This window comes from Myxococcus guangdongensis (assembly GCF_024198255.1).
Taxonomy (GTDB): Bacteria; Myxococcota; Myxococcia; order Myxococcales; family Myxococcaceae; genus Myxococcus; species Myxococcus guangdongensis.
On the sequence record NZ_JAJVKW010000001.1, the window covers coordinates 571,023 to 627,385 of the forward strand.

General features: G+C 70.4%; 52 protein-coding genes (2 of these 52 cut by a window edge). 22 read left to right on the forward strand and 30 right to left on the reverse strand.

Annotated features, from left to right (window positions below; genetic code table 11):
• On the forward strand, positions 1-1,232 hold the 3' portion of the coding sequence (locus tag LXT21_RS02310; protein WP_254036433.1) for a M1 family metallopeptidase. It extends 523 nt beyond the left edge of the window; the window shows 1,232 of its 1,755 coding nt (coding positions 524-1,755); its start codon lies beyond the left edge, outside the window; the stop codon is at positions 1,230-1,232.
• Between the two features lie 27 nt (positions 1,233-1,259).
• On the opposite strand, the gene LXT21_RS02315 is transcribed toward LXT21_RS02310, so the two are convergent.
• The 13 genes from LXT21_RS02315 to LXT21_RS02370 all read right to left on the reverse strand — a co-directional run bounded on the left by LXT21_RS02315 (position 1,260) and on the right by LXT21_RS02370 (position 15,183).
• Positions 1,260-2,141, reverse strand: a complete 882-nt coding sequence (locus LXT21_RS02315; protein ID WP_254036919.1) for a DNA-methyltransferase — start codon at positions 2,139-2,141, stop codon at positions 1,260-1,262.
• 219 nt (positions 2,142-2,360) lie between these two features.
• Positions 2,361-2,630, reverse strand: coding sequence for a 50S ribosomal protein L31 (rpmE, locus tag LXT21_RS02320; protein ID WP_254036434.1), 270 nt, complete (start codon positions 2,628-2,630; stop codon positions 2,361-2,363).
• A 109-nt stretch (positions 2,631-2,739) separates the two neighbouring features.
• Positions 2,740-3,684, reverse strand: a complete 945-nt coding sequence (locus LXT21_RS02325; protein WP_254036435.1) for a bifunctional UDP-sugar hydrolase/5'-nucleotidase — start codon at positions 3,682-3,684, stop codon at positions 2,740-2,742.
• A gap of 66 nt (positions 3,685-3,750) precedes the next feature.
• Positions 3,751-3,882, reverse strand: coding sequence for a hypothetical protein (locus tag LXT21_RS44745; RefSeq protein ID WP_255316141.1), 132 nt, complete (start codon positions 3,880-3,882; stop codon positions 3,751-3,753).
• A complete protein-coding gene (locus LXT21_RS02330; protein ID WP_254036436.1) occupies positions 3,879-4,727 on the reverse strand; it encodes a tetratricopeptide repeat protein in 849 nt (282 codons plus the stop codon). Before LXT21_RS02330 ends, LXT21_RS44745 begins: the two co-directional genes overlap by 4 nt.
• A gap of 59 nt (positions 4,728-4,786) precedes the next feature.
• Positions 4,787-5,986: a CheR family methyltransferase gene (locus LXT21_RS02335; RefSeq protein ID WP_254036920.1), complete on the reverse strand. Its 1,200-nt coding sequence runs from the start codon at positions 5,984-5,986 to the stop codon at positions 4,787-4,789.
• A gap of 67 nt (positions 5,987-6,053) precedes the next feature.
• On the reverse strand, positions 6,054-7,109 hold the full coding sequence (cheB, locus tag LXT21_RS02340; protein WP_254036437.1) for a chemotaxis-specific protein-glutamate methyltransferase CheB: 1,056 nt from the start codon (positions 7,107-7,109) through the stop codon (positions 6,054-6,056).
• A 79-nt stretch (positions 7,110-7,188) separates the two neighbouring features.
• A complete protein-coding gene (locus tag LXT21_RS02345) occupies positions 7,189-9,993 on the reverse strand; it encodes a response regulator (protein ID WP_254036438.1) in 2,805 nt (934 codons plus the stop codon).
• On the reverse strand, positions 9,990-11,810 hold the full coding sequence (locus tag LXT21_RS02350; protein WP_254036439.1) for a methyl-accepting chemotaxis protein: 1,821 nt from the start codon (positions 11,808-11,810) through the stop codon (positions 9,990-9,992). The genes LXT21_RS02345 and LXT21_RS02350 overlap by 4 nt, the downstream gene beginning before the upstream one ends.
• Positions 11,807-13,597 (reverse strand): methyl-accepting chemotaxis protein, encoded by a 1,791-nt coding sequence (locus LXT21_RS02355; protein WP_254036440.1) that lies wholly within the window; start codon positions 13,595-13,597, stop codon positions 11,807-11,809. Before LXT21_RS02355 ends, LXT21_RS02350 begins: the two co-directional genes overlap by 4 nt.
• Positions 13,594-13,965 carry a protein CrdC gene (locus tag LXT21_RS02360; RefSeq protein WP_254036441.1) on the reverse strand — a complete coding sequence of 124 codons (372 nt, stop codon included), beginning with the start codon at positions 13,963-13,965 and terminating at the stop codon, positions 13,594-13,596. Before LXT21_RS02360 ends, LXT21_RS02355 begins: the two co-directional genes overlap by 4 nt.
• Positions 13,966-13,968: 3 nt before the next feature.
• Positions 13,969-14,403 (reverse strand): chemotaxis protein CheW, encoded by a 435-nt coding sequence (locus LXT21_RS02365; protein WP_254036442.1) that lies wholly within the window; start codon positions 14,401-14,403, stop codon positions 13,969-13,971.
• A gap of 27 nt (positions 14,404-14,430) precedes the next feature.
• A complete protein-coding gene (locus LXT21_RS02370) occupies positions 14,431-15,183 on the reverse strand; it encodes an OmpA family protein (RefSeq protein WP_254036443.1) in 753 nt (250 codons plus the stop codon).
• A 220-nt stretch (positions 15,184-15,403) separates the two neighbouring features.
• Here LXT21_RS02370 and LXT21_RS02375 point away from each other — a divergent pair, with 220 nt between their 5' ends.
• Entirely contained in the window at positions 15,404-16,888 is a 1,485-nt protein-coding gene (locus tag LXT21_RS02375) for a sigma-54-dependent transcriptional regulator (protein ID WP_254036444.1), read from the forward strand.
• Positions 16,889-16,951: 63 nt separating this feature from the next.
• Here the strand turns inward: LXT21_RS02375 and LXT21_RS02380 are convergent, their stop codons facing one another.
• A complete protein-coding gene (locus LXT21_RS02380; protein ID WP_254036445.1) occupies positions 16,952-18,049 on the reverse strand; it encodes a helix-turn-helix transcriptional regulator in 1,098 nt (365 codons plus the stop codon).
• A 326-nt stretch (positions 18,050-18,375) separates the two neighbouring features.
• Between LXT21_RS02380 and LXT21_RS02385 the strand changes: the two genes are divergently transcribed.
• Positions 18,376-18,909 carry an RICIN domain-containing protein gene (locus LXT21_RS02385; protein ID WP_254036446.1) on the forward strand — a complete coding sequence of 178 codons (534 nt, stop codon included), beginning with the start codon at positions 18,376-18,378 and terminating at the stop codon, positions 18,907-18,909.
• 4 nt (positions 18,910-18,913) lie between these two features.
• On the opposite strand, the gene LXT21_RS02390 is transcribed toward LXT21_RS02385, so the two are convergent.
• Positions 18,914-20,320: a hypothetical protein gene (locus tag LXT21_RS02390; RefSeq protein ID WP_254036447.1), complete on the reverse strand. Its 1,407-nt coding sequence runs from the start codon at positions 20,318-20,320 to the stop codon at positions 18,914-18,916.
• A 236-nt stretch (positions 20,321-20,556) separates the two neighbouring features.
• Here LXT21_RS02390 and LXT21_RS02395 point away from each other — a divergent pair, with 236 nt between their 5' ends.
• The gene (locus tag LXT21_RS02395) at positions 20,557-20,826 is read left to right on the forward strand and encodes a hypothetical protein (protein ID WP_254036448.1); all 270 of its coding nucleotides are present in this window, start codon (positions 20,557-20,559) and stop codon (positions 20,824-20,826) included.
• A 492-nt stretch (positions 20,827-21,318) separates the two neighbouring features.
• Entirely contained in the window at positions 21,319-21,729 is a 411-nt protein-coding gene (locus tag LXT21_RS02405) for a hypothetical protein (protein ID WP_254036936.1), read from the forward strand.
• Positions 21,730-21,755: 26 nt separating this feature from the next.
• Here LXT21_RS02405 and LXT21_RS02410 read toward each other — a convergent pair whose 3' ends face one another.
• On the reverse strand, positions 21,756-22,064 hold the full coding sequence (locus LXT21_RS02410; protein WP_254036449.1) for an AzlD domain-containing protein: 309 nt from the start codon (positions 22,062-22,064) through the stop codon (positions 21,756-21,758).
• A complete protein-coding gene (locus tag LXT21_RS02415) occupies positions 22,061-22,753 on the reverse strand; it encodes an AzlC family ABC transporter permease (protein WP_254036450.1) in 693 nt (230 codons plus the stop codon). The genes LXT21_RS02410 and LXT21_RS02415 overlap by 4 nt, the downstream gene beginning before the upstream one ends.
• A gap of 47 nt (positions 22,754-22,800) precedes the next feature.
• Here LXT21_RS02415 and LXT21_RS02420 point away from each other — a divergent pair, with 47 nt between their 5' ends.
• Positions 22,801-23,373 carry a helix-turn-helix domain-containing protein gene (locus LXT21_RS02420; protein WP_254036451.1) on the forward strand — a complete coding sequence of 191 codons (573 nt, stop codon included), beginning with the start codon at positions 22,801-22,803 and terminating at the stop codon, positions 23,371-23,373.
• A gap of 80 nt (positions 23,374-23,453) precedes the next feature.
• On the forward strand, positions 23,454-24,968 hold the full coding sequence (locus tag LXT21_RS02425) for an Hsp70 family protein (RefSeq protein ID WP_254036452.1): 1,515 nt from the start codon (positions 23,454-23,456) through the stop codon (positions 24,966-24,968).
• A gap of 73 nt (positions 24,969-25,041) precedes the next feature.
• Here LXT21_RS02425 and LXT21_RS02430 read toward each other — a convergent pair whose 3' ends face one another.
• Positions 25,042-26,430 carry a neprosin family prolyl endopeptidase gene (locus LXT21_RS02430; RefSeq protein ID WP_254036453.1) on the reverse strand — a complete coding sequence of 463 codons (1,389 nt, stop codon included), beginning with the start codon at positions 26,428-26,430 and terminating at the stop codon, positions 25,042-25,044.
• A 254-nt stretch (positions 26,431-26,684) separates the two neighbouring features.
• Here LXT21_RS02430 and LXT21_RS02435 point away from each other — a divergent pair, with 254 nt between their 5' ends.
• The gene (locus LXT21_RS02435) at positions 26,685-27,194 is read left to right on the forward strand and encodes a hypothetical protein (RefSeq protein ID WP_254036454.1); all 510 of its coding nucleotides are present in this window, start codon (positions 26,685-26,687) and stop codon (positions 27,192-27,194) included.
• Positions 27,195-27,251: 57 nt separating this feature from the next.
• On the opposite strand, the gene LXT21_RS02440 is transcribed toward LXT21_RS02435, so the two are convergent.
• Both LXT21_RS02440 and LXT21_RS02445 read right to left on the reverse strand, forming a co-directional pair.
• On the reverse strand, positions 27,252-28,073 hold the full coding sequence (locus tag LXT21_RS02440) for an alpha/beta fold hydrolase (protein WP_254036455.1): 822 nt from the start codon (positions 28,071-28,073) through the stop codon (positions 27,252-27,254).
• Between the two features lie 182 nt (positions 28,074-28,255).
• The gene (locus LXT21_RS02445; RefSeq protein ID WP_074955898.1) at positions 28,256-28,930 is read right to left on the reverse strand and encodes an SOS response-associated peptidase; all 675 of its coding nucleotides are present in this window, start codon (positions 28,928-28,930) and stop codon (positions 28,256-28,258) included.
• Positions 28,931-29,106: 176 nt separating this feature from the next.
• Between LXT21_RS02445 and LXT21_RS02450 the strand changes: the two genes are divergently transcribed.
• From LXT21_RS02450 to LXT21_RS02460, 3 genes are all read left to right on the forward strand, one after another.
• Entirely contained in the window at positions 29,107-29,814 is a 708-nt protein-coding gene (locus LXT21_RS02450) for a hypothetical protein (protein WP_254036456.1), read from the forward strand.
• Between the two features lie 216 nt (positions 29,815-30,030).
• Positions 30,031-31,461, forward strand: a complete 1,431-nt coding sequence (locus LXT21_RS02455; protein WP_254036457.1) for an MBL fold metallo-hydrolase — start codon at positions 30,031-30,033, stop codon at positions 31,459-31,461.
• A gap of 20 nt (positions 31,462-31,481) precedes the next feature.
• The gene (locus tag LXT21_RS02460) at positions 31,482-32,021 is read left to right on the forward strand and encodes a hypothetical protein (protein ID WP_254036458.1); all 540 of its coding nucleotides are present in this window, start codon (positions 31,482-31,484) and stop codon (positions 32,019-32,021) included.
• Here the strand turns inward: LXT21_RS02460 and LXT21_RS02465 are convergent.
• Together LXT21_RS02465 and LXT21_RS02470 are read right to left on the reverse strand one after the other, a co-directional pair.
• Positions 32,018-32,818, reverse strand: a complete 801-nt coding sequence (locus LXT21_RS02465) for a LytR/AlgR family response regulator transcription factor (protein WP_254036459.1) — start codon at positions 32,816-32,818, stop codon at positions 32,018-32,020. The two genes, LXT21_RS02460 and LXT21_RS02465, sit on opposite strands and share 4 nt — an antisense overlap.
• A complete protein-coding gene (locus LXT21_RS02470) occupies positions 32,811-33,929 on the reverse strand; it encodes a sensor histidine kinase (protein WP_254036460.1) in 1,119 nt (372 codons plus the stop codon). The genes LXT21_RS02465 and LXT21_RS02470 overlap by 8 nt, the downstream gene beginning before the upstream one ends.
• Positions 33,930-34,073: 144 nt before the next feature.
• Between LXT21_RS02470 and LXT21_RS02475 the strand changes: the two genes are divergently transcribed.
• The gene (locus tag LXT21_RS02475) at positions 34,074-34,529 is read left to right on the forward strand and encodes a VOC family protein (RefSeq protein ID WP_254036461.1); all 456 of its coding nucleotides are present in this window, start codon (positions 34,074-34,076) and stop codon (positions 34,527-34,529) included.
• Between the two features lie 18 nt (positions 34,530-34,547).
• Here LXT21_RS02475 and dgt read toward each other — a convergent pair whose 3' ends face one another.
• Complete coding sequence (dgt, locus tag LXT21_RS02480) at positions 34,548-35,936, reverse strand: dGTP triphosphohydrolase (RefSeq protein WP_407666963.1); 1,389 nt, start codon at positions 35,934-35,936, stop codon at positions 34,548-34,550.
• Positions 35,937-36,219: 283 nt separating this feature from the next.
• On the opposite strand from dgt, the gene LXT21_RS02485 reads away from it, so the two are divergent.
• Positions 36,220-36,735, forward strand: a complete 516-nt coding sequence (locus LXT21_RS02485) for an OmpA family protein (RefSeq protein WP_254036463.1) — start codon at positions 36,220-36,222, stop codon at positions 36,733-36,735.
• Positions 36,736-36,742: 7 nt separating this feature from the next.
• Here LXT21_RS02485 and LXT21_RS02490 read toward each other — a convergent pair whose 3' ends face one another.
• Complete coding sequence (locus LXT21_RS02490; protein WP_254036464.1) at positions 36,743-38,344, reverse strand: GMC oxidoreductase; 1,602 nt, start codon at positions 38,342-38,344, stop codon at positions 36,743-36,745.
• A 311-nt stretch (positions 38,345-38,655) separates the two neighbouring features.
• On the opposite strand from LXT21_RS02490, the gene LXT21_RS02495 reads away from it, so the two are divergent.
• The 4 genes from LXT21_RS02495 (at position 38,656) to LXT21_RS02510 (ending at position 43,962) form a co-directional block, all read left to right on the forward strand.
• Positions 38,656-40,524 carry a 3-oxoacyl-[acyl-carrier-protein] synthase III C-terminal domain-containing protein gene (locus tag LXT21_RS02495; RefSeq protein WP_254036465.1) on the forward strand — a complete coding sequence of 623 codons (1,869 nt, stop codon included), beginning with the start codon at positions 38,656-38,658 and terminating at the stop codon, positions 40,522-40,524.
• A 52-nt stretch (positions 40,525-40,576) separates the two neighbouring features.
• Positions 40,577-41,503 carry a DUF6999 family protein gene (locus tag LXT21_RS02500; RefSeq protein ID WP_254036466.1) on the forward strand — a complete coding sequence of 309 codons (927 nt, stop codon included), beginning with the start codon at positions 40,577-40,579 and terminating at the stop codon, positions 41,501-41,503.
• Positions 41,504-41,657: 154 nt separating this feature from the next.
• Complete coding sequence (locus LXT21_RS02505; RefSeq protein ID WP_323393969.1) at positions 41,658-43,757, forward strand: carbon starvation CstA family protein; 2,100 nt, start codon at positions 41,658-41,660, stop codon at positions 43,755-43,757.
• Position 43,758: 1 nt separating this feature from the next.
• On the forward strand, positions 43,759-43,962 hold the full coding sequence (locus LXT21_RS02510; protein ID WP_254036467.1) for a YbdD/YjiX family protein: 204 nt from the start codon (positions 43,759-43,761) through the stop codon (positions 43,960-43,962).
• 225 nt (positions 43,963-44,187) lie between these two features.
• Here LXT21_RS02510 and LXT21_RS02515 read toward each other — a convergent pair whose 3' ends face one another.
• Positions 44,188-44,658 carry a hypothetical protein gene (locus LXT21_RS02515; protein ID WP_254036468.1) on the reverse strand — a complete coding sequence of 157 codons (471 nt, stop codon included), beginning with the start codon at positions 44,656-44,658 and terminating at the stop codon, positions 44,188-44,190.
• Positions 44,659-44,866: 208 nt separating this feature from the next.
• Positions 44,867-45,061 (reverse strand): hypothetical protein, encoded by a 195-nt coding sequence (locus LXT21_RS02520; protein WP_254036469.1) that lies wholly within the window; start codon positions 45,059-45,061, stop codon positions 44,867-44,869.
• Positions 45,062-45,284: 223 nt separating this feature from the next.
• On the opposite strand from LXT21_RS02520, the gene LXT21_RS02525 reads away from it, so the two are divergent.
• Positions 45,285-46,082 carry an eCIS core domain-containing protein gene (locus tag LXT21_RS02525; RefSeq protein ID WP_254036470.1) on the forward strand — a complete coding sequence of 266 codons (798 nt, stop codon included), beginning with the start codon at positions 45,285-45,287 and terminating at the stop codon, positions 46,080-46,082.
• Between the two features lie 2 nt (positions 46,083-46,084).
• Here LXT21_RS02525 and LXT21_RS02530 read toward each other — a convergent pair whose 3' ends face one another.
• The 4 genes from LXT21_RS02530 to xth all read right to left on the reverse strand — a co-directional run bounded on the left by LXT21_RS02530 (position 46,085) and on the right by xth (position 49,823).
• Positions 46,085-46,813, reverse strand: a complete 729-nt coding sequence (locus LXT21_RS02530) for an alpha/beta hydrolase (protein ID WP_254036471.1) — start codon at positions 46,811-46,813, stop codon at positions 46,085-46,087.
• A 161-nt stretch (positions 46,814-46,974) separates the two neighbouring features.
• On the reverse strand, positions 46,975-48,147 hold the full coding sequence (locus LXT21_RS02535; protein ID WP_254036472.1) for a threonine synthase: 1,173 nt from the start codon (positions 48,145-48,147) through the stop codon (positions 46,975-46,977).
• Positions 48,148-48,183: 36 nt separating this feature from the next.
• Complete coding sequence (locus LXT21_RS02540; protein ID WP_254036922.1) at positions 48,184-49,032, reverse strand: alpha/beta hydrolase; 849 nt, start codon at positions 49,030-49,032, stop codon at positions 48,184-48,186.
• A 20-nt stretch (positions 49,033-49,052) separates the two neighbouring features.
• Positions 49,053-49,823: an exodeoxyribonuclease III gene (gene xth, locus LXT21_RS02545; protein WP_254036473.1), complete on the reverse strand. Its 771-nt coding sequence runs from the start codon at positions 49,821-49,823 to the stop codon at positions 49,053-49,055.
• A 195-nt stretch (positions 49,824-50,018) separates the two neighbouring features.
• Here xth and LXT21_RS02550 point away from each other — a divergent pair, with 195 nt between their 5' ends.
• The 4 genes from LXT21_RS02550 to LXT21_RS02565 all read left to right on the forward strand — a co-directional run.
• Positions 50,019-51,083 carry a tetratricopeptide repeat protein gene (locus LXT21_RS02550; protein WP_254036474.1) on the forward strand — a complete coding sequence of 355 codons (1,065 nt, stop codon included), beginning with the start codon at positions 50,019-50,021 and terminating at the stop codon, positions 51,081-51,083.
• A gap of 95 nt (positions 51,084-51,178) precedes the next feature.
• On the forward strand, positions 51,179-53,806 hold the full coding sequence (locus tag LXT21_RS02555; RefSeq protein ID WP_254036475.1) for a penicillin-binding protein 1A: 2,628 nt from the start codon (positions 51,179-51,181) through the stop codon (positions 53,804-53,806).
• Positions 53,803-55,509 carry a VCBS repeat-containing protein gene (locus LXT21_RS02560; protein ID WP_323393972.1) on the forward strand — a complete coding sequence of 569 codons (1,707 nt, stop codon included), beginning with the start codon at positions 53,803-53,805 and terminating at the stop codon, positions 55,507-55,509. Before LXT21_RS02555 ends, LXT21_RS02560 begins: the two co-directional genes overlap by 4 nt.
• Positions 55,506-56,363: the 5' portion of a periplasmic substrate-binding domain-containing protein gene (locus LXT21_RS02565; RefSeq protein WP_254036476.1), read on the forward strand. It continues 513 nt past the right edge of the window; the window shows 858 of its 1,371 coding nt (coding positions 1-858); the start codon lies at positions 55,506-55,508; its stop codon lies beyond the right edge, outside the window. The genes LXT21_RS02560 and LXT21_RS02565 overlap by 4 nt, the downstream gene beginning before the upstream one ends.

Sequence of the window (56,363 nt, forward strand, 5' to 3'; positions counted from 1 at the left end):
TGGAGGCGGAGGAGCACTACGAGATGCCGCAGCCGGTGCCTCCGTACCTGCTCGCCTTCGCGGTGGGCAGCCTGGCGCCGAAGGAGCTGGGGCCGCGCTCGCGGGTGTGGGCGGAGCCGGAGCTGCTCGAGGACGCGGCGGAGGAGTTCTCCGGCGTGGACGACATGCTGCGCGCCGCCGAGTCGCTCTTCGGGCCGTACGACTGGGAGCGCTTCGATTTGCTCACCATGCCTCCGTCGTTCCCGTACGGCGGCATGGAGAACCCGCGGCTGACGTTCCTCACGCCCACGCTGATTGCCGGCGACAAGAGCCTGGTGAACGTGGTGGCGCACGAGCTGGCGCACTCGTGGACGGGCAACCTGGTGACGAACGCGTCCGCGGAGCACTTCTGGCTCAACGAGGGCTTCACCGTGTTCGCCGAGCGCCGCATCCTGGAGGCGCTCGCGGGCAAGGAGGTCGCCGCGCTGCACGGGGCGCTGGGGCGAAGGGCGCTGGAAGAGGCGATGCACCACTTCCGCGAGCACCCGCACCTGACGGCGCTGCGCACGCACCTGACGGGCGTGGACCCGGACGAGGCCTTCTCCCAGATTCCGTACGAGAAGGGCTACCTGTTCCTGCGCGCGCTGGAGGACGCGGTGGGCCGCGAGACGTTCGACGGCTTCCTGCGCCGCTACCTGGCCACCTACCGCTTCCGCGCGCTCACCACCGAGGAGTTCATCGCCTTCACCGAGCGCGAGCTGCCCGGGGCGCTGGCCAAGGTGGACGCGGACGCGTACCTGCAGCGGCCCGGCATCCCCGGCGGCGCGCCCTCCCCTCGCTCCAGCCGGCTGGAGACGCTCTTGCGCCTGCGCGGCACCGTGCCGTCGAAGGACGTGGTGAAGGACTGGACGCCCGCGGAGTGGCAGCTCTTCCTGGAGTGGCTGCCGTCGGACGCGCCGCGCGACCTGTTCCGCCAGCTGGACGAGCGCTTCGAGCTGACCCAGAGCCGCAACTCGGAGGTGCTGGTGGCGTGGCTGGTGGCGGCCCTGCGCGCGGGCTGGGAGCCGGCGGTGGCGCGCACCGAGGTCTTTCTGGGCGAGGTGGGCCGCATGAAGTACCTCAAGCCCCTGTACGGCGTGCTCAGCGCTTCACGCGAGCACAAGCCGCTGGCGCGCTCGCTCTTCCAGAAGAACGCGGAGCGCTACCACCCCATCGCCCGGCAGGGTGTGGAGCTCATCCTCTCCCGCGCCTGAGGAAGGCGCGGGCAGGAGGACGACGGACTACTTCGCCGACTGCGCCTTCAGGCGCTTCTCGGAGAGGTCCAGGTACTTCTCGTCCATGTCGATGCCCACGTAGCGGCGGCCCAGCTTGAGGGCCGCCACACCGGTGGTGCCGCTGCCGTTGAAGGGGTCCAGGATGAGCGCGTCCTCGGGGGTGCTCGCCTCGATGATGCGCTCGAGCAGGGCCACGGGCTTCTGCGTGGGGTGGCTGCCGTGGGCCTTCTCCTCACCGCCGCGCGGGACGGTGAGCGTCCACAGCCGACCCTCGCCGTCGTCCGTCACTTCCGCGTCGCCGGAGGGCGGCAGCACCCACGCGTCGCGCATCTGCTTGCCGCCGTTGTCCGACTTCATCTTCTTGTAGTTGAAGATGTGCTGCAGCTTGCCGCCCGACTTCGGCGAGGCCCAGATGAGCAGCTCCGTCGAGTGGGTGAAGTAGCGGCAGGCCAGGTTCGGACTGGCGTTGGGCTTGAACCAGGTGACGGTGTTGAGCAGCTTGTAGCCGAGCTTCTGCATGGCGAAGCCGGCGTTGAAGATGACGTGCTGGGTGCCGCTGACCCAGAGCGTGCCGGTGGGCTTGAGCAGCCGCTGGCAGGCCTCCAGCCACGCCGTGGTGAAGGCGTGGTCCTCCTCCACCCCGCGCGACACGTCCCAGTTGCCCTTCTTCACCGCGACGCGCTTGCCACCCTTGCAGGTGGTGCCGCCATTGGAGAGGAAGTACGGCGGGTCGGCGAAAATCATGTCGAAGGTCTGGGGCTCGAACTGCTTGAGGAGCTCCAGGCTGTCCCCGTGCAGGAGCGTCCAGGCGTCGCCCTTCGCGTGCACGCTCTCGTTGAGGGAGCGCCGGACAATCTTCAGGTCAGGGGCAGCAGCTTCAGCCAACATCACGCCTCCGTCGGACTCTTCGTCGTGGGACGCGGCGGAATGTGCGGTGACTTGAGTGCTACGTCTAATTTCTGGCCTGTAGCACCCTGAAATTTGACCCGGGGGGCTTGCCGTGGAAACGACTCGAGCAGGGCGGGAGCGCCTCCAGTGAGGCCCTCCGACACCCTGCTCGACGGTGCTGCGAATGGCTGTCACGCGGCGAGCGCGTGACGGCTCGAATCAGGCCTTGGCCTTCTTGCCCTTGGCGACCGGGACGGCGATGGCGCCCTCGCCAGCGGCGGTCTCCGTGGGGTTCGAGCCGTACTTCTTGCGGAAGCGGTCGATGCGGCCGGCCGTGTCCACGAGCTTGTACTTGCCCGTGAAGAAGGGGTGGCAGTTCGAGCAGATTTCCACCGAGAACGAGCCGCGGGTGGAGTGGGTCTCGACGACGTTGCCACACGCGCAGGTGATGCGGGACGGCGGATAGACGGGGTGCATTTCCGGCTTCATGACGCTCTCCAGGGTGCCTTGCCCCCAGCCGCCCACGGCAGGGAGGTCCGGCACTGTAATGGCCGGCGCTTATAACGGCGCGCCGACCGGGGCACAAGACCAGCGCGGCTCAGTGGGCCGCCGAGCCCGGGGGCTCGACACGTTCCACCGCCTTCTGGACGACCGGATCCGCCGGTACGTCACTGCCGAGCTGGATGTACGACAATAGATGCGTCCGGGCCGAAGGCGTTGCGCCGCCCGCCACCGTCTTCTCCAGGGACTGGCGCCGGGCCTCCAGGCTGGCGACCGTGGACTCGAGCGCCCGCTTCTGCGCCTCGTCCTTCATCTGGGCCAGCCGCTCCTTCGCCCGGGCGAGGTTCGTCTCGACGATGCGGAGGCTGTCGCGGGTGCGCTCGCGCTCGGAGACGTCCACGAAGCGACCGGGCCCGTCGATGGACAGCTCCAGCTTCGCGACCTGGCGGCCCCGCTCGCCCGGGGGCACCACGGTGGTCAATCCCACGCGCTGGGCGATGCCAGCGCCCCGACCCTCGTGCGACTGCACCACGAAGTCCACGCCCTCCAGCTCACCGGCGAGCCCGAGCAGGTCGTTGTAGGGCACGGCGGCCAGGAGGATGACCAGGTCCACCTTCTGCTCCCGCAGCGCCTTCACCTCGGCCATGACGGAGGGGAGCACGGGCAGCCCCTGCCGCTTGACGGCCGTGGCCTTGCCCTGGGCGAAGGGCTCCATGGGCTCCGGCTGCGCGGTGGCCGGCGACGCGCCCACCAGGCCGACCTTGAGCCCGCCCACCTGCGTCACCAGCGACGCGGAAAACAGCAGCTTGCCCTGCGCGTCCACGAGGTTCGCGGACAGGAGCTTCATCTTCGACTTGCGCGACTGCTTGCGCAGGAAGTCCACACCCAGCGACAAGTCGCGCGTGCCCACGGCCATGGCGGTGGTGCCCTGCGCGCTCATCTGCGCGAACACCAGCTCGGCGCGCGCGCGCGCATCCGGGGACTCACCGCTGTCCCGGCTCTTGAAGAGCGCGTTGCCCGCGTCCAACACGAGGACCGGCACGCCCTTGGCGCGCTCCTTCTCTATCGTGACTTTTCTTCTGGCCAGACCGCCAGACGGGTTGTGTCGTCAACCACAGGGGGCGACTTCGCCCCCGTTGTCTCCAGTGAAGAGGAGCACGAGCTGCTTGGGCGCGGCCCCCGCGACGAGCGGGAACAGCAGGGCGGCCAGCAGGGCGAGCCCGGGCAGGCGGAGGCTCACTTCTTGGCCCCCTTCTTCGCGGGCGTCTTCGCCTTGTCCAGCTCCGCGATGCGGTCCTTGGCCGTCTTGGCGGCGCCGGACTTGGGGTAGCTCTTCACCAGCTCCTCGAGCGCCATGCGCGACTCGTCCTTCATCTTGAGCTGGGCGAAGCACTCGGAGGAGCGCAGGTACGCATCCGGCGCGGAGGGCGTCTTCGGGTGGTCCTGCACCACCTTGCCGTACTCGAAGAGGGCCTCGCGGCACTTGGACTCGGAGAAGTACGTCTCTCCCAGGCCGTAGTGGGCCTCGCCGACGAGCGCGTCCTTGGACCACTTCTTCATCAGCTCGGTGAAGAGCTGGCGCGCCACGAGCAGCTCGCCGGCCTTGGCGCGCTCCTGCGCGAGCGCGAGGAAGTCCTTGGGGTTGGTGGGGCGCTGGAGCTCCTCGGCCTTCTTCTTGGCCTCGGCCTCCTTCACGGCGGCGGCGCCCTGCATGGCGAGCAGCTTCTGGTCCTGGGCGCCGAGCGCCGTCTCCAGCTCGGTGATTTTGTGGAGGTAGGTCTCCACCTGCCCGCGCAGCTGGGACAGGTCCTCCATCGTCTTCTGGAGCTGGATGCCGATGTCCGCGTCCTTGCGGCGCGCGGCGGTGTCCAGGCCGTCCAGGGCCTTGGTGACCTCGGCGACCTTCTCGTCGATCTTCGGCAGGACGATGGCGAGCTGGGCGCGCGCCTCCTTCAACTCCGTCTGCATCTGCGCGGAGTCGGTGCCGAGCCGGTCGACCTTCGCCTCGAGGGCGCGGCCGCGATCAGCGGGATAGAAACAGCCAGGGAGCGCCACCAGCAGCGCGAACAGGACGAGCCTTCGCATGGGGCCGGCATCTTAGGGCCAAATCGGCGCGTCGTCCGGACTTCTCGCCAAGGGGGCGGCTAGCGGGGCCCGCCCAGGGGCTCCAGGCGGCCAGCCGCGTGCGCGCACGCCACCCGCAGGCGGCTGGGGTTGAGGAAGAAGGGCACCGGGCGGGCGCGGCCCTCCTCCAGGGCGACCAGGGCCCGGCGGTACTCGGAGACCGCCTCGAGGGGGCGGCGGCACTGCTCCAACAACAGGGCCAGCAGGTAGCGGGCGGCCGCATGGTCGGGGTCCAACTGGAGGCACTGGCGCAAGTCCCGCTCCGCCACCGCGTCCGACACGCCCGACGCGGCGCCGTCGAGCACGCAGGCGAAGAGCAGGTCGGCCTCGGCGAACGCGGGGGCCAGGGGTGGGGCCTCGAGCGGGGCCGCCGACGCGGAGGGCGCCGCGCCCCGGGGTGTCCCCCTGGGCGGTCCCAACGGGACAGGGGTGGAGGGGCTCCGCGTCACCTCCACGGGGACGAAGCGCTCGGCTTCACCGCGGACGTGGAAGAACGCCGACTCCGTGCGGACCACGCGCAGGGTGGGCGGCACCTGGAGCAGCGGCTCCGAGGACGACAGCACCAGCGTGCCCCCGGGCGCGAGGCTCTCCGCGAGCGTGGCGACGGTCCGGTGGAAGGACTCCACCGTGAAGTAGATGAGGACGTTGCGGCAGAAGATGACGTCGAAGCCGCGCTCGGCCGGGGCCCGGGGATAGGGCACGTCCATCAGGTTGTGGACCTGGAAGCTGGCCCGCTCGCGAAGCCCGCCCATCAGCGCCAGGCGCGAGCCCGTCGACACGAAGTAGCGCTCCCGGAGCGCGGGCGGCACCCGACGCAGCTGCTCCGTGGAGAAGGAGAGTCCTCGCGCGCGCCGCAGCGCCGCCTCCGAGATGTCCGTGCCCAGCACGGTGCTCCCGGGGCTCGCGCCCGCCTCGGCCAGCAGCACCAACAGCGTGGCCACCTCCTCGCCCGTCGAGCACCCCGCGCTCCACACCCGCAGGGGCCCTCCCCTCGCCCGCTCCACCAGCGGCGCCAGCACGTGCTCGCGGAAGTCGGTGAGCTGCACCTCGTCGCGGAAGAGGTCGGTCTTGTTCACCACCACCGCGGAGATGAGCCCCTCGAGCTCCGCCGCGCCGGTGGGGGACTTGAGGAACGCCAGGTACTGGTGCGGCGTCAGCCCGCGACACCGCTCCGCCAGCCGGTCATCCAGCCGACGAATCTGGGGGCCGCTCAAGGCCATGCCCGTACGCGCCGTGAGGAAGGCCCGCACGAAAGCCCATGGCGCGCTCGGAGCACGCACCGCCAGCTCAGCGCCCCACGGCCAGCGACTCGCCCCGGGCCAGTCGCGACAGCGTCGCCGCGACCTCGTCGCCGTGGATGAGGTGGTCCACCGCCTTGCGCTCCACCGCCGCGCCCGGCATGCCGAACACCACGCAGGACTCCTCGTTCTGCGCCAGCGTGAGCCCACCGGCCTGACGGATGGCCAGGAGCCCCTCCGCGCCGTCCGCGCCCATGCCCGTCAGCACCAGGCCCACCGCGCGCCGGCCGTAGGTCCTCGCCGCGCTCTCCAGCAGCGTCGTCCCGGAGGGCATGTGCCCGTCGCGCTCCACGCCCGCCTTGAGCGCCACCCGACCCCGGAAGGGAATCATGGTGTGCTGCCCCGGCGGCGCGATGAGCACGTGGCCCGGCATCAACGGCTCACCATCCTGTGCCAGCCGCACCTTCAGCCGGCTGGTGTTGCCCAGCCACCCCGCCAGCGACTCGGCGAAGGCGGCGTTGATGTGCTGCACGATGACGATGGGCGCGGGGAAGTCCGACGGCAGCTCGGACAACATCCTGCACAGCACCTGCGGCCCGCCCGTGCTCGCGGCCACCACCACCACGCCCATGGACACGGCGGGCAGCACGGACGTCGTCACGCGGGGCGGGGTGATGCCCTTCTGGGGACGGCGCAGGTGGCGGATGACGCGCACCGAGGAGAGCAGTCTTATCTCCCGCACCAGGTTCCAGGCCTCGGGGCCGGCGTCGATGGCGGGCTTGATTTGCAGCGCGAGCGCGCCCAGTTCCAGCGCCCGGTACGTCAGCTCCGGCGCCTGCGAGCGCGGGTCCGCCGTCAGCACCAGGATGGGCGTGGGGCACTCGGCCATGATGTGCTCGGTGGCCGTCAACCCATCCATGACGGGCATGTCCACGTCCATGGTGATGACGTGGGGCCGCAGCTCCTTGGTCATCTCCACGGCCTGCTTGCCGTCCGCGCACGAGCCGACGACCTCGATGTCGGGGTCCTTGCTCAGCGCCTCGCAGATGAGCTGTCGGCAGATGAGTGAGTCATCGACCACCAGCACCGACACTTTCTTGCCCATGCCCTGTCCATACCCCGTGCGCGAGGCGCCGAGTATAGCCAATGCTCCGGCCTGTCCTCAGGAGGTTGAGCGGGGGCCCTCAGGACAACAGTCGTCCCACCACATCCACCAGGTCCTGGCGCACCAGGTCCCCCTTGGTGACGTAGGCGTCCGCCCCCGCCGCCAGCCCACGCCGCCGGTCCTCCTCTCCACCACGGGTGGTGAGGATGACGACGGGCAGCCTCGGCTGGGCGGAAAGTTCCTTCAGCCGGCGGGTCAGCTCCAGGCCGTCCATGCCCGGCATCTCCAGGTCGGTCACCACCAGGTCCACCGGGGCGCCCTCCAGGACGTCCAGCGCGTCCGCCCCGTCGGCAGCCATGACGGTGTCGTAGCCCACCGCCTCCAGGAGGTTGGAGATGAGCTCCCGGGTGAGGGGGGAGTCGTCCACGACGAGGATGCGCCGGCGACGCGACTCCGTCCCGGGGGCCGACGAACGGGGCAGCTTCAGCGGGGACGTCCCGTGGGCACTGGCGGTGAGGTAGGCCGCCGACAGCACCATGGCGAGTCGACCATCCGCCAGGGACGTGGCGCCCGTGAGGTGGCCGAAGCGGGCCAGCACGCCGCGCAGGGGGAGGATGGCCTGGACGCGCTCCTCGAGCACCCGGTCCACGACGACGGCCGCGGCGCCGCTCTGGCTGCGGACCACGAGGACGAGCTCTCCCTCGCGGACCTCCCTCTCCGCGGACAGGCCGAGGAGCGCGCCGAGCGACGCCAGGGGCAGCACCCTCCCCTCCACGAGCAGCGCGGGCCGGCCCGCCACCTCGCACAGGTGCAGGGGCTCCACCTTGAGGGCGCGCGAGACGTGGGTGGCGCTCAAGGCGAGCGTCTCCGTGCCCACCTGGACGAAGAGCAGCGGCGCCACGGTGAGGGACACGGGGACGCGCAGCTCGAAGATGGTGCCCCAGCCGGGCGCCGATTCGACGCCGACGTCGCCGCCCAGGCCCTGGATGGAGGCGCGCACGGCGTCCAGTCCCACGCCCCGACCTGACAGGTCCGTGACGACCTCTCGGGAGGTGAAGCCCGCCAGGAAGATGAGCTCGCGGGTGGCGGCGTCGGACAGGGCGTTGGCGGCGCTCTCGTCGAGGACGCCCCGGCGCACGGCCACTCGGCGCAGCTCCACGGGGTCCAGTCCCATGCCGTCGTCCTCGACGCGCAGGATGATGCGGCTGCCCTCGCGCGCGGCGCGCAGGGTGAGACAGCCCCTGGGGTGCTTGCCGGAGGTGACGCGGTCCACCCGGGTCTCCAGGCCGTGGTCCAGGGCGTTGCGCACCAGGTGCATCAGCGGCTCTCGCAGCGCCTCCACCACCGCCCGGTCCGCGCGGGTGTCCTCGCCGTCGACGACGAGCTCCACCTCCTTGCCCAGCGTGCGCGACAGGTCCCGCACCATGCGCGGATAGGGCTCGAAGAGGACGGACAGGGGGAGCATGCGCAGCCCCTGCACCTCTTCGACGACCATCCCCAGGTCGCGGAGTTCTTCGTTGGAGAGCAGCTTGGACTCGCGATGGAGGTCCGCGGCCAGTTCCTTGGCGGTGCCGAGCCGGGCCACCAGCGCGGCGGCGGCGGGGCCCAGGTCCTCGGCTTCCCGGGCGAGTTTTCCGAGCTCCCGAGCCAGGGCCAGGCGGCGGGCGTTGGCGCGCTCACGGCGACGGGCGACCTGGGCCAGGTTCGTCACCGCGCTGGTCAACAGGTCCAGGCTGGCCACGTCGATGCGCACCGCGTCCATGCGCATCTCGGGCTGACGGGGCGTCGGGGAGGGCCCCTGCCCTGGCGCGGCCACACGAGGGCCCGGGACGGGGGTGGGCGCGTGCGCCGCGCCAGTCGTTCCCATGGAAGGGCGGGCGGGGCTTGCCTCGGGGCGAGGCGCGGAGGGCCAGCCGCGATTCTGGGAGACGGTCGAGATGCCGCCCGTGGGCAGTGGGGCGCTACCGCGGAGTGGAGGTTCCGCGGGAGACACCGTGGACACGCGGGTCATCCCCGGCCCCGAGATTCGCCAGAGAGGGTTGCCACCGGGCGAGGAGCGCGCTCCGGTTCGAGCAGTCCCATCGGCGACGGATGCCTCGCTCCGAGGAGGAGCATCGGGAGCACGCGCACCGCTCGTGGCAAGCACTTCGGGGGCAGCCCCTTCGGACCGGAACGAAGCCTCGGACGCACGCGCACCGCTGCGAGCGGAAAGCTCGCGAGCAGTCCCCTCACTCCGGGACGAGACCTCAAGAGCACGAGCCTCGTTGAAGGAGCGCTCATCGCGGGCGGACGCCTCACCACGAGGCGCCTCGTTGGGAGCGCGCGCAGCGCCTTGGGCAGGAGCACCGCTCCGTGCGTCCCTCTCATTTCGGAACGAGGAATGAGGAGCAGGAGCCGCACCGCCGAAATCGCCCACCCCGCCCGCTGACCGCGCCAACGACTCGGCCCCGTCGATGCGCACGCTCGAAGGAGAACCCGCGCCCGCTCCCGTCGGAGCGTCCCGCGTCTCCGCGCGGGTACACGCCTGGAGCCAGCCCACGAGCCGCACCACCTCGGGCGAGGACGCCGCGCCCGGCTGTGCACCCGAGAGCAGCAGCACCGCGTCAGCGGCGCTCAGGAGCGCGTCCGCCGAATCCGCGGACAAGGCATAGCGCCGGGGCTCCACGCAGCGGACGAGCTCCTCCATCTCGTGCACCAGCACGTTGATGTCGTCGAAGCCCATCATCCGGGCCTCACCCTTGAGCCCGTGCAACTCGCGCAGCGCCCCCCGCCCCGCGTCCGGGCTCGCTCCCGCCTCCAGTTCCATGAGCGCCCGGTTGATGCGCTCCAGGCGCACCGTCACCAGGTCCCGGAACTGCCTGAGCAGGCGCTCGCTCGGGTTCACCCGCCCTCCTCCCCTCGCAGCGTCTCCTGTCCAATCTGGAAGCGCTCCACCACCTCACTCAAGTCCCTCGCCAGCACGAGCAGGTCCGTGTTGGCGGTGCTCACCTGCTTGGTGGCGTTGAGGCTCTGCTGGGTGATGCGCAGGATGTCCGCCATCGTCTCCGCGAGCTGGTCGGTGCCCGTCTGCTGCTGCTGCGTGGCCAACGAGATGCTCCGCACCGCGTCCGACGTCTTCCCCGCGAGCTTCGTGATCTGCCGCAGTGACTCCGACACCTGCTGCGCCAGCGTGGTGCCGGACTCCACCGCGCGCACGCCGCCCTCCGTCGCGGACACCGCCGCGGCCGAGGCCTCGCGCACCTCCTCGATGAGCCCCTCGATCTCCTTCGTGGACTCGAGCACGTTCTCCGCGAGCCGACGCATCTCCGCGGCCACCAGCGAGAAGCCCCGCCCCACCTCCGCCGCCTTCGTCCCCTCCAGCTCCGCGTTCAGCGCCAGCAGGTCGGACTTGTCCGCCACGCCGTTGATGAACTCGACGATCTTGCCAATCTGCTGCACGCGCTTGTTGAGCCGCACCACCGAGGACGCGATGGCGACGTTGTCCTGCTTCATGCGCTCCATCGAGCCCAGGAACGACTCCGCGCTGCGCTGTCCCTGCTGCGCCGCGCCCAACGTGCGCTGCGCGATCTGCGCCACCGAGCCCGCGTTCTCGGCAATCTGCCGCGCCGAGCGCGCCAGCTCCTCCGTCGTCGCGCTCGTCTGGTCCAGGGAGCTCGCCTGCTCCGACGCGCCCACCTCGTAGCGCCCGGAGGTGGTGAGGATCTCCTCCGTCGTCGCCGAAATCTGCGCCCCGGCGCGCTGCAACTGGGACATCACGTCCGCCAGGTGCGCTCGCATGGTGGTGAAGGCCGCGGACACATCCCAGATTTCATCCTCCGTCGGCACCACGCGAGGGCTCGCCAGGTCGCCCTCGGCGATTCGCCGCGCCTCGCTCGACAACTCCCGCAGGGGCCGGCCCAGCAGCGTGCCTCCCAGGTACGCGGTGGTGAGCGCCAGCGCGAAGACGAGCAACACCAACGGCCCGCCCGACATGAGCGCCTCCACGCGAAGCCTCGAAGCCAGCTCCGCGCTCGGCGCCGCGTGCGCCACGAGCTGCCGCAGCGCCCGCTCCCCCAGCGCCGAGGAGAGCTGCACGGACAACACCGCCGGCGTCACCACGGAGATGAAGGCGAACGCCACCAGCCGCGCCCGAATCTCCGCCCGCCTCGGCATCGCCGCGATGAGCTGACCGTGCGTCATGCCCAGCTCCGCCAGCCACAGCACCACCTTGCGCGAGCGCAGGATGACCAGGCAGTGCACGAGCAGCGCGGTCAGCGGACCGAACAACAGCCCCAACCCGGCGATGCGCCGCGCCGCGTCCGCGTCCACGCCCGCCGTCCGCCACACCGCGAAGCCCAGCAAGGGCGTGGTGAACAGCCACAGCCCCAGCGAGCGCAGGAACGCCTCGTCCGGCCAGCGCGTCACCTCCGTCACCGCGGCCTTCAAGACCTCCGGCGTCGGGGACACGCGGCCCACCTCCAACGCCCGCACCGTCCGCAGCCGTTGGATCGATACCAGTGCGCCCAGGGCAATCGCCACCGTGCCCATCCCACAGGCCCACCGGACGAACAGCCCCATGCGCCCCACCATCCCCGGCGCGTCGGAGAGCGTGAGCCACGCGTAGTGCAGCCCGAACACCACGCCGACCAGGTTGGTCAGCGGCACGGGCAGCATCAGGTGACGGGTGAAGGAGATCCGATTGGCACCCTCGCGCGGGCTCATGCGTCCTCCCTGGCCGCCACGTGGAAGCGCTCCACCACGCGCTTCAAATCCCTCGCCAGCGTGGACAGGTCCGCGTTGGCCACCGCCATCTGCTTGGTGGCCGCCGCGTTCTGCTCGGTGACGCGCAGGATGTCCCCCATCGCCGCGGCGAGCTGGTCCGTGCCCGTCTGCTGCTGCTGCGTGGCCAGCGAGATGCTGCGCACCGCGTGGGACGTCTGCCGCGCCAGCTCCAGGATGAGGCTCAGGCTCTCGTCCACCTCGGCCGCCAGCACCGTGCCCGCGTCCATGGCCTTCAGCCCCGCCTCCGTGGCCATCACCGCCGCGTTCGTCGCGTCGCGTATCTCCTCGATGAGGCCCTCAATCTCCTTCGTGGAGCGGATGACGTTCTCCGCGAGCCTGCGCATCTCCGCCGCCACCAGCGAGAAGCCCCGGCCCACCTCGCCCGCCTTCGTCCCCTCCAGCTCCGCGTTGAGCGCCAGCAGGTCCGACTTGTCGGCAATCTCGTTGATGAACTCCACCACCTTGCCAATCTGTTGCACGCGCTTGTTGAGCCGCACCACCGCGTCCGCGATGGCCTGGTTGTCCTGCTTCATGCGCTGCATGGCGCCCAGGAAGGCGGCCGCGCCGCGCTGGCCCGTCTGCGCGGCGGAGAACGTCGACTCGGCGATGGTGGACACCGACTCCGCGTTGCCCGCGATTTGCTGCGCCGAGCGCGCCAGCTCCTCCGTCGTCGCGCTCGTCACGTTGAGCGAGCTGGCCTGCTCGTCGGCGCCCGCCTCCTGCTCGCCGGACGTCGCCACCAGCTGCTCGGTGGTGGTCGATATCTGCAGGCCCGCGCGCCGCAGCTGGGTGAGCGCCTGGCCGAGCTGCGCCTGCATCTGCGCGAACGCCGCCGAGGTGGCCCACACCTCGTCCTCCGCGGGGATGACGCGCGGGGGCCGCAAATCGCCCTGGGCGATGCGCGTGGCCTCCTCGGTGATGGCGCGCAGGGGACCCGCGATGACGGTGCCTCCCAGGTGCGCCGTCAGGAGCACCAGCACCGCCACCAGCCCCGCGACGACCAGCCCCCGCTCGTCGTCCGCCCGTCGGACGGCCACGTCGCGCTCCAAGGGCGACGTCGCTCGCACCACCTCGTCCATGGCCCGCGAGGTGCCCGTGACGGTGGCGTCGAGGATGAAGAGCGAGGGGGTGAGCACCGCGATGGCGGTGAAGAGCACCATGTGCCGGCGCATGTGCAGCCGACGCGGGGGCGCCGCGGCCACCACGTCCAGCGGCGACAGCCCCCGGGCCGCCACCAGCTCCACCGCCCGGCGGCAGCGGCGAATCACCAGCAGGTAGATGAGCAGCGCCGTCAACGAGCCCAGCGACGCGCCCACCAACACGATGCGCGGCGCGAGCCCCAGCGACGCGTCCGCCCAGGGGATGAAGATGAACGCCACCACCAGCGCGCCCAGCAACCAGCTGCGCAGCGCGAAGGAGAAGACCCTGTCGGGGAACGCCCGCGCCTCCAGCAGCGCCTGCCGCAGGTGCTCGGCGGAGGCGGGCAGTGCCCCCTCCCCCACCGCGTGCAGCACCCGCAGCGAGCGCCGCGCGTTGAGCCGCACCAGCCACAAGGACAGCGCCGTCACCACCACCACCAGCCCCAGGAAGCGCAGCCACGCCTCCCGCGGCAGCGCATCCGTCAGCAGCCCGTGCAAGAGCGCCAGACAGATGCCCACCGTGCTCGCCGGCATCACCGGCCGCGCCACCCAGAGCGCCAGGCCCCGCACGTCCGAAGGCCCCGTCACGCCGCGCCTCCCATGAGCCGCCTCAGGAAGCGCTCGAAGTCCGCCAACCCCAGCAGGGGCCACAGCTCCCCACGCGCCAGCACGAAGCCTCGCAGGCTGCCTCCCGAGGCGCGCACCGCCACCAGCGGCGCGGGCAAGAGCGGATGCGCCTCCGCGTCGATTTCGAGCGCGTCCACGCCCACCGCCCCGCCCGACGTCGCCACCAGCACGCGCGAGGCGCCCGCCGACGCGCGGAAGGCCAGACGGGCCGAGGCCGCGTCCTCCTTCCCCGGCGAGGTGATGGAGAGCACCTCATGGGCCAGGAACGCGAGCCGATGCGGGCCCGCGTGACACAACAACATGCCCCGCACGGGGCCTGCTGGAGCCATGACTCAGGCGCCCTGACTGAGGTGGTCGAAGAGCCCTTCGGGGTCGATGACGGCCACATCCCGGGGACCGCTCTTGGCGGGGCCTCTCAGGTGGACCTGGACGCCCGCGGACCCCAGGGGCTCGAGCGTGCCCGTCACCGGGGAGACGCCCGCCACATGGGTCGCCGTCAGGGCGAGGGTGCCGCGCGGCAGCCGTACCAGGACGGCCCGCCGCGACGACTGGCTGGCTCCGCCCACCAAGAGGCCCATGTCCACCACCGGGATGACCTCTCCTCGGTGGGCGAACACACCCAGCAGGTGGGCTGGAGCGCCCGGTACCCGCGTGAGCTCGGGGAAGGTGACGACCTCCGCCGCGCTGTCCGCGGGTACCGCGTACCAGCTGCTACCGCAGGCGAAGACGAGATAGGACTGACGCGCTTCCGGCTCGTGGACGGCCATGTGGCGCGAAGCCTACCTCAGCCCCCACTAGCGCTGGAACTCAACCCGGCGGTTCTCGCTCCACGCCTCTTCGGAGGAGGCGTTGTTCACCGGGCGGGTCTCACCGTAACCCACCGTCGTGACGGTGTTGGACTTGATGCCCAGGTCCGTCAGGTAGCGCTTGACGGCCGCCGCGCGGCGGTTGGAGAGCTGGAGGTTGTACTCCTCCGTGCCGCGCTCGTCGGCGTGGCCCGCCAGCGTGAGCTTGCCGCCCGGGCTGGTCTTCAGGCAGTTGGCCAGGTCCGACAGGCGCTGCTGGGCGCTGGAGTCCAGCGAGGACTCGTTGAAGCCGAAACGGATGGGGCTCCAGTCGCACTTGTCCGCGGAGGCCGTCACGCAGCGGCCGGCGCTGCACTCCTGGCCGTCACCGCAGTCCGAGTTGGACGCGCAGGTGTCCGTGGGGACCTGGCAGCGGCCCGCCTGGCACTTGCCACCGGAGGGGCACGCCGAGTCGTCCTTGCACTGGGCCTCGGCGCACTTGCCGGCCTCGCAGATGCGGCCGTCACCGCACTGGTTGTCGACGGTGCACTCGGGCGGCTTGGGGGCGCACTTGTTGCCCTGGCAGGAGAAGCCCTCCTTGCAGTTGGCGTCGGTCGCGCACTCCTGGCACGTGCCCTGGACACAGACCTCGCCCTTCTCGGAGCAGGTCGAGTCGTCCTTGCAGTTGGGGTAGCTGGGGGGGCAGCCGGTCAGCACGGCCATGGCGAGGCCGAGACCCGCCCACAGAGAAATCCGACGCATCATTCCTCCCGAAATCATTGAAACGAAAGAAGCACCCGCATGGGACGGGTATTGGGGTCGCGTGTAGTCTCAGTCGCCGGGGTGAGTCAAAGCTTTTGTCCCTTTCGAGACACCCCGCCCGCGCCCCGAAACCCTTGAATGTCCAAATATTTTCCGTGAGATTGTCCCTGTTCCCCGGGAGCGGCCGCGTGACGTGGTCCCCGGGCCGGGAGCGCCCCGCATGCCCGCATCCGTGCTCATCGTCGATGACGAGAAGAACATCCTGCTGACCCTGAGCCAGTCGTTGCAGCTTGCCGGATATCAGACACATCTGGCGGCCAGCGGGCAGGTGGCGCTCGACGTGGTGAGCGCGCGGCCGGTGGACGCGGTGTTGATGGACGTGAAGATGCCGGACATGGATGGGCTGACGGCGCTGGCCCGGCTCACGGAGCTTCGTCCCGAGCTGCCCGTCATCATGATGTCGGGGCACGGCACCATCGACACGGCGGTGAAGGCGACGCAGCTGGGGGCGCGCGACTTCCTGGAGAAGCCCATCGCGCGGGAGCGGCTGCTGGTCGCGCTGCGCAACGTGCTCAAGCACCAGGCGGCGATGGAGGAGCTGCGCGAGTTGCGCGAGCAGCTGGGGCGCTACGACATGGTGGGCAGCGGGCCGGCCATGCAGCGCATCTTCTCGCTCATCCAGCGCACGGCGCCGTCCGAGGGGCGGGTGCTCATCACCGGAGAGAACGGCACCGGCAAGGAGCTCATCGCCCGGGCGCTGCACCAGAACTCGCGGCGCAAGGCCTCGCCGTTCGTGAAGCTCAACTGCGCGGCGGTGCCGCACGAGCTCATCGAGAGCGAGCTGTTCGGCCACGAGAAGGGCGCCTTCACGGGGGCGGTGAGCGTGCGCCGCGGCAAGTTCGAGCTGGCGCACGAGGGGACGCTGTTCCTCGACGAGATTGGCGACATGCCGCCCGCCATGCAGGCCAAGCTCCTCAGGGTGCTCCAGGAAGGAGAGCTGGAGCGGGTGGGCGGCGCGGAGACGCTCAAGGTGGACGTGCGCGTCATCGCCGCGACGAACAAGAACCTGGAGCAGGAGATTGCCGCCGGGCGCTTCCGCGAGGATTTGTACTACCGCATCAACGTCGTGCAGATTCACTCGCCGCCCCTGCGCGAGCGGCGCGAGGACCTGCCGGACCTCATCGGCACCTTCCTGCGCGAGGCCTGCGCGAAGAACGGCCGGCGCCCGCTGACCTTGTCCCCGGACGCGCTGGCGGTGATGAGCGCCTACGACTACCCCGGCAACGTGCGCGAGCTGCGCAACCTGGTCGAGCGGCTGGCCATCCTGTGCGAGGGTCCTGTCGTCACGCGCACGGACGCGCTGGAGCTCCTGCCCCGAGGACGCGGCGCAGTGCCGCCTCCGGTGGAGCAGGTGGCCGCGCCGGCGCCGTCGGTGGACTCCGCGGTGGTGGCCGCCGCGAGCACGCCCGCGCCCGCGCTGATGGCGCCGCCTCCCCCGTCGGCGCCCGTGGTGGGCTTCCGGCCCCGCGCGGACAAGACCTTCCGCGAGCAGGTGGAGGACGCCGAACGGGAGATCATCCTCTACGTCCTGGCCCATACCCATGACAACGTCACGGAGGCCGCCCGGCTCCTGGACCTGGAGCGCGGTCATTTCTATAAGAAAATGAAGGCATTGGGCCTCCGGCGCGGCCAATCCGAGACGTAATCCCGTGTCGTCATCCGTGTTTCAGCGCCGCCAGGCTGAAACATTTCCAGGCACGGTGTTGTTTCACGCCCCACGCGCGACGCCCTGGGGCAGCGGCCCCGCGGACATGCCCACCAGTTGGGCGATGAACTCGCGCCGGCTGCGGACCTTGGCCTTGGTGAAGATGGCCTTCAGGTGGTCCTGCACGGTCGCCGGGGTGATGACCAGTCGCCGGGAGATGGTGTCCGTGGTGTGCCCCTGGGTCACCAGGATGGCCACATCCTGCTCCCGGGCGGTGAGCCCCAGGCTCATCAGCGCCATGGGCAGCACCTCCGCGGGCGTGGCGGGCGCCACGACAATCGCGACCTGCCCGTCCGGCCGCCCCTCCAGGAGGGAGGCATGCAACGTGAGCCACTGTCCGGCGCGCGTCCTCACCCTGGAACGGGATGGCACGTCCTTGCGCCCCGCCGCGCCCAGGCCCCGGGCATGCTCGGCCACGGTGATGACGCCGGACGGAACGCCCGTGGACGACGGTGACGTCTCCGCGAGCTCCGCCAACACGGCCTCCGCCCTCGGGTCCGCCGACATCAACTGCCCCCGGGGCCCCAGCACCGCGATGCCCGGCAGGGGCTGCCCGTCCCCCTTCGGCACCGTGCCCTGGTACGAGCGCCACAACATCTGCCCGATGTGCGCGGAGAAGCGCTCCATCATCCCCAGCTCGCGCTCCGTGTAAGGCCCCCGGTCCGTCGCCCGGAGGAACGTCGCCGCGCCCCAGCAGCCCGACGACAAGTCGAAGTTGACCCGAAGCTCGTCCCCGAAGCCGAAGGGCGCGATGAGCTCGCGGTAACGCGCGCTCTCGTCGAGCTTCTCCCCCGCCGCCCGCCGCAGCGAGCCCACCCGCTGACCGGACGCCCGCAACCCCGCGAACGTCAACGGCTCCGGCGCCCACAGCTCCAGATACGCCGCCCGCTCGAAGCCTCGCGGGTCCAGGTTCTCCATCACCGTCGACGTCACCAGCCCCGTCGCGGGGTCCGTGCCGTGCCAACAACTCGCATCCACGCCCAAGGGCTCTCGAAGCAAGACATTCAGCCGCGTGAACAGTTCTCCCAAGGGAAGCTCGGCGTCGGACAGCTCACGCAAGGCCCCCAACAACGCTCGCTCCATCCGGGAACGCGTCACCATTCCCTGACTCTATCCAGACTAGACACTAATTCCCCACATTCCTGGGATAGACGCGCCCGGCGGGTCCAACGCACCCTGTCGGCAATCCCTGTCCCTCGTGTGGAGGAACCGTGCGCAATCCCCCCCATGGTCGCGTGACGACTCGCGTCATCGCCCGGAGTGTGGCTTTGGCGCTCTGCGCATCCGTCCCCGCGGAGGTCCGGCCCCTGACAGTCCTTCATCAACAACAACAGCAATACTGCCTGAAGACAGGCAGGGGAAACCCTGGTGGCCATGTCAGCGCCGCGCCTTGCCATGGCCCCGCGCTCGACTGGGAATTCGAAGCGGTGCGGGGAGTCCTCGCCCGCAGGGAGCGCATCCGGGATGGCAGTTTCTGTCTGGGCGCTCGCGGGCGACATCTGGTCTCCGCGCGGTGTGATGACAGCCTGGAGCAGCAATGGGTCGTCACCCCGTTCGAGGTGCCCGGCGCCGCCCCGCCTCCAGGGTTCCGGGGCATCCGCCTGAAGAGCGCCGCGACGGGGGGATGCGTGGAGGGGGCGCCGGAGCCCGTGGGCGGGGCTCGCATCCGCCTGCACCCGGAATGTCTGCCCCAGCCCTCACAGCAATGGAATGTCCATCGCTCGGTGTTCGAGCGGCTCCTCATGCAAACCCCTCCCGAGGCCGCTCGCGCCCCTCAACGACGGCCCCGGGCGTCTGGCGATACCGAGCGCCTCCACTTCTACTCGGACGAGAGCCGCACCCTCCTGGTGGGATGGCGCGACAGGGATTGTCTGGGTGCCCAGACGTCCTGGGGCGTGTCATCCCCCCATGAGACGCGGGTCTCCACCTCCTGCCCGGGCGAGGCAGGAGGCCTGGAGTGACGGCTCAGAGCGGGTCGGCCGTCGCGCAGCTCGGCGAGGCGCTCTCCGCCACCTGGCGCGTCAACGACTTGCGGCTCGCGTCGGTGAACGGGGACACGCCCATCACCAGGCACGTCCGGTAGAGCAGCGCCTTGCTCGCGGGGAAGGCATTGATGGCCGTGCTGAAGTCGTTGTTGAAGTACACCGAGGTGAACGCCGAGCCGTAGAACGGGCTGGAGCCCCAGGCGAACTTCTTGCCCGTCACGCCCGTCGCCGCGTTGAGCCCGCTGTACTGCGCGGACTGGAACGGCCACTCGCCCGCGGAGAAGCCGTCGCTCAGCAGCGCCCGCCCCGTCGCGGCCTTCGTCGAGCCATTGTTGGTGCTGTAGCCGCCGTAGACCAGCCCCGCGTCCTGGCCCAGCTTCAGCTCGAACAGGCCCAGCTCGTACAACACCCCCGTGCCCGAGTGCCGCGCGATGAGCGCGTGGTACTTGCGCGTGGTGCCGATGGGCTCGTTCCACGTCCAGTTCGCCTGGGTGGTCAGCGCGCCCGCCACGGGCGCCTGCGTGGTGAAGTGGTTGCGCGTGTCGCCCCACTGCACGTTGCTCAGCGACGCCTGCGTGTCCGCGTCCGCGAACTCGACGACGCCGTAGGGGCCTCGCATGTCGAACGAGAGCTGTCCCGCCGTCGCCTCACCCAGGTCCAACCGGGTGTCCAGGCGCGGGAAGTCGACGCCCTTCTGGAAGACCCAGCGAAGGGTGAGCGGCACCATGAACTTCTGGTGGGACGCGGCGGCGGCTGGCGTCGCCGCGGTGACGTCCGCCATGGCCGCCCGCGTTCCCCACTTCGGATAGGTCGTCGTGAAGGTGTGGCTGGCGGTGGTGCTCGCCGGCAGGATGGCCGAGTGCGCACCCTGCACCGGGAAGCCATACCCCAGCGGCGAGTCGTCCTCGTCGTGCAGCCCCGCGATGGTGCCGGACGCGCCGTTGTCGAACTGGCGGTACAGCTCGTGCCCCACGAAGTAGCCGAAGCCACGCTCGCCGCCGCCCGTGCCATCCACCGTCACCGTGCGCCAGTCGGCGCCCGCGGCGACCTGGTAGGTCATCTGGACCGCGTACCCGCCGTTGCCCGCGGCGGTCTGCCGCTTCAGCGACAGCGTCCTCGGGCGCCCCTTCGAGTCCGTCCACGTGTAGCGGTCCACGTCGATTCCACCCACCACGGTGGACTCACGCGAGACGCCGTCGCCCTGCTCGAAGGAGGGCACCTCGGGCCCCGCGTCCGGAGTCCCCGCATCCGGCGTCCCCGCGTCACCACCGGCATCCGGGAGGCCCGCGTCCTGGACGCCCGCGTCGTCCTTCGAGTCACTGGAGCCGCAGGCACACAGACACAGCGCCGTCGCCAGGAGCGTCACCTCGAGCCATCGCTGATTCATTCGCATGCGTCGCGGTTATCACGCCTCGCGGGGCGTCGATATCGGTCGGCAGAGACGTGAAGAAATACACACAGCGCCCGAAGGAATCTCGCCCTCGACGTTGCGCGCGGCGCCGGGGCGCCTTCATCCAGACATGCTGAAGGTTTCCGCTCGGGGTCAGCTGACAGCGAACCCCGCCGCGATGCCCTATCCTCGCGAGGGCAACACCCACCGGAGACGGAGTTCCAGGAGGACGCATGCGAGGCATTCTCGGAGGACTGCTGGCGGCGGCGCTGCTGATGGGCTGTGGTGGAAGCGAGGCCGACACGGACACGCCCCCGCCCGAGACCCAGGGCGGAGGAGTCACCGCGTCGGCGCTGTGCACCAGCGCCTACCTCACCAAGTACTACAACAAGACGTACACGGAGGTGCTCGGCACGCTGACGTGTGTCTGTGGCGCGGCGCCCGTCTTCGAGGGCAACCTGACGCCCTACCCCAAGACCTACAACCAGAGCGCCTGTCCCTGAACGAGGCCCGCTCCCGTCCGGGCCTTCCGGACGGGAGTGACTCGACGCCACTCCTGGTGAAGCCAGACATGGCGCGAAACGCACACACACCTGTTGCCCTCGCGGCCTCGACTGACGTGTGATGGCAAGTCGCCCATGACCTCCGCACTGCTCCGAACGCTGACGCTCTGCTGTCTGGTGTCCACGGCCTGTTCCAAGGAGGGTCCCGCCGGCCCGCCCGGTCCACAAGGCCCCCAAGGGCCCGCTGGAGGTCCCATGGGTCCACAGGGGCCTGTCGGCTCCACGGGTCCCACCGGACCACAGGGCCCCGCCGGCGCCACGGGCTCAATCGGTCCACAAGGTCCTGTCGGGGCCACCGGTGCGCAGGGCCTCACGGGTCCGCAGGGTGTCACGGGCCCCACCGGCCCGCAGGGCCTCACGGGGGCGATGGGCCCGACCGGCCCCAAGGGAGAGACGGGCGCCTCCGGGCCTCCAGGCCCCGCGACCCGGACCATGCGCGTCCACGACGCCACGGGCCGCTTCGTCAGCAACGACACCCTCTTCGCGGACGCCCAGGGCCTCGTCTGGTCCGTGGACATCGAGACCGGCAGGTCCAAGCCCGTCTTCCAGGACGTCTCGAGCTACTTCGAGACCAGCGATTGCACGGGCGAGGCATTCCTCGGGGGCACCTTCCCTCCCCGCTACGTCTTCACTCTCGCCGGGGACCCGACCTTCCGCCGACGCCCCGACACCCAGATGCGCGCGCTCCGTCAGTTCAAGTCCTTCTTTTCGGAGGGGCGCTGCCGGACCACCCAGTTCGAGAGCCATGGCCTCCCCCTGTCCAACACCGTGCCGGACAGCCCCGTCTCCCCGCCGACGCACACGGACGGCTTCACGCCGCCCTTCCACTACGAATTCGACTGAAGCCACCCGCTCGGAGCCACCCCGACTCACGGCACTCCGAGCAGCCGCAGTCCCGCCGCACTCGCCGCCGCGGCAATCACCACCCCGATGAAGGGCAAACGCAGGCACGCGAGCACCGCGCCGACGAGCACCCCCGCCGGCCGGGCCCACCCGGCGAAGCCCCCCTGAACCAGCAGCGTCGAGGTGGCCACGAGCGCCGCCAGCATCGCGATGGTCGCCAGCGCCATCCGCTCCTGGACCCGTGCCGACAGCTTCAGCCGCTCGCTCAACAGCGGCCCCGCCACGCGGAAGCCATACGTCCCCAGGGCCAGCACCAGAATCGGCAGCAAGGTCATCGCAGCGCCACTCCCACGGCGAGAATCGACAGAATCACCGGCAGCCCCATGGGCAGCCACGGCGTCAGCACCAACGCGATGAGCGCGCCCACCAGCGCCACCTTGCGCGCCTTCGCCGCACGCTCCCTCGCGCCGGCCTCCGCGTCCTGCTCCCGGGGCGGCAACAACGACGGCAACAGCAGCGCGACCATGCACGCGGGGAACGCCGCGTCGAGCCCCAGCGACTCGGAGCTGCCCACCACGCGCCCCGCCCAGCCGCCCAGCACCACGCCCGTGTTCCACCCCACGAACAACATGCCGCCGCACAGCCAGTAGGCCGCCCGACGCCGCCCCGGCTCTCGCTGCGACAGGGCGAAGGCCACCGACTCGTCCACCATCAGGTGCGCGCCCAACAGCCGCGTGGGCCACCGCTTCCCCAACAGGTCCGCCACCGCCAGCCCGAAGGGCAGATGCCGCGCGTTGAGCAGGAGCCCCGCGAGCACCGCCGCCACCGGACTGCCGCCCGCCGCCACCATCCCCACCACCACGAACTGCGCGCCCCCCGCGAACACCACCACCGACATGAACAGCGCCATCCACACCGACATCCCCGCCGCCACCGCCAGCGCGCCGAACGACACCCCCACCACCCCCGACGCCAGCGCCACCGCCCCCACGTCCCGCACCAACACCCGGTCCACGTTCTCCATGCATCTCAATGTGGACAGAAGCCGCCCGTTCGTCAATAAGAACGACCATGCCGGTAAAACGAACGCCCAAGACGCCTCGTCCGCTGGACGCCATCGCCGTCGCCCTGCGCCGGGAGCGTGAGCGCGCGGACATGTCCCTGTCGGAGCTCGCCCGCCGCGCGGACATCTCCAAGTCCACGCTGTCGCAGCTGGAGTCGGGCGCCGGCAACCCGAGCATCGAGACGCTCTGGGCCCTGGCCGTGGCGCTGGGCGTGCCCTTCAGCCGGCTGGTGGACCCGCCCGCTCGCGAGGTGCGCGTCATCCGCGCCGGCGAGGGCGCCGCCATCCGCTCCGAGCAGGCCCACTTCACCGGCATCATGCTGTCCGCCTGCCCGCCTGGCGCCCGCAGGGACCTCTACGTCATCACCCTGGAGCCCGGCTCCGCCCGCCACGCCCAGGCCCACATCCCCGGCAGCGTCGAGCACCTCATCGTCAGCAAGGGTCGGCTGCGCGCGGGCCCCACGGACAACCCGGTGGAGCTGGCTCCCGGCGACTACGCCACCTTCCCCGGTGACGTGCCCCACCTCTACGAGGCGCTCGCCCCCCACACCGTCGCCGTCATGGTGATGGAACACGTGTAGGCAGGAGAACCCCGCGACTCTGAATCCCTGGAATCTCCGGAGCTGAACCGCCGGGCCAGACATGGGAGACTCCGGTCCGCATGAGTACGGCCCCCATCCTCGGAATCGACTTCGGGACCACCAACACGTCAGCGGCCTTCTTCGACAAGACGGGCAAGCTGCGGCTGGTGCCGGTGACGGACAAGAGCTTCACGCTGCCTTCGGTGGTGTGGTTCCACGCGGCGGACAAGGCCATCGTCGGCCACGCGGCCCGCCGGCAAATCATCGACGACCCCCGGCACACCGTCTTCGGCGCCAAGCGCTTCCTGGGCCGTCGCTACCAGTCCGAGTACGTCACGCAGCACAAGGACAAGTACGCCTTCGAGCTGGTGGAGGCACCGGACGGCTACACCGCGGTGACGATGTACGGGAAGCAGACGTCGCTGACGGACGTCACCCACCTGGTCATCAAGCAGATCCTCACCCTGGCCACGCACGCGGCCGGCGAGCCCTTCAAGGAGTGCGTGCTGACCGTTCCCGCGCACGCGAGCATCCGCCAGCGCGAGGCGGTGCGGCAGGCCGCCGAGATGTGCGGGCTGCAAGTGCGCGCCATCATCAACGAGCCGACGGCGGCGGCGCTCTACTACGCCAACCTGCGCAACCCCGAGCAGACGGTGATGGTGTTCGACCTGGGCGGCGGCACGTTCGACGCCACGCTGCTCGCGGTGCAGAACCGGGTGGTGAAGGTGCTGGCGACGGGCGGCGACGCGTTCCTGGGCGGCGCCAACTTCGACGAGCGCATCGTGGAGCTGCTGGTGGCGGACTTCCAGCGCCAGCACGGGCTGGACCTGCGCGGCAACCAGGTGGTGATGCAGCGGCTGGTCTTCGCCGCCGAGTCCGCGAAGATGGCGCTCAGCACGCGTGAGTCCACGGTGCTCCGGGTGCCCTGCATCGCGCAGAAGGACGGCGGCTTCATCGACTTCGACTACACGCTGACGCGCAAGCAGCTGGAGGAGATGGTGTTCCAGCTCATCGAGCGCAGCGCGTCCGCGTGCGACGACGTGCTCGAGCGCGCCAAGCTCAAGGCGGAGCACATCGACGAGCTGGTGCTGGTGGGCGGCCAGACGCGCATGCCCGTCATCCGGCAGCGCTTCTCCCACTTCAAGCGGCTGTCCTCGGACAAGGAGGTCAACCCGGAGCTGGGCGTGGCGGTGGGCGCGGCCATCCTCGGGCGCAACCTGGCGCGCGGAATCACCGGCCTGTCGGACGTGGTGCCCATGCCCATCGGCATCATGGTGCCCGGCGGCGCCCAGCACGAGGTCATCCCCGCCAACACCCCCGTGCCTGCGACGAAGTCGGTGACGCTGGAGCTGCCCCTCATCCCCGGCCCCATCTCCGTCGCCCTCTTCGAGTCGCTCGACACCACCACCGTGGACCGCGAGCTGCTCGGCACCGTGCGCATCGACTTGGACTGGCGCACCACGCACAAGGGGCCCACCACCCTGGAGCTGCGCATGGGCCAGGACTTCGTCCTCGCCGCCGCCCTCGTCTCGCCCCAGGGCACCCGCCACCCGCTGCCCATTACCGACCTGCGCGCCCCCAAGCGCACGTCGTGAGCGACTCGCTGCCACGGGGGCCCGAGTGGGAAGCAGGCACGCCTGTCTCCCCACCCGGGTCGGGTGACGCGGACTACGTGCAGTTGCCGTTGTAGCCCGGACCGCCGAAGTAGAAGTACCGGCCCCAGCCGCCCGGGTTGTTGCCCTGGATGATGTCGTAGCAATTGCTGTCGTTGCGCCACGCGCCCAGCGCCGTGGGCTCACGATAGACATTGCCCGTGTCCACGTAGAGGATGTTGCGGGTGTACGCGGCGTTGCTCCAGCCCGCGCCCGGGTACGCGCCGCTGCCCATGTCCGTGGACGTGTGGAGGTTGAGGTTGCGGTTGTCGATGATTTCGCCGCCGAAATCGATGACGTCCGCCCGGTCCGCCAGACCCGCCGCGTCGAAGCGCGCACGCGGGTAGTAGCCCACCCAGATGTCCTGGAACTTCAGCCACCAGGCGCCCGTGGTGCCATCCTTGTACCACATGAGCTTGAACTCATATTGGGCGCCGCCGGAGACGCTGTAGTTGTCGAAGCCTCCGCCGATGAAGACGGACGTGTTCGTCTGGACGAACGCGCCGCAGCTCAGGTTGTAGCAACCGCCGCTGCCGTAGTTGTCCGGCGTGAAGTAGATGAACAGGCGCGCGCGGTCATCACCGTAGAGGTCGCGGTAGCGCTGCCAGCCGGCCTCCACCGTCTCCAGCGACGCGCCGGAGCCGCGCACCACCCACATCTGCGACAGGCTGAACTCGCTGCTCAGCTCCGTGTACGGGCTCCACAGGTTGAAGATGGCCTCCGCGCCCATGTTGCCCACGCCCTGGGCGGTGTGCGCGTACTGGTGCAGGTCCGTGGGGCCCGCGCGCAGGGACGGCGTGGGCTGCTGCTCGGAGCGCCGCTTGCCCGTCTCCACCGAGACGTTGCCCGTCAGGTGATTGGGAATCTTGCGCCGGAAGTCGTCCACCGACTCGAAGCGCTTGAGCGTGTCGAGCGTCAGCTTGACGATGGGCACGCTCCCCTCCGGGCACTGCCTGCGCGCGCCCGTGGCGTCCACCTCGTCCGCGCGGCCCTCCAGCGTCGCGGGCTCGGCGCGCCACTTCGTCGCGAGCGAGTCCCCGGGCGCCACCTGCCGCTCCGGACGCGCGATGGGCTCGGTGCCCGGCGCCAGTTGGATGCGGTGGTTCTCCATGCCTGGCTGACGCAGCGCGGGCTGCGCGTACAGCGGCACGCAGTCGATGGCCTCGCCGCCCCGACTGGTGAAGCGATGCACCACGTCCTTCTCGTCGTAGAGCGACTCGGCGTAGGCCTTCATCCGGGCCAGCTCCGTCGTGTCCCGCACGCGCTCCACCAACGCCGTGCTCCCCGTGGCCTCGGGAGCGGCGACCTCGGGCGCCACGGCACCTCCGCACGCCAGCGCGCCCAGCATCACTCCGGACACCGGGCCCAGACGCCAGCCACGCGACGACCTTCGTTGCTCGTTCATGCAATGCCCCTCTTGGTGGGTTGGAATGCCTGGCCTGCTTCACGGCGAGGCATGGAATGAACGCCTGTCTGGGAATCCTTCGGTTCAAAGCGTTCCATGTCGCACGTGCGGATGCGTGGGCGCGCGGGAGGAGCAACGGCAGGGCGGGAAGATTGGCGCGGGGCTGGAGTCCTGGACGCGCCGGAGTGTCAGGGGTTGGACATCCTCCAGGCTGACGCCAGCCCGCACGGGGAGTCCCAGCGAGACTCGAGGCCATGACCTCTCTCAATCCCTTGCATCGTGTCGTGGTGGCGGTGGTCCTGGCGGTGGCGGCGCTCTGGGCCTGTGGTGACGAGCCCCGGGCGACGTCGCGAATAGAGTCCGCCGTGGCCACGGACTCCTCGACGTGCGCCTTCGTCGACAACACGCCTCCCGACGTCGCCCGGCGGCTGGAGGGCACGGTGATGACGGCGCTCGGTCCGGAGAAGAGCCACGAGGAGGAGGGGAAGAGAGTCTCCACCCTCTCCGTCCGCGTGGAGTCTCCCGGCTCTCACACGGCCTCGAGCGCGACGGCCCTCGGAGAGGGAATCATCATCTGCACCGGCACCTGCTCGGGGCAGGCCTGCCCGGCGCCCAGGGGCTGCAAGGCGGACCTGGGTGGCTGCACGCCCCTGTCCTGCGGCCACTGCGACGGGGGCTGCTCCCAGACGACGATCTTCATCCCGTTCGATGGCGGCACGGCGGACGCCGGCACGCCGGATTCGGGGACGCCGAACCTCCAGTAGCCGCGCGCTCGCGCCGCGCGTCGGAAGGGACGGCGCGGCGCGGGTGGCCTCCTCCGCTCAGGCGCCTTCCGCCCGAGCGATGAGCTCCTGGACCATGGGCTCCAGCCAGGCACCGCGCTCGATGATGTTCATGTGCGTGGTGTTCGGCAGCACGGCCAGCTTCGAGCCGGGGATGAGGCGGTACATCTCCGCCGCGTGCTCCAGGCGGGTGAAGTCATTGTCCCCGAGCGCGAGCAGCACGGGGGCGCGGATGCCGTTGAGCTGCGCCGGGCTCCACCCCTTCCACTCCGTCAACAGGGTGTTCAGTCGCGCCAGCACGGACTCGAAGTTGGACGGGTCCGGGTTGTACTTGTCGAAGTTCGCCTTCCACGACAGGAAGTCCGCCTCCGTGGGCAGGAGCGGAATCAGCTCGGGCGAGGGCACGTGCGTCGGATCCCTCTGCATCTTCACCAGCTCGGGCTGCATGCCCTCGAGCGTGTAGGTGACGCTCAGGAGCGTGGCGCTGGCGACGACCTCGGGGTGGTGGACGCACACGCCCGTGGCAATCATCCCGCCCAGGCTGTGGCCCAGCAGGTGGGCCCGCTTCACGCCGAGGTGCGCGAGCACGCCCGCGACGTCCTTCACCATGCGCTCCAGCTGGATGGGCCCCGGCCTGTCTCCCGTGTGGCCATGTCCCTGCATCTCCATGGCGATGACGGGGCGGCTCTTGGCGAAGCGCGGGAGCAGGTCCTTCGTGAAGGCCGTCTCGATGGCCAGCATGCCCCCGGGCAGCAGGACGAGCGGCGCCTTGCCTCCCTCGAGCGGACCTCCGTGGACCTCGAAATAGACCTTCAGGTCGTCGACGGTGGCGTAGCCACCCTGCTGCGGCTTCGTGTTCATGGTGTGTCCCCGGCAAGAGAGTCCAAGACTCGCGACACACGCGGCCCCGGCCCCCAGGATGAAACGGCGGCTGAGCCCCTGCTGTCCCTGGTCCTTCATCGCGAATCCTCCGACGCATTCGACTTCGGGGAGGCGAACGAACGGGCCCTTCGCATTTCGACAGAGCGGTTGTTTTTTCCCGGCTACGCCGCCACCCGCTCCACGCAGGCCGGCACGTCGTTCGTGGGAGAATTGACCACGCGCGCCACCTCGTAGGCATCCAGGCCGTCATCCGCCACCGGCACCAGCAGGGGCAGCAGGACGGAGGACTCCTGGGGCTCTGGGCGCAGCCACACCTCCTGGGCCGGGGGCGGCAGGATGACGGGCATCCGGTCATGGATGGGCGCCATCAACGCGTTGGGGCTGGTGGTGATGATGGTGCAGGTGCGCAGCACCTCGCCGGTGTCCTGCGCCGTCCACTCCTCCCACAGCCCCGCGAGCGCCAGGGGCTTGCCGTCCGCGCGGTGGAAGTAGAAGGGCGTCTTCGGCTTCGTGGACTGCTTCCACTCGAACCAGCCGTCCACCAGCACCAGGCACCGGCGACGCTTGAGCGCGCTGCGGAAGCTGGGCTTCTCCGCCACCGTCTCCCCGCGCGCGTTGATGAGCTTGTTGCCGATGCTCGCGTCCTTCGCCCACGAAGGGATGAGCCCCCAGCGGAAGGCGTCCAGCATCCGCGCTCCGTCATTGGGCACCACGGGCATCAGCTGCGTGGGCGCCAGGTTGAAGCGGGGGCGGTCCACCGCCATGCGAATGCCGGCGAGGCCCAGCTCCACCACGAGCTGATCAGGAGAGGTCCGAACGGTGACACGGCCGCACATGGGTGGGGAGTATCACCTCGTCCGGAGGCGGACCCAAGCGACTCGTGCGTGGCGTCCGCGCCCGGTCGCCGTCCGGCGGTGCGCGCGGGGCTGGGGAATGAACGTTCGTCCTCGAGTCACCAGAAGGGGCGCGTGAGAAGACACGGGCCCGGGGGCTTGAACTACATACGGGTGCCATGAATCGCCTGACCCGCCTGTCCATCTGCGTCGCCGCCTCACTCGTCGCCTGCACCGAGCGCACCGCCACTCCCGCCAGCGGTCCGGCGGACGCGGGGGCCCCTGCCGCCGCCGTGGCGCCCACCCAGCCCGTCGTCCCCGACTCCCCTCCCGTCGCTCCCGGCACGACGGGGAGCGCGGTGGACCTGACCGACGCGGGAACGGGTGACGCCGGGGCCGTCGCGCAGGCCGCGGGCAGCACGGACTGCTCGGCGGCGAAGCTGAAGGCCTCCACGAAGGCCGCGCCGAAGCCGCCCCTGCCTCCGGCGGTGGAGAGCATGCGCACCCGCATCATCGCCGCCGCGCGCGCCTGCGACTACACGGAGCTGGGCAGGCTGGTGGACGAGAAGGGCAAGAGCGTGCGCTTCAGCTTCGGCCCCGACGAGGACGCGGTGACGTTCTGGAAGCAGCAGGAGGCGAAGGGCGAGCCCACCCTCGCGCGCATCGTCCAGGTGCTGGAGCTGCCCTACGCCCAGGAGGGAGACCTCTACTACTGGCCCTCCGTGCACATCACCGGCCTCAAGACGGAGAAGGACGTGAAGATGCTCGCCGGTGTCTACCCGAAGGCCACCCTCGAGAGCATGCGCAAGGAGATGGGCAGCTACCTGGGCCTCCGCGTCGGCATCGACAAGGACGGTGACTGGCAGCTCGCAGTCGCGGGCGACTGAGCACGACGGTCCACCATTCGCCGCCCCGGGCGCGCACTTCGCCGCGCCCCTCTCGCCATTGGCTGCAAAGGCGCCGGAAGCACTCGGGCGCCTCGACATCCTGGGGGCATGAGACGAACCGCTCCGTTACTCGTGCTCCTCGGTCTGGTCCTCGCGTCCTCCGCCCTCGCGGCCGAGGACGCCTCCCGTGCCCACCTGCGGGCCTCGCTAGAGGCCATGGGGGGTGAAGCGAAGCTCCAGGCCCTCTCCGCGCTGCGCATCCAGGGCATCGGCCACTGGAACCTGATGGAGCAGTCCGAGCGCCCTGCCCCGCCGTGGCTCGTCAGCTACGAGCAGGTCGACGAGGTGCGCGACCCGCGACAGCGCCGGCTGCGCATGAAGACCGAGGGCCGTGGCTCCGGAGGGCTCGAGGACTGGCAGGGCGCGACGATGGTGCTGTCCGACGGCGTGGTGATGCTGGAGCGCGGCGGCCAGCGACGCCCCGCGGGAGGCGCACAGCTCCAGGACATGAACGAGCGGCTCGACTTCGCGCCCGAGCGCATCCTCTTCACCGCGCTGGCCGCTCCGGAGCTGCGCGCGCTGGCGGACACCCGCCTGCAGGACGTGCCGCACCACGTGGTGGCGTTCCGCCATGGCCACGCTCGGGTAAAGCTGTACCTCAACGCGAGGACGCGGCTGCCGACGATGGTGGAGACGCAGGACGCGCACCCGTCGGACTTCTTCTGGAGTGTCTGGGGTGACGTGACGACGCGGCTGTTCTTCCAGGCGTGGTCCCTGGAGCCGGGCGGGCTGCGCTATCCGCGCCACTGGGAGTGGGAGCGCAAGGGACAGGCGTACCACAGCTTCACGGTGACGCGGCTGGAGCTGGCGCCGAAGGTCTCCGAGGAGGACTTCGCCATCCCCGAGGACGTGAAGAAGGGCTTCGGCGCGCGCGGCAAGATGACGGTGGAGGACCTGCCGCTGGGCCACCCCGACCGCCCGGCCGTCGAGCTGGCGCCGGGCGTCGTGCACCTGCCTGGTGCGTGGGATGTCACGCTGGTGAAGCAGGACGACGGCCTGGTCATCGTCGAGGCGCCCATCTCCTCGGGCTACTCGGCGCGAATCCTGGAGGAGGCCCAGCGCCGCTTCCCCGGCGTGAAGGTGAAGGCCGTGGTCTCCACGAGCGATGCCTGGCCTCACGTGGGCGGTGTCCGCGAGTACGCCGCGCGCGGCGTCCCGCTCCACGTGCTGGACCTCAACCGGCCGCTCCTGCAGGGCGTGCTCACGGCGCCTCGGACCCTCGCGCCGGACGCGCTCGCCCGCGCGCCTCGGGCCGCCTTGCTCGTCAACGTGGGGCAACGCGTGAAGCTCGGCAGCGGGAAGAACCGGTTGGAGCTGGTCCCCGTGCGCACGGAGACCGGGGAGCGGATGCTCTTCGTCGCGCTACCCGAGCACCGGCTGCTCTACACCAGCGACCTGGTCCAGCCTCGCCCGGATGGGACGTTCTTCAACGTGCAGCAGGTCTCCGAGACGATGGAGGTCATCGCGCGTGAGCGACTGGACGTGGACCGCGTCTTCGGCATGCACCTGAGCGCCACGGAGGTGGCCTCGCTCACGGCGGCGGTGGAGAAGCAGCAGGCCCCGCCGCTCTCCGAGGTGAAGCCCTGAAGTGAGGCACGTGTGAGAGGATGCGGGAGTACGAACGGGGTCGCATCCGCATGAACGACGAGACGCTGTTCACTCATCCCTGGATGGGAGTGCTCGAGCCCAAGGTCCGGGACTTCCTCCGGCAGCGCGGCGTCCTCCAACCGCGCACGGTGCCCATCGACACCGTGCGCGCGGAGCTCGAGGGCCTCGGCTATCACGTCCATGACTCCGTCCGGGCGGTGATGGCGTCCATGGAGGGGCTGCACCTGCGCGGGCTCGACCATCGCCACCTGAAGTTCGACGCGAGCGCCGCGGCGGATGGAATCGACGGTTTCTGCATCCCCGACGTCAAACGGACCCTCTCGGACACCGCGTGTCCCGTGGCCACGAGCGACTTCGCCACCTTCTTCGTGACGGCGGACGGCGGCTGGTGGCTCCTGGATGAGGCGTGGATCCTCTACATCCGGTTGAAGGACTTCAACGACGTCATCCGGCTCGTCTGCTTCGGCGAGCAGACGGTCGGGACACGAGTCCAGTTGGAGGGGGAGCAGATTCCTCCCGCCTATCGACGGGATACCTAGCGCGCCCGTCCGAGCCTGCGCTCCAGTTCCTCGCGTCGACTCCGACTGACGCGCAGGCGCTGGCCGGTGCTCAGCACCACCACCACCTCCGTCGCCGAGTCGTGATGCAGCTCACGGATGCGCTCCACGTTGACGATGACCGAGCGGTGGATGCGCACGAAGCGCTCCGCGTCCAGACGGGATTCCAGTGACGCGAGGCTCTCGCGCAGCACGTGCTCCTTGTCGCCCACGTGCAGCGTGACGCAGTAGTCGTCCGCGCCAATCCAGTCGATGTCCGTCACCGGCACGAGCACCGAGCGCGCCCCCACCTTCACCACCAGCCGGTTCGGGTGTTCATCCTGTCGGGGAGCGTCGCTCTCCATGGGAGTCGAATGCCCCGTGTCCGCGAGCAGGGCCGCGAGCTTTCGCCCCAGCTCCACGGCCTCGCCCTGTCGCAGTCGTTGCCGGGCTCGGCTCAGCGCCTCGTCGAAGCGCTCGTCCGCGAAGGGCTTCACCAGATAGTCCACCGCGTGCATGTCGAAGGCGCGCACGGCGAAGGTGTCGAACGCGGTGATGAAGATGACCGCGGGCATCCGCGACACGCCCACCTCGCGGATGACCCCGAAGCCATCCAGCTCCGGCATCTGCACGTCGAGCAACACCAGCGAGGGCTTCAGCGCGTGGATGGCGTCCACCGCCTCGCGACCATCGCGGCACTCGCCGCACACCGTCACGTCCGGATGCCGCGCCAAGACCTGCCGGAGCCCGCGCCGCGCCAGCGGTTCGTCATCCACCAGGAGGACACTGAGCTCAGCCACGTGCGGCCCCTCGGGAGTCCTCGCGCTGGAAGGGCAGCGACACCGTGGCCACGGTCCCCACGCCCTCCGGCGCCGCCGCCACGCTCACGCGCCCCGCCGCCCCGTAGAGCTGGGACAGCCGCGCCCGGGTGTTGGACAGCCCGATGCCCGGGCTTCGCTCCACATCGAAGCCCACGGGCAAACCCGGCCCGTCGTCCTCCACCTCCAACTCCAGCGCCTCGCCGTGCCGCCGCGCCCGGATGCGCAGCATCCCCGCCGCCGTGCGGGCCGACACCCCGTGCCGGATGGCGTTCTCCACCAACGGCTGCAGCACCAGGTGCGGCACTCGCGCGTCCATCAACGCCTCGTCCACGTCCCAGTCCACGCGCAGCCGGTCCTGGAAGCGCAGCTGCTGTATCTCCAGGTACCGCTCCAGCACCGACAGCTCGTCCCGGAGGGACACCTCCTGCGTCGCGCCCTGCTGGAGCAACCGGCGCAGGATGTCCCCGAGCAACACCAGCATCCTCGCGGCCGTGTCCTTCTCCCCATCCCGCACCAACACGACGATGGCGTTCAGGGTGTTGAACAAGAAGTGCGGATGGAGCTGGACCTGGAGCGCCTGGAGTCGGGCCTCGGCGAGCTCGACGGCGAGCGCCGCGGCCTGACGCTCCCGCGCTCGCTCCCTCCTCCGGGCCGCCAGCGACTGCGCCACCCCCACCGTCGCGACATACGTCATCGCCATCATCGGCAACCAGCCCAGCGCATAGCGCGTCAGCATCGCCCCGAAGGACACGCTTCCCATCCCCGCGCCCAAGGCCCGCTGGCACACCGTGTACACGAGCGCGAACAGCCCGCTCACGCCCAGGCACGCCAGCACGTGCCCCACCCAGGCGCCCGCGCGGAAGGGCCGCCCCAACCGCAGTCGCTCCGCCAGCGCGAACACCAGGGGCGTGACGGGCACCCACACATACCAACCCGGAAGCTGCGTCAGGAACGCGCGCCACGGCTCCATCGGCCGAGGCGACGACAGGCTGAAGAAGTACGTCTCCAGCGCGGACAGCGTCCCCGGTACGGTCCACACCGCGACGAGCCCCAGCGCTCGCCGCCACGTGGAGGCAGCTGTCTCTTCCATCGGCGTCACGGTGCCCCTGAGTGTAGCGGAGTCATCCCGCGCCACCCATGGCCTTCCACGGAGCCAGGAGGCGACAGCCACGCCGTGTCCTCGCTTGCGCGTCGCCCGGCCGGTGCCCACCTGTCCCTCGAGGAGGACGGACTCATGGGACTGGGAAGAACGAGGGCGGTACCCACCCTGGCGGTGACGGACCTGAAGGCGGCCCGACGCTTCTACGGCGAGGTGCTCGGGTTCGACGAGGTCAAGGAGGTCTCGGAGGAAGGCGCGGCCATGTACCGCGTGGGCGGTGACTCGCTCCTGCTCGTCTACGAGCGCCCGACACCGTCCGGCTCCACCGCCACCGCGTGCTCCTTCGCCGTAGAGGACGTGGAAGCCACGGTGGACGAGCTGCGCCAGGCGGGCGTGAAGCTCGAGGACTACGACATCCCCGAGATGGGCATCCAGACGAAGAACGGCGTCGCGTCGATGGGCGACTTCAAGTCCGCGTGGTTCAAGGACCCTTCGGGCAACATCCTGGCCATCGACGACTCCTTCGCCCAGATGGAGCGACGGGGACGGCAGACGCGCACGAATGCACCCTCGGAAGGGCTGCACGCCTGAGCGGCGACGCACACGCCGCTAGGTCGGCAGCTTGATGCCGGACAGGCGCTGGTACAGCGCCACCGCGAAGCCGTCCGTCATCCCGGAGATGTAGTCCGTGACGCACAAGAGCCGCTGGTACATGGACAGCCGCGCGAGCGCGTCGCCGATGGCCTCACTGGTCAGCGGCTTGTCCGGACGCTGGAACAGCTCCAGGGGGAGCAGTTGCCGCAGCTTCTTCTCCTCCCGGTTGGGCGTGTCGGTCACCACCGCCTGCGCGAACATGTCCAACAGGCCGCCGAGCGTCTTGAAGCCCGCGCTCTCGATCTGCAGCACGCGCTCGCTCTCGTAGCCCTTGCGACGCGTCAGCTTCTTGATGGCGTCGAGCGGCACGCGCACGTCGTCCCGCGCGGAGACGAGCGGCTTCTCCCACTCGCCCTCCTCCATCTGCTCCACGTGCTCCAGGAACACATGCTTGCTCGCCTGGATGAGCACGCCAATCACGCGCGCGCGGGCCTGCGCCAGGCGCGTCTCCAGGTGCGCGGGAGGTGGCCGGGTCGACTTCTCGGAGGGAGGGAGCACCTCGTCCAGCAGCTCGCACGCCTCCTTCGTCGGCACCAGCCCCAGCTTCGCGGAGTCCTCCAGGTCGATGACCGCGTAGCAGATGTCGTCGGCCGCCTCGACGAGGAAGGCCAGCGGGTGACGGGAGAAGACGCCCTCCTCGCGCTCGGGGAGGCCCGCGGCGCGGTAGGTCTCCAGCGCCAGCACGTGGTCGTCCTGGAAGTAACCGAACTTCTTCTCCGACACGCGAGCCTTGCTCGCGTCGCGTCCGCCCGGGAGCACCGACGGTCGTGGGTACTTGCTCATCGCCCCCAGCGTCGCCGCGGTGTAGCGCAGCCCGCCCCGCCGCTCGCGCGACTGGAGCCGGTTGAGGATGCGGAAGCCCTGCGCGTTGCCCTCGAAGCTCTCCAAGTCCCGCCACTCCTCCACCTTCGTGAAGGGACTCGGCTTGCCCGCGAGCGCCTCGCCCGGCTTCGCCAACCGCTGCGAGACCCAGTGCTGGATGGCCGCCTCGCCCGAATGACCGAAGGGCGGGTTGCCGATGTCATGCGCCAGGCACGCCGCCGCGACGATGGTGCCCAGGTGCGAGGGCTCCACCTTCACCCCCTGCGCCTTCAGCCCCAGGCCCGCCAGTTGCCCCAACGAACGCCCCACGCACGAAGCCTCGATGCTGTGGGTCAGCCGCGTGCGCGTGTAGTCGCTCGTCGACAACGGGAAGACCTGCGTCTTGTCGTGCAGGCAGCGGAACTCGCTGGAGAACACGATGCGGTCGTAGTCCACGTCGTACGGCGTGCGCTCATCCAGCGAGACCTCACCCTCGGGCGCCTTCTCCACCCGAGCCTCCACGGGCTTCGGCTCCGAGCCCACCCGGTGTCCCGACAAGAATCGCTGCCACCGCTCCGTTCGACCGCTGCCGCCCACTGAAAGTGCCTCGCTGCCATCCCAGGAGAGAGGATGACGGGAGCATGCTGCTCCGCCCGTACGCGGAGGCAAGTTTCATGGGACGGGCGGGCACGGAGCCGTTGTCCCACCCGGCGAGCGGACGGCGCCCGGGTCGCTCGCCGGGCCTCGGGACGCTGGACGAGGACACGCGCCCTGGGCAGCCTGCGCCCGGTTCCCTCCTCCAGCGGAACCCAAGGAGTCTCACCGTATGAAGCTCAAGGCGTTGTGCATCGCCGTGTCGCTGTTGGCCATCCCGGGCGTGGCCGCCGCGCAGAGCCCCTTCGACAACCTCAAGAAGGCCGCGGGTGACGCGGGCAAGTCCACCGTCGAGAAGCGCGTCAACACCAAGCTCCTCGAGGAGGGCCAGAAGAACCAGTGCAGCTTCAAGACGGGCACCGCGGAGCTGGCCGCCGGCTGCGAGGACAAGCTCAAGAAGCTGACCAATGCCCTCATCGACGCCAAGAAGCAGCTCACCGCCGGCGGGGTGAAGAGCTACAAGTTCGAGGTCTCCGGCCACACCGACTCGACGGGCGACGCGGCGAAGAACAAGAAGCTCAGCGAGCAGCGCGCGGAGGTCATCGTCAAGGAGCTGGTCGCCCGCGGCCTCCCCCGCGGAGAAATCGTCGCCGTGGGCCTCGGCTCCGACCGGCCCCTGGTGAAGCCGGACAACACCGAGGCGAAGAAGGCGAAGAACCGCCGCTACGAGCTCCAGGTCCGCCTGTAGCGCGCGCTCAGGACGGCAGCCGGGCGAGCCGCGGCGCGTCCTCCTCGCCCTTCCGCGCGTGGGGGATGAAGGTCATGGCGCGCTCGGCCAGCGCCGTAATCGTGAGCGAGGGATTGACGCCCGGGTTGGCGGAGATGGCCGAGCCGTCCACCACGTACAGTCCCTCGTAGCCGAAGAGCCGGTGGCGATGGTCGATGACGCCCGTCGCCGCCGAGTCTCCCATGCAGCAGCCGCCGAGGATGTGCGCGGTCGTCGGGATGCCCAGCACCGTCTCGCTCACCATCGTCATCGGATAGCCATCCAGCTTGTCCGCCACGCGGCGCGCCAGGTCGAACGCCTCGGGCATGTTGGCCGTGGGCGCGGGGCCGGACTGCAGCCCGGTGGACAGCCCGTTCTTCAGCAGCCGACCGCGCCGCATGCGCAGGTGTCCCTCCAGCGTGCGCATGTAGAGCAGGATCAGGGTGCGCTTGGCGAAGTCCGGGACGAACCACGCCTTGAGGAAGCGCAGCGGATGCCGCGCGAGCAGGCCCGCCACTCGCGCCAGACGCCCCAGCATCGACTTGCCGGGCACCTGCGGCGCCATCAGCAGCCGGAAGAAGCCGGAGCCCTCCGAGAAGCGCACGGGCTCCAGGTGCGAGCGCTCGTCGGTGTGCAGGATGGAGCCGATGGCGATGCCCTTCGACAAATCATGCTCCGGGCGCCCGCTCACGATGCCGATGAGCGCCTCGGAGTTGGTGCGCACGCCGTCGCCCAGGCGCTCCGACAGCTGGGGCAACCCATCCTTGTGTTCCTTGAGCCGCAGCAGCAGCGACAGCGAGCCCAGCACACCACCGGCGAAGATGACGTTCTTCGCGGTGAGGCGCAGCGTCTGCCGCCCGAAGAGGCCCGTGCCCTGCTTCGCCTGCACCTCGTAGCCGCCGTCCGGCAGGGGCCGCACCCACGTGGCCTCCGTGTCCGCGTGCAGCGTCAGGCCGCGCTTCTCCGCGAGGTAGAGGTAATTGCGGTCCAGCGTGTTCTTCGCGCCGTGACGACAGCCGAGCATGCACCCGCCGCAGGACGTGCAGCCGGTGCGTTCGGGGCCCTCTCCGCCGAAGTAGGGGTCCTTCACCGTGACGCCGGGCTCGCCGAAGTACACGGCGACGGTGGACGGCTCGAAGCCCGGGCGGCCCAGGTCCTGGCCCACCTGCGCGAGCACCTGGTCCGCCACGGTGCTGCGCGGGTTGGGGGTGGCGCCGAGCATCCTGCGCGCGGTGAGGTAGTGCGGCGACAGCTCGTCCTTCCAGGAGGCCAGGTGTCCCCACGAGGAGGCCTGGAAGAAGTCGTCCTTCGGGATGGGGAGCGTGTTGGCGTAGACGAGCGAGCCGCCGCCCACGCCCACGCCCGACAGCACCGTGACGTGGCGGAAGAAGCTCATCTGGAACAGGCCCCGCCAGCCGAGCTGGGGCATCCACATCCAGCGCTTCAGGTTCCAGTTCGTCTTCGGGAAGTCGGAGGGAGCCAGCCGCCGCCCCTTCTCCAGCATCACCACGCGGTAGCCCTTCTCGGTCAACCGCAGCGCGCTGACGCTGCCGCCGAAGCCCGAGCCGATGATGAGCCAGTCGCAGTCCATGCGTCTCCCGTCCTTCGCAGTCCCCGGCATCGGCCCTCGCCCACCGGCACCGCCGCGGCACGACGAGGGCGCACTCTATGCGAAACACCCCGGGGGCCCGCGCGCCACGAAGCCCGCTCAGGTCGCATGGCGCACGCTCGTCCTCCAGGCCAGCGCCCCGAAGCGGGTTTTCCCGGCCGTCCCATCCAGTCCCCGGCCGCTCCTTGTCGAAGTCAGCGCCGTCATGCGGGTGGACGCGGCGTGAGCAGGGCTCACGCGGGTCATTTCCTCCCCCGGGGAAATGGCTCGGGCGGACGGCATATGGTCCGCGCATGGCCCACGACGTCTTCATCACCAGCCTGGGGAAGTTCCTCCCCGGCGAGCCCATCACCAATGAGCAGATGGAGGACTACCTCGGCAGGGTCCGGGGCAAGCCCTCCAGGGCCCGCGCCCGCGTCCTCTCCCAGAACGGAATCACCCAGCGCCACTACGCCATCGATCGCGAGCAGCGCACCGTGCTGCGCAACTGGGACCTCGCGGTGAACGCCATCCAGGATGCGCTGTCGCGCTCGCCCATCACCCTGGGGGAGATGGACCTGCTCGTCACCGCCACCACCCAGGGCGACCTGGTGCTGCCGGGCTTCGCCAGCCAGGTCCACCGCGCGCTGGGAGGCCCCGCGTGCGAGGTGGCGTCGCTGCATGGCATCTGCTCCAGCGGCATGCAGGCCCTGCGCGCCGCGGCGCTCCAGGTCTCCGGCGGAGAGGCCAAGAGGGCCGTCGTCTGCGCCAGCGAGCTGGTGAGCCGGTTGCTCAAGGCGCGCCACTACGAGGAGGTCACCGCGGACGACAGCGTGCCCTTCGAGGCGGAGTTCCTGCGCTGGATGCTCTCTGACGGAGCGGCAGCCGCCGTGGTGCAGGACCGGCCGCACCCCACGCGGCTCAGCTTGAAGGTGGAGTGGATGGACATCCGCTCGCACGCCAACCGGCACGAGCTGAACATGTACGTGGGCGCCCGCTACACGCCCGAGGGTGGCTTCGGGCCCACCTGGCTCGACCAGCCCAGCGTCACCGAGGCCGCGGCGCAGGGCGCCTTCAACATCAAGCAGGACATCCGCCGGCTGGAGTCACTGGTCGCGCTGGGCGTGGACGGCTTCTTCGCGCTGATGGACCAGGGGCTGCTGCGTCCGGACGAGGTCGACTGGTTCTGCATCCACTACTCGTCCCACTACTTCAAGAAGCCCATCGTCGACCTGCTGGGACGGGGCGGCGTGCGCATCCCCGAGGAGAAGTGGTTCACCAACCTCTCCACGCGCGGCAACACGGGCTGCGCCTCCATCTTCCTCATGTTGGAGGAGCTGGTGAACGAGGGCCGCGCGCGTCCGGGCCAGCGCATCTACTGCATGGTCCCCGAGAGCGGCGGCTTCATCACCTGTCACGCCCTGCTCACCGTCGTGGGACCTGAGCGCGCGGCCACGCCTTCGTTCGAGAGCGCCGACGAGCTCGGTCCGCTTCCCCTCAGCCCCCGCGCGGACGGCGAGCCGGTGCGGGAGCAGCTGGTGCGCGAGCTGACACACGTCTGGGTGGACTTCGAGTCGAGGCTCCAGCAGGTGCCGATTCTCGACAAGCTGCGCCGAGGGGTCTTCACCGTGGAGGACTACCGCGAGCTGCTCGTCAACATGCGGCAGCAGGTGGTGGAGGGCTCACGTTGGATTGCGCGCGCCGCGTCCAGCATCACCGCCGAGCACCTGGCCTTGCGCTCCTCGTTCATCCGTCACGCGCGCGACGAGCACCGCGACTACGAGATGCTGGAGGGGCACTACGTCTCCGTGGGAGGCACGCACGAGGCCATCACCCGCGCGCCGAAGAACATCGGCAGCGAGGCCTTGTCGGCGTGGATGTTCCACCGCGCCAGTCAGGAGAACCCGTTCGACCTCTTGGGGGCCATGTTCATCATCGAGGGCCTGGGCAGCCGCGTGGCCCGGCGCTGGGGCACGGCCATCCGCGAGCAACTGCGCCTGGAGGACGAGCAGGTGAGGTTCTTCCTCTACCACGGCGACAACGACGCCACGCACCTGGACCGGCTGGACGGTGCGCTCGGCTCGGGCATCCTCACGCCGGAGCTGGCGGCGCGCATCGTCAAGACGGCGAAGGTGACGGCGCGCCTGTACCTGCTCCAGCTCGAGGAGCTGGGAAATGTCTGAGTCGTGTCATGGTGCGGGACACGCGCGCCTCGTCCCTTCGTTCCGGTGAGTCATGGACCCCGTCGAGCAACTGAACAACCAGCCGCACGACCCCAGGGACCCCGACCCCTGGGTGGCGATGTTCCTGGACCGCAGCCTGCCGATGAACGAGCGCACCAAGGCGGCGCTGCTCGTGGACCAGCGCTCGCGCTCGCGTCAGTTCCTGCTGCCCCTCATGCGCCCCATGGCGCGGCTCTTCATCGTCTTCTTCCAGGTGGTGAAGCTCTTCATCCCCAACCGCTTCACCTCGTCGAAGCTGCTGCACCGGCTGCTCGCGTGGGGGCTCAAGGTGTGGGTCAGCCCGGAGGCGAACTTCCTCATCCTCCGGCACTTCCACGTCGGCTCGGAGATTCTCGACTTCATCGCCCGCAACGCGAAGGAGCTGAACGTCCCCACCCAGCCCCTGCGTCCGACGACGCTGGAGCACGTGAAGGACGAAATCTTCCTCCAGCACGACCTCAACCTCTTCAACTTCGTCATCCGGCTGAACAAGGCGCTGCGCGAGCAGGGACGCACCCTGGAGCCACCGGCCCAGCTGGACTTCAGCGGCATCTCCGACGAGTTCCCACTGGAGCCCCTCCCCAACGGCTGGACGAACTTCCTGGACCTCCAGTCGGCGATTGAAATCTTCACGCCGGTGTACCAGCTGTTCCTCACGGACCGGGACTTCTGGCGGGCGAGCAACTCGCTGCAGCTCGACGAGACCATCGCCATCTACGTGGCCACGCTGATGCAGGCGCCGGGGCTCGTTGCGCTGGTGAACAACCGCCATCCGCTGGTGCCGCTGTCGACGATGCGCGCGGGCTTCCGGTTGGTGCTGCACGGCCTGTCCGCGGAGTCGATGCACGCGTTCCTGGTGGAGTGCAAACACGGGCGGATGCCCCAGCTCGCGCGCATCGTGGCGCCGGGGCTCCGGGCTCCCGCGCCCGAAGCGGCCTGAACCTCGCGTCGTCGTCTTCCACTCGGAGCGAGTGGAGAGAAGCCAACACGGCGAAGACAACGGGCCTCGCGCGCATCGCGGCGGGTGGCGTTCCCGGGGAAGCTGCCCGGGCGCCGCCTTCGCGGGGCGCATCGCTCGCCGCGCGAGGTCCCTCGTGAAGGAAGCCACTCCGACAAGTCCCCCGTCCCGTCCTGGCCTCGTGCCGCTGCTCGGCTGGGTGCTCGTCGCGCTCGTCGGTGCCTTCTGTCTGGGCACGGTGGCGCTCCACCGGGGCGAGTCCATCAACGCCATCTGGCTGCTGGTGGCCTCGGTCTGCGTGTTCCTCATCGGATATCGCTTCTACGGGCGGTTCATCGCGGACCGGGCGCTGAAGCTGGACCCGACGCGGGCGACACCCGCGCTGCGGCACAACGATGGACTGGACTACGTGCCCACGGACAAGTGGGTGTTGTTCGGCCACCACTTCGCGGCCATCGCCGGCGCGGGGCCGCTGGTGGGGCCGGTGCTGGCGGCGCAGATGGGTTACCTGCCGGGCACGCTGTGGATTCTGGCGGGCGTGGTGCTGGCGGGCGCGGTGCAGGACTTCACGGTGCTGTTCCTCTCCATCCGGCGCGACGGCAAGTCCCTGGGGGACATGGTCCGGATGGAGCTGGGGCCGGCCGCGGGTGTGGTGGCGATGGTGGGCGTGTTGATGATCATGATGATCATCCTCGCGGTGCTGGCGCTCGTGGTGGTCAAGGCGCTGACGCACAGCCCCTGGGGCACCTTCACCGTGGCGATGACCATTCCCATCGCCCTGGCGATGGGCCTGTACCTGCGCTACGTGCGCCGCGGCAAGGTGCTCGAGGTGTCGATCGCCGGCTTCGTGCTGCTGATGCTGTCCATCTGGTTGGGGGGACGGGTGGCGGAGTCGGCCACGTGGGCGCCCTTCTTCACGTTCGACAGCAAGGCGCTGGCGTGGATGCTCATCGCGTATGGCTTCTGCGCGTCGGTGCTGCCGGTGTGGCTGTTGCTGGCGCCGCGCGACTACCTGTCCACGTTCCTGAAGATTGGCACCGTGCTGGTGCTGGCGGTGGGCATCGTGCTGGCGGCGCCGGAGATGCGGATGCCCGCCGTCACCCGCTTCACGGACGGCAGCGGGCCGGTGTTCTCCGGCAGCCTGTTCCCGTTCCTGTTCATCACCATCGCCTGTGGCGCGGTGTCGGGGTGGCACTCGCTCATCGCCTCGGGGACCACGCCCAAGATGCTGGCGAACGAGCGGGACGCGAAGATGGTGGGCTACGGGGCGATGTTGATGGAGTCGTTCGTCGCCATCATGGCGCTCATCTCCGCGACGGTGCTCCAGCCAGGGGTGTACTTCGCGATGAACGCCCCGCCGGCGCTGATTGGCACGACGGTGGAGCAGGCGGCGCGCACCATCAGCGAGTGGGGCTTCGTCATCACGCCCGAGGTGCTGGCGCAGACGGCGCGGGACATCGGCGAGACGTCCATCCTCTCCCGGGCGGGAGGCGCTCCGACGCTGGCGGTGGGCATGGCGCAGATCCTCCATGGGCTGGTGGCCGGCGAGGGGATGATGGCGTTCTGGTACCACTACGCCATCCTGTTCGAGGCGCTGTTCATCCTCACCACGGTGGACGCCGGCACGCGCGTGGGGCGGTTCATGATTCAGGAGCTTGCGGGCCTGGTGTACGCGCCGCTCAAGCGCACGGAGTCCTGGGGCGCCAACCTCATCGCCACGGCGCTGGGCGTGGCGGGCTGGGGATACTTCCTCTACCAGGGCGTGGTGGACCCGCTGGGCGGCATCAACACGCTCTGGCCCTTGTTCGGCATCGCGAACCAGATGCTCGCGGCCATCGCGCTGACGCTGGTGTGTGTCGTGTTCGTGAAGATGAAGCGCGAGCGCTACCTGTGGATTCCCGCGCTGCCGGCGGCGTGGCTGGTGTGCTGCACGCTCGTGGCGGGATGGCAGAAGGTGTTCGGCTCGGACCCGCGCGTCAGCTTCGTGGCGCACGCGCGCGACTTCTCCGCCGCCATCGACGCGGGCAAGGTGCTGTCGCCCGCGAAGTCGCTGGAGGAGATGCGGCAGATCATCTCCAACGACTACCTGGACGCCGGGCTCACCGTCTTCTTCATGGTGCTGGTGCTGGCGACGGTGGGCTTCGGGGTGCGCTCCGCGCTCGCGGCCCGGCGCTCCGCGACGCCCACGGCGAATGAGACCCCCTACGTCCCCGTGACGGCGGCGGAGGGCTCCTGAGATGGCGACCTGGGCGGAGGCGCTTCGACGCGGCTGGCGACAGGCCGTCCGCATCGCGCGGCTGATGATTGGGGTGCCCGACTACGAGGCGTACGTGGCGCACCTGCGCGCGCATCATCCGGAGCGTCCGGTGATGACGTACGAGGAGTTCTTCGACGAGCGCATGGCGGCGCGCTACCGGGGCGGTGGCGGACGCTGCTGTTGAGCCGAGGAGTTCCGCGGCGATTCCGTCGCGGTGAGCCACCGCGGCAGTGTCCGCCGCATCCGCCGACGCAAGAAGCCCGCGACGCGCCAATGGCCTCGCGCCGCCGGGCGCTCCTGCCGCAGGGGGCCTGAACGGGTCACCCGCCGTGCGGAACGAGCACGGCGGGTGACCCAGGTGCGCCCCTCCACGCCGCCACGACGCGAGCGCGGCGGGAAGGCCGGACGCTCACCGCCGCGTCGCCGCCTTGCGAGCACGACGCGCGGCGGGCGTGTTCGCCACGTACTGCCGACCTCTTCGCGAGGCCGTGCGCTTGCGCCGCTCCGTGGCCTGCTTCTGACGCGCGCTGAGCCGCGACCACGCCTTCTTCGGCAGATAGCGAGCCGTCGTCGCGCCACGGCGCGCGCGCGTGCCGCCGGTGCTCGTCTGCCAGGCCTCGCGCGTCCACGACGTGAGCGACTTCTGGCTCGTCGCCTTCCGCCCGCGATAGCCACCGCCGGCCTTCACGTATTCAGCGGCCAGCAGCTGGGCCTTGCGCGCGCTCCACTGTCCCGCGCGCCCTCCCCGCGAGCCCGCCATGATGCGCTTCTTGAGGCGCTCCCTCAGCGCGGGCCGCGTGTACCGGCTGTTCGCCGAGGCGCGCGCCCCGGACGCCACACGACGTCGGGGCGCGGCGGTGGCACGTCGAGGCTTCGACATGCGCGTACGAGAAACCATCCGCTTCTTGGGCATCCCACGGGTGCGCGACGTAGCGCGCGAGCTCTTCTTGGTGACCATCAAGTCCCTCCCCCTCAGTGACTGCGCTGCGCGCCACAGTTGGGGACGGCCAGCGCACCTCGCAATCACCTGGCCTTGCCGCCTGCTCCTCGCGACGAGGGCCCGCTCCCTCTCATGCCCGCCCTCCGGCTCAATCCTTCACACCCGCCGGCCCCCGGGGGCGGAAGAGCGCGCAAGCCCGCACCGGCTGCGGCGGGTACTTCCCCGGCAACAGCGGGCACATGATGAACACCGAGGTCCGCGACTGGACGTAGCGCGGTGGCGCGGCGCAGCGATGGCAGAGGCTGTCCGGGAACGGGAGCGACTCGGGAGGGGGCGTCGTCATGGGGTCTCGACGGGAGTCTTGCCACGGCACTGTCGTCCGCGTGCGTCATGCGGGCTTCCGCCGTGCATGTCTCCCTTCATCTCACAATTCGAGGAAACAAACGCAGACCTGTCCAGACAATCCAAGTGACTCAGCCCCCCTCACCCAGAGGAGTCACGCAATGGCCCCGCCTGTTCGTCTCGAGAATCGCCGAGCGGTTCCGTACCGTCGAGTGGAGCCAGAGGTGGCGCCCAAGCCGCAGGCCACCCCCGTGTCGGCCCAGGCGAAGGCGTCGCCCATCGTCGATGAGTTCATCCCGTCGCTGCCCATCCCCGGCAAGGACGTGCTCAAGAAGGTCCAGGACGCGGCGAACCAGCTCGAGGGGCAGCCGCTCGACGACGCGCAGAAGAAGGACTTGAAGAAGGTCTTCGGCGACAGCGTCGACCTGGACAAGGTCAGCGTGGTGAAGGGGCCCTCGACGCTCTTCGACAACCTGAGCCGCTACACGCCCGCCTTCACGGTGGGGAACAAGATCCTCGTCAACCCGAAGGCGCAGGACGGCTCGCCCACGAACTTCCCTCCGTCCAAGGACCTGCTCACCCACGAGGCCACCCACGTCTGGCAGTACCAGAACCACGGCGCGGACTACGCGGCCAAGGCGCTGGTCGCGCAGGGCGCGGGACAGGGCTACGACTGGGAGAAGGGCCTCGAGTCCGGCAAGAAGTGGGCGGACCTCAACCCCGAGCAACAGGGCGAGCTCATCCAGGACGCGTACAAGCAGGGCTACTTCGACGGCAAGCGGCCGTTCGTCGGAGAGAGCGGCAAGGACCGCACCGCGTACCTCGACGAGGCGGTGAAGCAGATGCGCGAGGGCAAGGGAGACCCGAACTGGGACTTCTCCAAGGCCACGGGCAAGTGGAACGAGGTCAAGGACGCGGTGGTCGACGGCGTGAAGGACGCTGGCAAGAAGGTCTGGGACACCGTCACGGAGCCCCTCGAGCGCGTCAAGGATGGCATCCTCGATCGCCTCCCCTGGCGTTGAGGCTAGGGCTTCGCGCCTGACGCGGGACTGTCCGCCGGTGGGTTCGGTTCACGAAGCCACCGCGCGGCGGCCTGCGCGACCTCGGCCGGAATCGAGTGGCCGCCGGTGAACTCGTGGAACCGCACGTCGAAGCCCGCCGAGCGCAGCTCCGCGCCGATGCGCCGCCCCTCCTCCACGGGGATGGCCTTGTCTCCGACGCCGTGGGCGATGAACACGCGCGGTACACCGCGAGGCTCCGCCGCGTCCACGAAGCCCGGCGCGAAGGCCACGATGCGCGAGAACAGGTCCCCGTTCAGGATGCCCATGGACAACGCATAGGACGCGCCATCCGAGAACCCGGAGACGCTGATGCGCTCGGGGGCCACGGCGTAGCGAGCGAAGACCCGCGCGAGCGCCCGGTCGATGAAGTCCAGGTCCGCGCCCCCCGTGGCCAGCTTGTGGTCCCACGTCACGCCGCGCGACTCCGGTATCACCAGCAGGAGCCCCTCCGCCTCCGCGACGGGCGCCAGCGCCTCCAGCATCTGCCGCGCGTTCCCCATCGCGCCGTGCAGCAACAGCATCAACGACGCGGGCTGCTCCGGACGGTAGGAGCGAGGCACGTACACGAGCCCGTCCCGCGCGCCGCCCAGCCCCAGCGGGTGCTCGCCGACCGCCGCTGACACCTCCGACACCGGGCCCGGACGCGAGCGCACCCGACCCTCCGTGGACACGTGGGCGAGGGGACCCGCCATCGTGGCCTCTCTCGCGGGCCCCGCGCTCTTGGGCGCCACACAGGCCACGAGCCCCAGGCACATCCCCACGAGAGCTCGAAGCAGGGCCTCCCGCGGCGAGAAGACCAGAGACCTCCTCGTCGGCATCTTCACGCCTCCTCCTTCGCGGTTGCGACTCCGCTTCACCAGAGCGGCGCCATGTTCTCCACGTACTTGAAGCCCGTGCCGGTGTTGAAGACCACCACGGACTCCTCGGGAGTCACCTGCCCGGACGCATGGAGCTTGCGCAGCGCGGCCACGCACGCGCCGCCCTCGGGCGCGGCGAAGAGGCCCTCGGCCGAGGCCAGGTCCTTCGTCCCCTGGACGATTTCGGCCTCCGTGACGGAGACCGCCGTCCCACCGCTCTGCTTCACCGCGCGCAGGATGAGGAAATCGCCCAGCGCCTTCGGCACGCGAAGCCCGTGCGCATGCGTCGTCGCGCCCTGCCACATCGGCGCATCGGGCTGGCCCTCCTCGTGGGCCTTCACGATGGGCGCGCAGCCCTCCGCCTGCACCGCCACCATCCTCGGCCGCTTCGAGCCGATGAGGCCCATCGCCTCCATCTCCTCGAACGCCTTCCACATGCCGATGAGGCCGGTGCCGCCGCCCGTCGGGTAGAGGATGACGTCGGGCAGCATCCACCCGAGCTGCTCGGCGACCTCGTAGCCCATCGTCTTCTTGCCCTCCACGCGGTAGGGCTCCTTCAGCGTGGCGCACTCGTACCAGCCATGCTCACGCGCCAGCCCCGCGCACACCTTCCCCGCGTCGGTGATGAGCCCATCCACCGTCTCGACGTGCGCGCCATAGGCCCGCGTCTCCAGCAGGAAGAGGCTCGCGATGTCGCGAGGCACGAAGACATGCGCCTGCAATCCACCGCGCGCCGCGTACGCCGCCAGCGCGCTCCCGGCGTTGCCCGCCGAGGGCAGGCACACCGCCTTCGCCCCCAGCACCTTCGCCATCGACACCGCCGCCGACAGGCCGCGCGCCTTGAACGAGCCGGTGGGATTGCCGCTCTCGTCCTTCACCCAGACCTGCTTCATCCCCAACCGCGCCGACAGCCGGGGCGTCGGGAGCAGCGGCGTCCAGCCCTCGCCCAGGCTGAGCCGTTGGGCGGGGTCCTCCACGGGCATCACCTCGTGGTAGCGCCACATGGAGCGCTCCCGCGTCGCCAGGGCCTCGCGGCGCAGCGTCTTCGCCGCGCGTTCCAGGTCGTAGCTCGCGAACAGCGGCGCGTTGCAGGAGGTGCACAGGTTCAGCACGGCGCCCGGCGCATACGTCCGGTCGCACTTCGTACAGTCGAGTCGGAGGACGGACATGGCCCTCCGACTCTACGGCGAACCCTGCCCCGAGTCCTACCGTCCGTCCCCGGCGGTGTTCACCGGGGGCAACCACTTGCGCAGCAAGGCGGGCGCGGTGGAGCGGTAGATGTTGTCGTGACGCAGGTCCGGCCGGGGCTCCACCTCCCACGTCAGCCCGGCGGGTGCGCTCGCCTGGAGGATGTCCTTCAGCCGGGCCACCGCGGGGACGATGTCCGTCTCGTTCGCGGAGGAGACATACAGCCGCGCGCGCAGCCCCGGACGGGAGGCGAGGTGCGCCCCGGCCTGGTTCACCAGCGCCTCGCCGTTCCACCAGAGGCTCGGGCTCAACACCAGGTACGTGTCGAACAGCTCCGGCTGGAGGAAGAAGGTCTCCATGAGGAACAGGCCCGCGAGCGACTCGCCGATGACGGCCCGCTCCTCCGTCACGCGGTAGCGCCGGGAGATGTCGGGAATCAGCTCGTCGCGGATGAACGCACGGAACGCGGCGGAGCCTCCCGAAACAGGGACGAGCTCCCGGTCCGCCGCCACCTCGCTGGGCCCCGTCATGTCGCGCTTGCGCACCGTGTTCTCGATGCCCACGACGATGACCGGCCGCATCTCCCCCGCGCGGATGGCGGCATCCACCGCGGAGGCCACGTGCGGGAAGTCCTCCTGGAGCCCACCATCCGGCATGTAGAGCACCGGGAAGCGCGCCTCCTTCGCCGTGTCGTAGCCGGGCGGCAGGTAGACGGCGATGCGCCGCTCCTCCTTCAGCACCGAGGAGGGCAGCAGGTACAGCTCATGCGGTGGAGGGGGCTCCAGGGCGATGGGTGGCAACCGGCGCACGGAGCACCCCGCCAGCAACAGGCTCAGCCCCACATACGCCATCCACCGTCGCGTCATCATGATGTCCCTCACCTGCTTCAATCCTGGAGCTCCAGCCACACCGGCGCGTGGTCCGAGGGCTGCTTGCCCTTGCGCGCGTCACGGTCCGTATCCGCCCCCGTCAGCCGGGGCACCAGCGGCGCGGACACGTAGAGGTGGTCGATGCGCAGGCCCAGGTTCTTCGGGAAGCCGAGGTTGCGGTAGTCCCACCACGAGAAGCGCTGCGTGTCGGGGTGCAGCTTGCGGTACGCGTCCGTCAGACCGAAGGCGCACAGGCGCTGGAGCGCGTCGCGCTCCTTGAGCGTGAAGAGCGTCTGCCCTTCCCACAGCTTCGGGTCATAGGTGTCGATGTCCTCGGGCGCGATGTTCCAGTCGCCGCCGAGCACCAGCGGCTCCTCCGGCTTGTGTCGCGTGTCCAGGTAGCGGCGCAGCCGGCCGTACCACTGGAGCTTGTACTCATACTGGGGCGAGTCCACCGACTGCCCGTTGGGCGCGTACGCGCTCACCACGCGGATGCCCTTCACCGTCGCGGCGATGAGGCGCGCGTGCGTGTCGTCCACGCCGTCCGACAGCCCCTTCACCACGTCGCGCGGCTCCTCCTTCGCCAGGATGGCCACGCCGTTGTAGGTCTTCTGCCCGTGGAGGGCCGCGTGGTAGCCGGCGTCGCGCACGGCCTCCAGCGGGAAGTCCTCCTCGATGCACTTGAGCTCCTGCAAGCACACCACGTCCGGCTGCGCGCTCTTCAGCCACTCGAGCAGGCGCTCCTGACGGGCCCGTACCGAGTTCACGTTCCAGGTCGCGATCTTCATCGCGGGCACCGTCGCACGGCACCCACGCCCCCGCCACGCTTTTCCCTCCTCGTGCGGCCCCACGGCCACACCCCGTCCCACGCCCCGGGGCAAGAGCCCTGGCATGCGCATCGCAATGACTCCGGGTGGGAGGACGCCCACAGGTGTCCTCCCGGAGCGCCCTTCCCGGACGCCCCGCCTGGAGTCGAGGTCGCCATGAGCCCGAGGACGAAGAAGACCTCCCGCCGCACCCTGGGATTCACCCTGCCTCCCACGCTGAAGAAGGCCCTGGTGCCGTCCTGCCTCGCGGCCCTCGGCCTGGCCGCGTGGACCGATGTCCCCCTGCCCGCCGCGCTGCGACCGTGGCTGGCCCTGGCCGAGCAGCACGCGCGCGCCCGTGACGCGGGCATCGTCGTGGACCTCGCGCCGACGTTCGCCGAGGCGCCCCTCCCCATCCCGGCCACCCACTCGGCCACCCCGGAGCTCCCGTCCGCCGCCGGGCCCGCGCCGCGCGTGGCGGTCGAGGATGGCCTGGCCCTGTCGCACGAGCACACCCGACGGGTGGACCACCTGGGCCGCGCCCGCGCCCTGCGAGAGCTGGGGGATGTGTCCGGCGCGCTCACCGAGGTGCGCCGCGCCCTGCACGACGAGCCGTCCGACACGGAGGCGCTGACGATGGCGGCCCGGCTGGCGCGGCTGCAGGGCCAGTCGGAGCTGGCGCTCGTGGCCTACGCGCGGATGGGGAGCCTGATGCCCGAGGAGGCCAGCGCGCTCATCCAGCAGGCCCGCCTGCTGGTGTCCCTGGGGCGCCATGCGGAGGCGGTGCGCGTGGGCGAGGAGGCGGTGGTGCGCGCGCCGGAGGACGCGGAGGGCTACCAGGTGCTCGGCCGGGCCCACCTGGCCTCGGGCGAGCTGTCGCCCGCCATCCTCCGCTTCCAGCAGGCGGTTCACCTGGAGCCGGAGCACGGCTACGCGCTCAACAACCTGGGCTTCGCCTACCTGCGCGCGGGTGAGGACACGAAGGCCGCGGAGGTGCTCGCGCGGGCCGCGGAGCTGCTGCCCCACGTCGCTTATGTGCACAACAACCTGGGCGTGGCCTGGGAGCGGCTGGGCCGCAAGGAGGAAGCTCGGGGCGCGTATGCCCAGGCCACCCGCCTGTCTCCCCGCTACGTCCAGGTGCGCGTCAACGCGGACCGGATGAACCGCGTCGCCCGGGCGGACCTGGCCCCGAGCGACGCCCGGACGCCGGAAGCCCTTTCACCCCTGCCCGAGCTGCATTAGTGCCTCCCCGCCTGGAGACCGACCTCCAGGCGGGCGTCGGGCCGGTTCCCGCCGCCGGCCCATCGGTCTAACGTGCGGCCCCCGTCGAGAAGCACATGACCTTGGCCCCTGTGATGCCCACTCCGCCCGAAGCCCCGCAGCCCTCCACGCCGCCGCCCCCGCCCGAGCAGCCACGCCGCCCCGGGCTGGGCGCGCGCCTCTGGAAGTGGACGAAGCGGCTGCTCATCACCGGCGTGGTCGGGCTCGTCCTCGTGCTGCTCGTCTGCGTGGGCGCGTACGTCTACTACAGCCAGGACCTGCCCTCGGTGGACGCGCTGCGCACGTACGAGCTGCCGCAGGTCACCAAGGTGACGTGCGCGGACGGCCAGGTCTGCGCCGAGTACGCCTACGAGAAGCGCACCGTGGTGCGCGTGCAGGATTTGCCTCCGCATGTGCGCGACGCGTTCCTCGCCGCCGAGGACGCGGACTTCTACAAGCACGTGGGGTTGGACCCGTTCGGCATCCTCCGCGCGGCCATCAAGAACCTCATCCCCGGCAGCCGCAAGTCCGGCGCGTCCACCATCACCCAGCAGGTGGTGAAGAACCTGCTGCTGTCCCCCGAGCGCAAGCTGTCGCGCAAGATTCGCGAGTGGATCCTCACCCCGCGCGTCGAGGAGGCGCTCACCAAGGACCAGATCCTCAGCCTCTACATCAACCAGTCGTATTACGGGCAGCGCCGCTACGGCGTGGAGGAGGCGGCGCTCTATTATTTTGGCAAGCGCGCCAAGGACCTGAGCGTGGGTGAGGCGGCGGTGCTCGCGGGCACGGTGCAGATTCCCCACCGCATCAACCCGGTGACGAACATGACGCGGGCGAAGTCGCGCCAGCGCTATGTGCTCGGGCAGATGGCCGCGCAGGGCTTCGTGCCGCGCAAGGTGGTGGACGAGGAGGTGGACAAGCCCATCGTGCTGGCGCCGCGTCCGGAGCAGGCCGTGGGCCCGTACTACGCGGAGGAGATTCGCCGCACGCTCATCGAGCGCTATGGGGAGCACGCGGTGATGCAGGGGGGCCTGCGGGTGGACATCGCCATGGTGCCCAAGCTCCAGGTCGCCGCCGAGCAGTCCGTGCGGGAGGGCCTGGAGGCGGTGGACCGTCGCCAGGGCTATCGCGGTCCCAAGGGCACGCTGGACGACGCGCAGTGGACGCGGCTTCGAGCCCTGGTGCTCACGCGCATCGAGGAGGCCGGGCGTCGGCAGAAGGACCAGGGTTATGTCGCGGACCTGGAGCCCCTGTCCCGCATCACCGCGGCGGGAGAGCCCCCGAAGGAGGTGGCCCCCGCGGAGGCGGACGTGGACGGCGCGGAGGAGCAGCGGCCGGAGCTGACGCCCGAGGACGAGGCGCCTCCGTCCGAGGAGGAGCTGCTGGTGCGCGCGGTGCGCCTGAAGCCGCTGGAGGAAGGGCTGCGGCTGACGGGCTACGTGACGGAGCTGGACGAGAAGCGCAACGTGGCGCGCGTGGACCTGGTGGGCCGCACCGCGGAGGTGGCCTTCCCTGGCGTGAGCTGGGCCCGTCAGAAGGGCAAGGGCGCGCCGAAGAAGATTGGCGACGTGTTCGAGAAGGGGCAGCTCGTCTTCGTGCGCGTGTTGAAGGCGCCGCCCGCGCCGGCCTTCCTGGAGGCGACGTTGGACCAGGTGCCCATGGTGCAGGGCGGCCTCGTGGTCATCCGCCCGGACAACCGCAACGTCGTCGCGCTGGTGGGTGGGTATGACGCGGAGCGCTCGTCGTTCAACCGCGCCACGCAGGCCCGACGTCAGCCGGGCTCTTCGTTCAAGCCCTTCCTGTACGCCGCGGCGCTCGCGAGCGGGCGCTACACGCCGCTCTCCAAGGTCAACGACGCCCCCGAGACCATCCGCGACCCGTACACGGGCAAGGCGTGGAGGCCGCAGAACTATGACCGTCAGTTCGAGGGGCCGATGACGCTGCGCCAGGCGCTCACGAAGTCGAAGAACACGGTGTCGGTGCGGCTCATCGAGGCGCTCACCCCGCCCACCGTCATCGACTTCGCGCGCCGGGCGGGCATCCGCTCCGCGATGCCGGAGAACCTCACGCTGGCGCTGGGCACGGGCGAGTTGACGATGCTGGAGGCGGTGAATGCGTATGCCACGCTCCAGGCCAACGGGAAGCTGGCCGAGCCGCTCATGTTGCTGCGTGTGCGCGACTCGCGCGGCAAGCTGCTGGAGGACCACCAGCCCGCGTTCGAGGAGACGCTGCCTCCGGCCGTCGCGTACCTCACGACATCGCTGATGCGCAGCGTGGTGGAGGAAGGCACGGCCAAGGCGGTGCGCGAGCTCAACCGTCCCGCCGCGGGCAAGACGGGCACCACGCAGGAGAGCAAGGACACGTGGTTCTCCGGCTACACGGCGGACTGGGTGGCCAGCGCGTGGGTGGGCTTCGACGACAACTCGCCGCTGGGTGGGAGCGAGACGGGTGGACGCGCCGCGCTGCCCATCTGGTTGCAGTTCATGCGCGTGGCGCATGAGGGGCTGCCCGCGCGTGAGTTCGAGGTGCCGCCTGGGGTGCTCCAGGTTCGCATCGACCCCGCCACGGGGCTCCTGGCCGGCGAGTCCGTGCCGGGACGGCTGGAGCCGTTCCTGGAGGGGACACAGCCCACCGCCAAGGCGCCGCCGCCCGGGCAGGTGACGACGGATGAGTTCTTCCTCGATGACGGCAGGAAGGGTCTGTGAGCCGAGCTCTCGTCCTCGCGCCGCTGCTGACCTCGCTGGCGGCGGGCGCGGCTCCGTCTTCCTCCGCGGAGCGGGCCACTGCCGTGCGCACGCTGCCCGCCGAGGCGCCCGTGGCCCTGTCCGTGTTGGCGGCGGGCACGGCCTCGAGTTCCTTCGGTGCGCCAGCCACCGGCATGAGGGCCGGCCCCTCCGAGACACCCGTGGCCGTCTCGCGGTTGGCGGCGGGCGCAGACTCGAGTTTCTTCGGTGCGCCAGCCACCGGCATGAGGGCCGGCCCCTCCGAGACGCCCGTGGCCGTCTCGCGATTGGCGGCGGGCGCAGCCTCGAGTTCCTTCGGTGCGCTGATCACTGAAGTGCGGACGTCTCCCTTCGAGGCGCCTGTGGGCATGTCCCTGTTCGCGGCGGGCGCGGCAGCTTCCTCCTCGGAGGGCTCGTCCGCCGTTCAGCGACTCGCGGGTGAGCTGGCCACCGCGGTGCGCGCGCTGCCCGCCGAGGCGCCGGTCGCCCTGTACCTCTCGGGAAGCTCGCCGGAGCTGCGGCGCGCGGTCGGAAGTGTGCTGGCTTCACGTCTCGCCTCCGCGAGCCTGGCCCCTGTCCTGGTCGATGCGCCGAGCGCCGAGGCCGCGGAGTCCGTGGCCCGGGCCCAGGGTGCCCGTACGCTCGTGCGGCTGACGCTGGATGTGGAGGCCGGAGCCCTGCGGGCTCGTGGCGACGCGCTGGGCACGTGGATCAACTTCTGGTCCGGCCGTGTGCCGACCCGTCCAGCGAAGCCCTCGGGTGCACTCGTCGAGTCGGTGGACGCGGACGCGGAGGTGCTCGCGCTGGCCTCGGTGGGCGCTCCCGCCGCCCCGCCTCCCACCGGAGGGCCTCGGAGTGTGCGGTTGTTGGGCGCCGTGCTGGCAAGACTGGAGCAGCCCATCGCCGCGCTCGGCGCGGGCGACCTGGATGGTGACGGGCGCGATGAAATCGTCGTGCTGACGGAGACAGACGTCTCCGCCTTCGACGCGGACGGACGGCTGTTGGCTCGACGCGAGCTGGAGGGCCTGCCCTTCTCGAATGCCCCCACGCGAGAGCCCTTCGGCGCGCTGGCCGTGATTCCCGGGCCACCCCGTATCGCCGCGTGGAGCACCCGGCGGGCACATGGTGAGCTGCTCGTGCTCGACAAGGCACGTGGCACGTTGCGGCCCGTGGGGACTCTCGACAGTGCCCCGCTGGGCGCTGTCGAACGCGGGACCTTCGTCCCTGGACAGACGGCGTTCCAGGCCGAGGTGCGGCTCGCGGAGGGCAAGCCCGTGACGCTCTCCGCGCCCTTCACCACCGCGGGCTTCGCGCCCCCGAGGATGCTCTTCGTGCATCCGGACGGTACCGGATCGCTCTACTCGCGCGCGGGGACATCCCCCACGCGACTGAGTGGGCTGGGAGCGGGCAGCGCGCTGGGAGACCTGGATGGCGACGGCACTCCGGAGCTGCTCACCACATCGCCCTTGTTGCAGCCCTCGCCGGACGTGCTGCGCGTCCACGCGCTCAACGGCACGGACCCCACCGTGCATGAGCCGCTGTGGCAGGGGACGTTGCCTGCGGGGCGCGCGCTGTACGTGGTGACGGCCAACCTGGACGGCGATGACCTCCGGGAGGTGGTGGTGGGCCTGTTGAAGCCGGATGGCACCGGTGAGTTGTTCCTCCTTCGCCAGGGTGCCCCATGACGCCGCGTCTCGCCCTCGCAAGTCTCATCCTCCTCGGCGCCTCGCCCTCGCTCGCGGCGGGACGGACGCGCTATGGCGGAGAGGTGCGCATGGCCCACGCGGGGCCGCCCGAGGTCGGAGAGCCCTCGCTCGCGGACACGCCGTTGGAGGCCACGTTGCTCGGCCTGCTGTCGCGCCCCGTGTGCACGGTGACGCCGGAGGGCGAGGCCCGTCCCGCGCTCGCCCGGGAGCTGTCGCGTCCCACGCCGCAGGTTTCTCGACTGACGCTGCCCAACGCCGCCACGGCCGGAGCGCTGGCTCGCGCGTGGATGCGGCTGTCCAGCGCGGAGGGCGCCTCGCCGTACCGTGCGCTGCTCTATCCCCTGCGTGGCGAGGGGCGGCAGGTCAACGCGAGCGGCGCCACGCTGGAGCTCGCGCTCTCGTTCCCCTGGCCCGACATGGAGCGCGCGCTGTGCCACCCTGCCCTGGCCGCGCCCGTGTCCGGGACTCCCGCGGGGCCGTTCTCGTCGGCGGGACGCGGCGCGCTCGATGCGCAGACTGGTTGGCCTCGTGGGAGGCCGTACCTGGACCGGCTGCTGCTCACGGCCACGGATGAACGGGGGCTTGCCCGCCTGTGGTCCTCGCGACAGGTCCAGGTGGAGCTGGGCGTCGCGTCCGAGTCGGACACCGTGTCGGGCGCGATGCTGTACGCCACGTACCTGGCCTTCTCGCCCCGTCGGCTCCCTGCGGACTTCCGGCAGGCGGTGGAGAGCTCCATCGACCGGGAGGACCTCACGCGGCTGTTCGTGCATGGCCCCGCGGTGCCCATGCCGCACCTGTTGCCTCCGGCGCTGATGCCGCAAGGGCCTCGGGCG

Coding starts and splice junctions, on each gene's coding strand:
- LXT21_RS02315 (WP_254036919.1), bottom strand. CDS start 2,141: ATGTTGGCTGAAGCTGCTGCCCCTGACCTGAAGATTGTCCGGCGCTCC.
- rpmE (WP_254036434.1), bottom strand. CDS start 2,630: ATGAAGCCGGAAATGCACCCCGTCTATCCGCCGTCCCGCATCACCTGC.
- LXT21_RS02330 (WP_254036436.1), bottom strand. CDS start 4,727: ATGCGAAGGCTCGTCCTGTTCGCGCTGCTGGTGGCGCTCCCTGGCTGT.
- LXT21_RS02335 (WP_254036920.1), bottom strand. CDS start 5,986: ATGGCCTTGAGCGGCCCCCAGATTCGTCGGCTGGATGACCGGCTGGCG.
- cheB (WP_254036437.1), bottom strand. CDS start 7,109: ATGGGCAAGAAAGTGTCGGTGCTGGTGGTCGATGACTCACTCATCTGC.
- LXT21_RS02350 (WP_254036439.1), bottom strand. CDS start 11,810: ATGAGCCCGCGCGAGGGTGCCAATCGGATCTCCTTCACCCGTCACCTG.
- LXT21_RS02360 (WP_254036441.1), bottom strand. CDS start 13,965: ATGGCTCCAGCAGGCCCCGTGCGGGGCATGTTGTTGTGTCACGCGGGC.
- LXT21_RS02365 (WP_254036442.1), bottom strand. CDS start 14,403: ATGGCCGTCCACGAGCCGGAAGCGCGTCAGTCCTATCTCGTCTTCGCC.
- LXT21_RS02370 (WP_254036443.1), bottom strand. CDS start 15,183: ATGCGTCGGATTTCTCTGTGGGCGGGTCTCGGCCTCGCCATGGCCGTG.
- LXT21_RS02375 (WP_254036444.1), top strand. CDS start 15,404: ATGCCCGCATCCGTGCTCATCGTCGATGACGAGAAGAACATCCTGCTG.
- LXT21_RS02380 (WP_254036445.1), bottom strand. CDS start 18,049: ATGGTGACGCGTTCCCGGATGGAGCGAGCGTTGTTGGGGGCCTTGCGT.
- LXT21_RS02390 (WP_254036447.1), bottom strand. CDS start 20,320: ATGAATCAGCGATGGCTCGAGGTGACGCTCCTGGCGACGGCGCTGTGT.
- LXT21_RS02395 (WP_254036448.1), top strand. CDS start 20,557: ATGCGAGGCATTCTCGGAGGACTGCTGGCGGCGGCGCTGCTGATGGGC.
- LXT21_RS02405 (WP_254036936.1), top strand. CDS start 21,319: ATGCGCGTCCACGACGCCACGGGCCGCTTCGTCAGCAACGACACCCTC.
- LXT21_RS02410 (WP_254036449.1), bottom strand. CDS start 22,064: ATGACCTTGCTGCCGATTCTGGTGCTGGCCCTGGGGACGTATGGCTTC.
- LXT21_RS02415 (WP_254036450.1), bottom strand. CDS start 22,753: ATGGAGAACGTGGACCGGGTGTTGGTGCGGGACGTGGGGGCGGTGGCG.
- LXT21_RS02420 (WP_254036451.1), top strand. CDS start 22,801: ATGCCGGTAAAACGAACGCCCAAGACGCCTCGTCCGCTGGACGCCATC.
- LXT21_RS02425 (WP_254036452.1), top strand. CDS start 23,454: ATGAGTACGGCCCCCATCCTCGGAATCGACTTCGGGACCACCAACACG.
- LXT21_RS02430 (WP_254036453.1), bottom strand. CDS start 26,430: ATGAACGAGCAACGAAGGTCGTCGCGTGGCTGGCGTCTGGGCCCGGTG.
- LXT21_RS02435 (WP_254036454.1), top strand. CDS start 26,685: ATGACCTCTCTCAATCCCTTGCATCGTGTCGTGGTGGCGGTGGTCCTG.
- LXT21_RS02440 (WP_254036455.1), bottom strand. CDS start 28,073: ATGAACACGAAGCCGCAGCAGGGTGGCTACGCCACCGTCGACGACCTG.
- LXT21_RS02445 (WP_074955898.1), bottom strand. CDS start 28,930: ATGTGCGGCCGTGTCACCGTTCGGACCTCTCCTGATCAGCTCGTGGTG.
- LXT21_RS02450 (WP_254036456.1), top strand. CDS start 29,107: ATGAATCGCCTGACCCGCCTGTCCATCTGCGTCGCCGCCTCACTCGTC.
- LXT21_RS02455 (WP_254036457.1), top strand. CDS start 30,031: ATGGGGGGTGAAGCGAAGCTCCAGGCCCTCTCCGCGCTGCGCATCCAG.
- LXT21_RS02460 (WP_254036458.1), top strand. CDS start 31,482: ATGCGGGAGTACGAACGGGGTCGCATCCGCATGAACGACGAGACGCTG.
- LXT21_RS02470 (WP_254036460.1), bottom strand. CDS start 33,929: ATGGAAGAGACAGCTGCCTCCACGTGGCGGCGAGCGCTGGGGCTCGTC.
- LXT21_RS02475 (WP_254036461.1), top strand. CDS start 34,074: ATGGGACTGGGAAGAACGAGGGCGGTACCCACCCTGGCGGTGACGGAC.
- LXT21_RS02485 (WP_254036463.1), top strand. CDS start 36,220: ATGAAGCTCAAGGCGTTGTGCATCGCCGTGTCGCTGTTGGCCATCCCG.
- LXT21_RS02490 (WP_254036464.1), bottom strand. CDS start 38,344: ATGGACTGCGACTGGCTCATCATCGGCTCGGGCTTCGGCGGCAGCGTC.
- LXT21_RS02495 (WP_254036465.1), top strand. CDS start 38,656: ATGGCCCACGACGTCTTCATCACCAGCCTGGGGAAGTTCCTCCCCGGC.
- LXT21_RS02500 (WP_254036466.1), top strand. CDS start 40,577: ATGGACCCCGTCGAGCAACTGAACAACCAGCCGCACGACCCCAGGGAC.
- LXT21_RS02510 (WP_254036467.1), top strand. CDS start 43,759: ATGGCGACCTGGGCGGAGGCGCTTCGACGCGGCTGGCGACAGGCCGTC.
- LXT21_RS02515 (WP_254036468.1), bottom strand. CDS start 44,658: ATGTCGAAGCCTCGACGTGCCACCGCCGCGCCCCGACGTCGTGTGGCG.
- LXT21_RS02520 (WP_254036469.1), bottom strand. CDS start 45,061: ATGACGACGCCCCCTCCCGAGTCGCTCCCGTTCCCGGACAGCCTCTGC.
- LXT21_RS02530 (WP_254036471.1), bottom strand. CDS start 46,813: ATGGCGGGTCCCCTCGCCCACGTGTCCACGGAGGGTCGGGTGCGCTCG.
- LXT21_RS02535 (WP_254036472.1), bottom strand. CDS start 48,147: ATGTCCGTCCTCCGACTCGACTGTACGAAGTGCGACCGGACGTATGCG.
- LXT21_RS02540 (WP_254036922.1), bottom strand. CDS start 49,032: ATGACGCGACGGTGGATGGCGTATGTGGGGCTGAGCCTGTTGCTGGCG.
- xth (WP_254036473.1), bottom strand. CDS start 49,823: ATGAAGATCGCGACCTGGAACGTGAACTCGGTACGGGCCCGTCAGGAG.
- LXT21_RS02550 (WP_254036474.1), top strand. CDS start 50,019: ATGAGCCCGAGGACGAAGAAGACCTCCCGCCGCACCCTGGGATTCACC.
- LXT21_RS02555 (WP_254036475.1), top strand. CDS start 51,179: ATGACCTTGGCCCCTGTGATGCCCACTCCGCCCGAAGCCCCGCAGCCC.